Origin of the sequence: Hyphomicrobium sp. DY-1, from assembly GCF_047497105.1 — a bacterium.
Lineage (GTDB): Bacteria > Pseudomonadota > Alphaproteobacteria > Rhizobiales > Hyphomicrobiaceae > Hyphomicrobium_B.
The window spans coordinates 4,371,212-4,426,917 of the sequence record NZ_CP134870.1 but is presented as its reverse complement, the minus strand read 5'-3'; the positions used below and the strand labels follow the sequence as shown (position 1 = coordinate 4,426,917).

General features: G+C 59.8%; 56 protein-coding genes (2 of these 56 running past the window's edge). 28 read left to right on the top strand and 28 right to left on the bottom strand.

Translation table 11 applies throughout. The features are described 5' to 3' along the window. Positions 1–1,286, top strand: partial view of an efflux RND transporter permease subunit gene (locus RLW41_RS21580; protein ID WP_409560019.1) — the 3' portion only. It extends 1,030 nt beyond the left edge of the window; 1,286 of the gene's 2,316 nt are visible here — the last part of the coding sequence; the start codon falls outside the window, past its left edge; its stop codon occupies positions 1,284–1,286. Between the two features lie 84 nt (positions 1,287–1,370). After that, positions 1,371–1,748, top strand: coding sequence for a DsrE family protein (locus tag RLW41_RS21575; protein ID WP_013947844.1), 378 nt, complete (start codon positions 1,371–1,373; stop codon positions 1,746–1,748). Positions 1,749–1,751: 3 nt separating this feature from the next. Here RLW41_RS21575 and RLW41_RS21570 read toward each other — a convergent pair whose 3' ends face one another. Next, positions 1,752–2,435, bottom strand: a complete 684-nt coding sequence (locus tag RLW41_RS21570) for an HAD family hydrolase (RefSeq protein ID WP_409560018.1) — start codon at positions 2,433–2,435, stop codon at positions 1,752–1,754. Between the two features lie 207 nt (positions 2,436–2,642). On the opposite strand from RLW41_RS21570, the gene rpiA reads away from it, so the two are divergent. The 8 genes from rpiA (at position 2,643) to gltX (ending at position 11,240) form a co-directional block, all read left to right on the top strand. Further along, positions 2,643–3,365, top strand: a complete 723-nt coding sequence (gene rpiA / locus RLW41_RS21565) for a ribose-5-phosphate isomerase RpiA (RefSeq protein WP_409560017.1) — start codon at positions 2,643–2,645, stop codon at positions 3,363–3,365. A gap of 2 nt (positions 3,366–3,367) precedes the next feature. Continuing rightward, positions 3,368–3,865, top strand: coding sequence for a DUF2059 domain-containing protein (locus tag RLW41_RS21560; RefSeq protein WP_409560016.1), 498 nt, complete (start codon positions 3,368–3,370; stop codon positions 3,863–3,865). 17 nt (positions 3,866–3,882) lie between these two features. Then, the gene (gene gor, locus RLW41_RS21555) at positions 3,883–5,265 is read left to right on the top strand and encodes a glutathione-disulfide reductase (RefSeq protein WP_414462826.1); all 1,383 of its coding nucleotides are present in this window, start codon (positions 3,883–3,885) and stop codon (positions 5,263–5,265) included. A 57-nt stretch (positions 5,266–5,322) separates the two neighbouring features. Continuing rightward, positions 5,323–6,078, top strand: coding sequence for an SDR family NAD(P)-dependent oxidoreductase (locus RLW41_RS21550; protein WP_409560014.1), 756 nt, complete (start codon positions 5,323–5,325; stop codon positions 6,076–6,078). 137 nt (positions 6,079–6,215) lie between these two features. Continuing rightward, positions 6,216–7,619, top strand: a complete 1,404-nt coding sequence (locus RLW41_RS21545) for a class II 3-deoxy-7-phosphoheptulonate synthase (protein ID WP_414462825.1) — start codon at positions 6,216–6,218, stop codon at positions 7,617–7,619. Between the two features lie 93 nt (positions 7,620–7,712). Next, the gene (locus RLW41_RS21540; protein WP_414462824.1) at positions 7,713–7,877 is read left to right on the top strand and encodes a hypothetical protein; all 165 of its coding nucleotides are present in this window, start codon (positions 7,713–7,715) and stop codon (positions 7,875–7,877) included. Between the two features lie 54 nt (positions 7,878–7,931). Beyond that, positions 7,932–9,656 (top strand): NAD+ synthase, encoded by a 1,725-nt coding sequence (locus RLW41_RS21535; protein WP_414462823.1) that lies wholly within the window; start codon positions 7,932–7,934, stop codon positions 9,654–9,656. A 213-nt stretch (positions 9,657–9,869) separates the two neighbouring features. Then, positions 9,870–11,240 carry a glutamate--tRNA ligase gene (gene gltX, locus RLW41_RS21530; protein ID WP_414462822.1) on the top strand — a complete coding sequence of 457 codons (1,371 nt, stop codon included), beginning with the start codon at positions 9,870–9,872 and terminating at the stop codon, positions 11,238–11,240. Between the two features lie 66 nt (positions 11,241–11,306). On the opposite strand, the gene RLW41_RS21525 is transcribed toward gltX, so the two are convergent. Then, positions 11,307–12,596 carry a DUF2865 domain-containing protein gene (locus RLW41_RS21525; RefSeq protein ID WP_414462821.1) on the bottom strand — a complete coding sequence of 430 codons (1,290 nt, stop codon included), beginning with the start codon at positions 12,594–12,596 and terminating at the stop codon, positions 11,307–11,309. 258 nt (positions 12,597–12,854) lie between these two features. Between RLW41_RS21525 and cysS the strand changes: the two genes are divergently transcribed. Next, complete coding sequence (cysS, locus tag RLW41_RS21520) at positions 12,855–14,264, top strand: cysteine--tRNA ligase (protein WP_414464629.1); 1,410 nt, start codon at positions 12,855–12,857, stop codon at positions 14,262–14,264. 168 nt (positions 14,265–14,432) lie between these two features. After that, complete coding sequence (locus tag RLW41_RS21515) at positions 14,433–15,590, top strand: hypothetical protein (protein ID WP_414462820.1); 1,158 nt, start codon at positions 14,433–14,435, stop codon at positions 15,588–15,590. 140 nt (positions 15,591–15,730) lie between these two features. On the opposite strand, the gene RLW41_RS21510 is transcribed toward RLW41_RS21515, so the two are convergent. After that, positions 15,731–16,621 (bottom strand): SDR family oxidoreductase, encoded by an 891-nt coding sequence (locus RLW41_RS21510; RefSeq protein ID WP_414462819.1) that lies wholly within the window; start codon positions 16,619–16,621, stop codon positions 15,731–15,733. A 90-nt stretch (positions 16,622–16,711) separates the two neighbouring features. Between RLW41_RS21510 and RLW41_RS21505 the strand changes: the two genes are divergently transcribed. After that, positions 16,712–17,548, top strand: a complete 837-nt coding sequence (locus RLW41_RS21505; RefSeq protein WP_414462818.1) for a helix-turn-helix transcriptional regulator — start codon at positions 16,712–16,714, stop codon at positions 17,546–17,548. A 39-nt stretch (positions 17,549–17,587) separates the two neighbouring features. Here RLW41_RS21505 and RLW41_RS21500 read toward each other — a convergent pair whose 3' ends face one another. Then, a complete protein-coding gene (locus RLW41_RS21500; protein WP_414462817.1) occupies positions 17,588–18,025 on the bottom strand; it encodes a nuclear transport factor 2 family protein in 438 nt (145 codons plus the stop codon). Between the two features lie 299 nt (positions 18,026–18,324). Between RLW41_RS21500 and RLW41_RS21495 the strand changes: the two genes are divergently transcribed. Together RLW41_RS21495 and cimA are read left to right on the top strand one after the other, a co-directional pair. Further along, positions 18,325–18,834: a GNAT family N-acetyltransferase gene (locus RLW41_RS21495; protein WP_414462816.1), complete on the top strand. Its 510-nt coding sequence runs from the start codon at positions 18,325–18,327 to the stop codon at positions 18,832–18,834. Then, the gene (gene cimA / locus RLW41_RS21490) at positions 18,831–20,462 is read left to right on the top strand and encodes a citramalate synthase (protein WP_414462815.1); all 1,632 of its coding nucleotides are present in this window, start codon (positions 18,831–18,833) and stop codon (positions 20,460–20,462) included. The genes RLW41_RS21495 and cimA overlap by 4 nt, the downstream gene beginning before the upstream one ends. Positions 20,463–20,487: 25 nt before the next feature. Here the strand turns inward: cimA and RLW41_RS21485 are convergent, their stop codons facing one another. The 6 genes from RLW41_RS21485 to RLW41_RS21460 all read right to left on the bottom strand — a co-directional run bounded on the left by RLW41_RS21485 (position 20,488) and on the right by RLW41_RS21460 (position 24,926). Further along, positions 20,488–21,771, bottom strand: coding sequence for a cystathionine gamma-synthase family protein (locus RLW41_RS21485; RefSeq protein ID WP_414462814.1), 1,284 nt, complete (start codon positions 21,769–21,771; stop codon positions 20,488–20,490). Positions 21,772–21,934: 163 nt separating this feature from the next. Further along, positions 21,935–22,174 carry a hypothetical protein gene (locus RLW41_RS21480; RefSeq protein ID WP_414462813.1) on the bottom strand — a complete coding sequence of 80 codons (240 nt, stop codon included), beginning with the start codon at positions 22,172–22,174 and terminating at the stop codon, positions 21,935–21,937. A gap of 158 nt (positions 22,175–22,332) precedes the next feature. Beyond that, on the bottom strand, positions 22,333–22,629 hold the full coding sequence (locus RLW41_RS21475) for a MoaD/ThiS family protein (RefSeq protein ID WP_414462812.1): 297 nt from the start codon (positions 22,627–22,629) through the stop codon (positions 22,333–22,335). Then, positions 22,626–23,741, bottom strand: coding sequence for a WD40/YVTN/BNR-like repeat-containing protein (locus RLW41_RS21470; protein WP_414462811.1), 1,116 nt, complete (start codon positions 23,739–23,741; stop codon positions 22,626–22,628). Before RLW41_RS21470 ends, RLW41_RS21475 begins: the two co-directional genes overlap by 4 nt. A 351-nt stretch (positions 23,742–24,092) precedes the next feature. Continuing rightward, the gene (gene soxZ / locus RLW41_RS21465; RefSeq protein ID WP_414462810.1) at positions 24,093–24,419 is read right to left on the bottom strand and encodes a thiosulfate oxidation carrier complex protein SoxZ; all 327 of its coding nucleotides are present in this window, start codon (positions 24,417–24,419) and stop codon (positions 24,093–24,095) included. A gap of 12 nt (positions 24,420–24,431) precedes the next feature. Further along, on the bottom strand, positions 24,432–24,926 hold the full coding sequence (locus RLW41_RS21460; RefSeq protein ID WP_414462809.1) for a thiosulfate oxidation carrier protein SoxY: 495 nt from the start codon (positions 24,924–24,926) through the stop codon (positions 24,432–24,434). Positions 24,927–25,117: 191 nt separating this feature from the next. Here RLW41_RS21460 and RLW41_RS21455 point away from each other — a divergent pair, with 191 nt between their 5' ends. From RLW41_RS21455 to RLW41_RS21435, 5 genes are all read left to right on the top strand, one after another. After that, complete coding sequence (locus tag RLW41_RS21455; RefSeq protein ID WP_414462808.1) at positions 25,118–26,449, top strand: FCSD flavin-binding domain-containing protein; 1,332 nt, start codon at positions 25,118–25,120, stop codon at positions 26,447–26,449. A gap of 221 nt (positions 26,450–26,670) precedes the next feature. Next, positions 26,671–29,148 carry an acyl-CoA dehydrogenase gene (locus RLW41_RS21450; RefSeq protein ID WP_414462807.1) on the top strand — a complete coding sequence of 826 codons (2,478 nt, stop codon included), beginning with the start codon at positions 26,671–26,673 and terminating at the stop codon, positions 29,146–29,148. Positions 29,149–29,185: 37 nt separating this feature from the next. After that, the gene (locus RLW41_RS21445; RefSeq protein ID WP_414462806.1) at positions 29,186–31,204 is read left to right on the top strand and encodes a 3-hydroxyacyl-CoA dehydrogenase NAD-binding domain-containing protein; all 2,019 of its coding nucleotides are present in this window, start codon (positions 29,186–29,188) and stop codon (positions 31,202–31,204) included. 54 nt (positions 31,205–31,258) lie between these two features. Next, the gene (locus RLW41_RS21440; protein WP_414462805.1) at positions 31,259–32,560 is read left to right on the top strand and encodes an acetyl-CoA C-acetyltransferase; all 1,302 of its coding nucleotides are present in this window, start codon (positions 31,259–31,261) and stop codon (positions 32,558–32,560) included. Between the two features lie 74 nt (positions 32,561–32,634). Then, positions 32,635–33,948, top strand: a complete 1,314-nt coding sequence (locus RLW41_RS21435) for a class I SAM-dependent methyltransferase (protein WP_414462804.1) — start codon at positions 32,635–32,637, stop codon at positions 33,946–33,948. A 125-nt stretch (positions 33,949–34,073) separates the two neighbouring features. Here RLW41_RS21435 and RLW41_RS21430 read toward each other — a convergent pair whose 3' ends face one another. Together RLW41_RS21430 and RLW41_RS21425 are read right to left on the bottom strand one after the other, a co-directional pair. After that, positions 34,074–34,514 carry a MerR family transcriptional regulator gene (locus tag RLW41_RS21430; protein ID WP_414462803.1) on the bottom strand — a complete coding sequence of 147 codons (441 nt, stop codon included), beginning with the start codon at positions 34,512–34,514 and terminating at the stop codon, positions 34,074–34,076. Continuing rightward, positions 34,511–36,235, bottom strand: a complete 1,725-nt coding sequence (locus tag RLW41_RS21425) for a long-chain-fatty-acid--CoA ligase (protein ID WP_414462802.1) — start codon at positions 36,233–36,235, stop codon at positions 34,511–34,513. Before RLW41_RS21425 ends, RLW41_RS21430 begins: the two co-directional genes overlap by 4 nt. 331 nt (positions 36,236–36,566) lie before the next feature. Between RLW41_RS21425 and RLW41_RS21420 the strand changes: the two genes are divergently transcribed. The 4 genes from RLW41_RS21420 (at position 36,567) to RLW41_RS21405 (ending at position 39,981) form a co-directional block, all read left to right on the top strand. Then, entirely contained in the window at positions 36,567–36,836 is a 270-nt protein-coding gene (locus RLW41_RS21420) for an acyl carrier protein (protein WP_013947813.1), read from the top strand. A 92-nt stretch (positions 36,837–36,928) separates the two neighbouring features. Beyond that, positions 36,929–38,176 carry a beta-ketoacyl-[acyl-carrier-protein] synthase family protein gene (locus RLW41_RS21415; RefSeq protein WP_013947812.1) on the top strand — a complete coding sequence of 416 codons (1,248 nt, stop codon included), beginning with the start codon at positions 36,929–36,931 and terminating at the stop codon, positions 38,174–38,176. A gap of 237 nt (positions 38,177–38,413) precedes the next feature. After that, a complete protein-coding gene (locus RLW41_RS21410) occupies positions 38,414–38,794 on the top strand; it encodes a cyclophilin-like fold protein (RefSeq protein WP_013947810.1) in 381 nt (126 codons plus the stop codon). A gap of 68 nt (positions 38,795–38,862) precedes the next feature. Further along, on the top strand, positions 38,863–39,981 hold the full coding sequence (locus RLW41_RS21405; RefSeq protein ID WP_414464628.1) for an L-lactate dehydrogenase: 1,119 nt from the start codon (positions 38,863–38,865) through the stop codon (positions 39,979–39,981). 7 nt (positions 39,982–39,988) lie between these two features. Here RLW41_RS21405 and RLW41_RS21400 read toward each other — a convergent pair whose 3' ends face one another. Then, complete coding sequence (locus RLW41_RS21400) at positions 39,989–41,215, bottom strand: MFS transporter (protein ID WP_414462801.1); 1,227 nt, start codon at positions 41,213–41,215, stop codon at positions 39,989–39,991. Positions 41,216–41,649: 434 nt separating this feature from the next. On the opposite strand from RLW41_RS21400, the gene RLW41_RS21395 reads away from it, so the two are divergent. Then, on the top strand, positions 41,650–43,194 hold the full coding sequence (locus RLW41_RS21395) for an autotransporter domain-containing protein (RefSeq protein WP_414462800.1): 1,545 nt from the start codon (positions 41,650–41,652) through the stop codon (positions 43,192–43,194). Positions 43,195–43,233: 39 nt separating this feature from the next. Here the strand turns inward: RLW41_RS21395 and RLW41_RS21390 are convergent, their stop codons facing one another. From RLW41_RS21390 to RLW41_RS21380, 3 genes are all read right to left on the bottom strand, one after another. Further along, positions 43,234–44,208: a substrate-binding domain-containing protein gene (locus tag RLW41_RS21390; protein WP_414462799.1), complete on the bottom strand. Its 975-nt coding sequence runs from the start codon at positions 44,206–44,208 to the stop codon at positions 43,234–43,236. Beyond that, positions 44,198–44,974: a transcriptional initiation protein Tat gene (locus RLW41_RS21385; RefSeq protein WP_414462798.1), complete on the bottom strand. Its 777-nt coding sequence runs from the start codon at positions 44,972–44,974 to the stop codon at positions 44,198–44,200. Before RLW41_RS21385 ends, RLW41_RS21390 begins: the two co-directional genes overlap by 11 nt. 70 nt (positions 44,975–45,044) lie before the next feature. Continuing rightward, on the bottom strand, positions 45,045–46,055 hold the full coding sequence (locus RLW41_RS21380) for a c-type cytochrome (RefSeq protein ID WP_414462797.1): 1,011 nt from the start codon (positions 46,053–46,055) through the stop codon (positions 45,045–45,047). Positions 46,056–46,417: 362 nt separating this feature from the next. Here RLW41_RS21380 and fae point away from each other — a divergent pair, with 362 nt between their 5' ends. Beyond that, a complete protein-coding gene (fae, locus tag RLW41_RS21375; RefSeq protein ID WP_409559983.1) occupies positions 46,418–46,957 on the top strand; it encodes a formaldehyde-activating enzyme in 540 nt (179 codons plus the stop codon). A 292-nt stretch (positions 46,958–47,249) separates the two neighbouring features. Here fae and RLW41_RS21370 read toward each other — a convergent pair whose 3' ends face one another. The 3 genes from RLW41_RS21370 to RLW41_RS21360 all read right to left on the bottom strand — a co-directional run bounded on the left by RLW41_RS21370 (position 47,250) and on the right by RLW41_RS21360 (position 48,136). Continuing rightward, positions 47,250–47,405, bottom strand: a complete 156-nt coding sequence (locus RLW41_RS21370) for a hypothetical protein (protein ID WP_414462796.1) — start codon at positions 47,403–47,405, stop codon at positions 47,250–47,252. A gap of 282 nt (positions 47,406–47,687) precedes the next feature. Next, the gene (locus RLW41_RS21365; protein WP_414462795.1) at positions 47,688–47,963 is read right to left on the bottom strand and encodes a hypothetical protein; all 276 of its coding nucleotides are present in this window, start codon (positions 47,961–47,963) and stop codon (positions 47,688–47,690) included. Beyond that, positions 47,963–48,136 (bottom strand): hypothetical protein, encoded by a 174-nt coding sequence (locus tag RLW41_RS21360; RefSeq protein ID WP_414462794.1) that lies wholly within the window; start codon positions 48,134–48,136, stop codon positions 47,963–47,965. Before RLW41_RS21360 ends, RLW41_RS21365 begins: the two co-directional genes overlap by 1 nt. 674 nt (positions 48,137–48,810) lie before the next feature. Here RLW41_RS21360 and RLW41_RS21355 point away from each other — a divergent pair. Beyond that, positions 48,811–49,887, top strand: a complete 1,077-nt coding sequence (locus tag RLW41_RS21355; protein ID WP_414462793.1) for a hypothetical protein — start codon at positions 48,811–48,813, stop codon at positions 49,885–49,887. Positions 49,888–49,944: 57 nt separating this feature from the next. Here the strand turns inward: RLW41_RS21355 and RLW41_RS21350 are convergent, their stop codons facing one another. From RLW41_RS21350 to RLW41_RS21330, 5 genes are all read right to left on the bottom strand, one after another. Next, positions 49,945–50,481: a hypothetical protein gene (locus RLW41_RS21350; protein ID WP_414462792.1), complete on the bottom strand. Its 537-nt coding sequence runs from the start codon at positions 50,479–50,481 to the stop codon at positions 49,945–49,947. Continuing rightward, a complete protein-coding gene (locus RLW41_RS21345; protein WP_414462791.1) occupies positions 50,481–50,840 on the bottom strand; it encodes a hypothetical protein in 360 nt (119 codons plus the stop codon). Before RLW41_RS21345 ends, RLW41_RS21350 begins: the two co-directional genes overlap by 1 nt. A gap of 24 nt (positions 50,841–50,864) precedes the next feature. Continuing rightward, positions 50,865–51,053, bottom strand: coding sequence for a hypothetical protein (locus RLW41_RS21340; RefSeq protein WP_414462790.1), 189 nt, complete (start codon positions 51,051–51,053; stop codon positions 50,865–50,867). Between the two features lie 903 nt (positions 51,054–51,956). Further along, the gene (locus RLW41_RS21335) at positions 51,957–52,580 is read right to left on the bottom strand and encodes a hypothetical protein (RefSeq protein ID WP_414462789.1); all 624 of its coding nucleotides are present in this window, start codon (positions 52,578–52,580) and stop codon (positions 51,957–51,959) included. Between the two features lie 180 nt (positions 52,581–52,760). Next, positions 52,761–52,910 carry a hypothetical protein gene (locus RLW41_RS21330; RefSeq protein ID WP_414462788.1) on the bottom strand — a complete coding sequence of 50 codons (150 nt, stop codon included), beginning with the start codon at positions 52,908–52,910 and terminating at the stop codon, positions 52,761–52,763. A 258-nt stretch (positions 52,911–53,168) separates the two neighbouring features. Here RLW41_RS21330 and RLW41_RS21325 point away from each other — a divergent pair, with 258 nt between their 5' ends. After that, the gene (locus tag RLW41_RS21325) at positions 53,169–53,540 is read left to right on the top strand and encodes a hypothetical protein (RefSeq protein WP_414462787.1); all 372 of its coding nucleotides are present in this window, start codon (positions 53,169–53,171) and stop codon (positions 53,538–53,540) included. A gap of 147 nt (positions 53,541–53,687) precedes the next feature. Here the strand turns inward: RLW41_RS21325 and RLW41_RS21320 are convergent, their stop codons facing one another. The 4 genes from RLW41_RS21320 to RLW41_RS21305 all read right to left on the bottom strand — a co-directional run. Next, positions 53,688–54,020 carry a hypothetical protein gene (locus tag RLW41_RS21320; protein ID WP_414462786.1) on the bottom strand — a complete coding sequence of 111 codons (333 nt, stop codon included), beginning with the start codon at positions 54,018–54,020 and terminating at the stop codon, positions 53,688–53,690. A gap of 88 nt (positions 54,021–54,108) precedes the next feature. Beyond that, entirely contained in the window at positions 54,109–54,525 is a 417-nt protein-coding gene (locus tag RLW41_RS21315) for a hypothetical protein (protein WP_414462785.1), read from the bottom strand. A gap of 72 nt (positions 54,526–54,597) precedes the next feature. Beyond that, entirely contained in the window at positions 54,598–55,092 is a 495-nt protein-coding gene (locus RLW41_RS21310) for a YfbU family protein (RefSeq protein WP_414462784.1), read from the bottom strand. A gap of 287 nt (positions 55,093–55,379) precedes the next feature. Beyond that, positions 55,380–55,706 carry the 3' portion of a helix-turn-helix domain-containing protein gene (locus RLW41_RS21305; protein ID WP_414462783.1) on the bottom strand. The gene runs 267 nt beyond the window's last position, so 327 of the gene's 594 nt are visible here — the last part of the coding sequence; its start codon lies off the right edge, out of view; its stop codon occupies positions 55,380–55,382.

Here is a 55,706-nt window from a genome sequence, read left to right as displayed (position 1 = left end):
CATTGTTGTTCTCGGAATCGGGCCTCATCCGCACGTTCGGCGAAGCAGGCGCCATGGCAGTCTGCATCTCGTTCTGCGCCGTCATCGTCGTGCTGCCGATCCTGGCGCTGCTGTTCGTGCGCAACGAGAAGACGCTCGCCAAGGACCACACGCCCGCCGATGGACTGATGGACGCGCTCGGCATTTTCGTCGGCGGCATTGTCGATCGCGTCGTCAAGCATTCGGTCGTTTACACGGCCATAGCCTTTGCGCTGTTTGCCTACTTTGCCTCGCTGCATCTCGCGCTAGAGCCGCGCTATCGCCTCGCCGATCAGGTGCCTGACCGCGAGCAGGCGATTGCCGCGACCGGCCGCATCGATTCCAAGCTCACTGGCGCCAATCCGTTCCACGTCATGATCCAGTGGAAGAACGGTGCCAGCCTCTACGATCCCAAGACGCTGAAAGTGATCGAAGAGACCCACGAGGCCCTTGAAAAAGCCGCGGGCCTCGGCAACGTCTGGTCGCTCGAGAGCCTGCGTCGCTGGCTGCGCGAAAGTGGCCAGGACAACGTCGAGACGATCAAGAAATACGTCGGCCTTCTGCCGGAGCACCTCGTCCGCCGCTTCATCGCCAAGGACGAGAAAGCCGTACTCGTGACGGGCCGCCTGCCGGACGTTGACGCCAGCAAGATTCTGCCCCTGGTCCATTCGGTCGATAAGGCGCTCGATCCGATCCGCAAGGCGTATCCCGAATATCAGATCTCGGTAACGGGCTTGCCCGCGCTTGCGGCACGCAACAGCTACCGGATGATCTCGCAGCTTGACGAAAGCATTCCGCTCTGCGTGCTCGTTGCGGCCGTATTGCTGGCGCTTGCCTTCCGTTCGGTGTTCGTCGGGTTCATCAGCTTGCTGCCTGGTCTGTTTCCGGTCGTGACGGCTGGAGCGATGCTCTACTTCATGGGCGGCGGCTTGGAATTCTCATCTGTCGTTGCGCTGATCGTGGTCTTCGGACTGGGCGTCGATGCGCTGATCCACTTCCTGAACCGATTGCGCATGGAGGAGCAGCCCGGCGTCCCGCCCGAGCTTGCCATTCGTCGCGCGCGCGTTCTGGTCGGCCCGGCCATCATCCTGACGACGATCGTGCTCGCCTTCGGCCTCGGCGTGACGATCTTCTCCGACCTGCCGTCGCTTCGGCTGTTCGGCCTCGTCTGCGGCGTGACGCTGATTGCGTCGCTGGTCGCCGACCTCGTGTTCCTGCCGGCCACGATCCTCGTTTACCGCCGTTATATTAGCGGTCACGACGTTTGATGGCTTGAACACGCGTTAACGGTTGCGGCCGACGCCGGTCGCAGCCTAGTCTCGGCGCAAGTGACTCCGAGCAGGACGCCAGCCGTGACGCGCAAGCTTATCATCGTATTGGCCAACGCCAGTCCGCATAGTGACGAGTCGATCTGCCCGCCGATATTTCAAGCCTCCGTCGCAGCGTCGATGGGCTATCAGGTCGAGGTCGTCTGCACGGGCGGCGCCGCCGAAGTTCTGCGCAACGGCGTGGCCGAAGCCGTGCACGTCAAGGCGGCCGAGTGCCGGTCGGTTTACGACTTCATCAAGGAAGCACACGCATCAGGCGTCCGCTTCCATTGCTTCTCAACCGGCCTCGATAGCTGCGCCATGCGCAAGGACGATCTGATCGCCGAATGCAGCGGCGTCATTGGCGCCGCGCATTTCATCGAAGAGATCATGTCGGACGATTGCCGCGTTCTTACCTACTAGCCGTTATGAACTGACCGGCATCCCCGCGAGCTTGCCGATCGCCCCGCGTAGTTCGCGGTAATCGTTGATGACGACGTCAGGCCCGAACGACAGCACCGGATCGATGCTGTAGCCGAAGCTCACCGCCACGACCGGCACCTGCGCAGCCCTCGCCGTCCGGATGTCGGTTTCGCTGTCGCCGATCATGATGCTCTTGCCCGAATGTCCGCCGGCCAATGCGATCGTGCCCGTCAGATGCCGTGGATCAGGCTTGTAAGCGCCGAGACTGTCGCGCCCGGTCAAAGCCGAGAAATAGCCGTCCAGTTGCAGCGCTTCGAGAACGGCGCGCGCCTGCGCTTCCATCTTGTTAGTACAGACCGCGAGCGTCGCGCCTTCGGCTTTCAGCCCGTCGAGCGCTGCGACGATGTGCGGGTAGGGGACACTGCGATCGGCGATGTGGGCCGTGTAATAAGTCAGGAAGACCTCGAACAGATCGTGTAGCTCGCGTTCGGGAAGTTTTCGCCCGTGCGCCTTCACCGCGCCGTCGATCATCGCCAGTGCGCCATGGCCGACGAACGGGCGAATTTCCATTTCGTTGATCCGCTCAAGGCCGAGCGTCGAAAGCACGTGATTCGTCGCTTCGGCCAGATCCGGCGCCGTGTCGATCAAGGTGCCGTCCAGATCGAAGACGATCGTCCAACCCTGCATGAAATCTCCTCGTATTTTCATTGGTTGGCGTCGGCGGCGCGCATTCCGCACGCCACCGTCGACGCTTGACCGTAGTCGTCTCGGTCCGCTCTGTCACGGCGTCACGAATGTCTGGTAGATTTGCGCGGCTTGAAAGCGCCGCACCGCCAGCCTAGACAAGGCGCACGATCCGGCGAGCAGCAGCCGATTTTGGTCTTTGGGGGCAAGATGAGCACTGACGATTGGAAGAGGCAGGCGGCCGAGCAGGCGCTCGGCTATGTTGAAGACGGCATGAAGCTCGGTCTGGGCACCGGCTCGACGGCTGCGAAGTTCGTCGAGCTGTTGGGGGCACGCGTCAGAAGCGGCCTGAAGGTCGTTTGCGTTCCGACGTCGGAAGCGACGCGCGCCCAGGCGGCAGCCCTCGATATTCCGTTGACGACGCTTGATGAGACACCGGCGCTCGACCTCACCGTCGATGGCGCCGACGAACTCGACGAAGACCTGCGCCTCATCAAGGGCGGCGGCGGCGCGCTCCTCCGAGAAAAGATCGTCGCGGTGGCTTCGAACCAAGTCATCATCATTGCCGACAACAGCAAGCTCGTCGAGGTACTCGGCAAGTTTCCTCTGCCGGTCGAGGTCGTGCCGTTCGGACTGGCGGCGACTGTAAGTCTGATCGCCAAGCTTGCCGACGATCTGGGGCTCGACGGTGAGATCAAGTTGCGCCGTGGTACGGATGGCAAGGCATTCGTAACCGACAATGGCAACCATATTCTCGATTGCGCGTTCGGTTCGATTGACGATCCCGAAGCGCTGGACGACGCTTTAAAGCTCGTTCCCGGCGTCGTCGAGAACGGTCTTTTCCTTGGCATTGCCGATGTCGGCATCATTGCCGGACCAATGGGTGTAGAAGTCATTTCGGCAATTGAAATCGATTTCGAAGAGGATGAATAAAAATGGGCCGCTGGCTGCGAATAATTGCACTGTTTCTCGTCTGTTGTTCGACCGCGGCGCTGGCTGAAGACTCGCCCGCAACGCCACCCGATCCCGCCCGCGTCGCCGCCGCCCGCGATCTGCTTGAAGTCACCGGCGTCACGAAACAGATGGACGGCATGGTCGAAGCCATGTCGCGCGGCTTCGCCAAAGGCGCCAACGCCGACAATTCCGAAGCCGGCAAAAAGCTCTCGGCGCAATTCGACTCGAGCATGAAAAAGCTGCTCGAATATAAAGACCAGATGATCACCGACTTTGCCAATCTCTACGCCGAGACGTTTACGGCTGAAGAGATGAAAACGGTCGCCGACTTCTATCGTTCGGGGCCGGGTGCAAAGTTTATCGCCAAGACGCCTGAACTGATGAAGAAGGGCGCGGAGATCGGTATGAAATACAGCGCCAAGATCGCCGACGAAATCAAAGCCGGGCAGACGCCGCCCATCCCCACCGATCAGAAGTAAGCCTGCATAGCCAAGCGATGTCAGATTTCGAATACGACCTTTTCGTCATTGGCGCAGGTTCGGGCGGCGTGAGAGCCGCCCGCATTGCGTCGAGCCACGGCGCACGCGTTGCGATTGCCGAGGAATTCCGCATCGGGGGCACCTGCGTGATCCGCGGGTGTGTTCCAAAAAAGCTGCTCGTCTATGCCAGCCGCTTTAGCGACGAATTCAAGGACGCGGGAGGCTTCGGCTGGACGCTGCCTGAGAGGACATTCGACTGGCCGTCGCTGATCGCCGCCAAGGACAAGGAAATTTCGCGTCTCGAAGCCGCGTACCGCACGACGCTCGACAAATACAAGGTAGAGGTTTTTCCCGAACGTGCGATGTGCCTGTCGCCCAACGAGGTGCGCCTGTCAGCGTCCGGCCGGACGATCACGGCAAAGACGATATTGATCGCGACGGGCGGCCACCCCAACGTCGATCGCAAGCTTCCCGGCATCGAGCACGTCATCACCTCGAACGAAGTCTTCAACTTGAAGAAATTTCCGCGCCGCATCGTCATCGCCGGCGGCGGCTACATCGCGACCGAGTTCGCATCGATTTTTCATGGGCTCGGTTCCGACGTCACGCTGATCTATCGCGGCGAGAAAATCCTGCGCGGTTTTGACGACGATCTGCGCGACGGCCTCGTCGAGACGATGAAAGCGCGCGGCATTCGTATCATCAACGAAAAGGTTTTTACCAAGATCGAGAAGACGGCGTCGGGGCTCGTCGGCACGATCACGGGCGGCGAGACGCTCGAAGCTGACCAGATCCTGTTCGCGATTGGCCGTTCGCCGAACGCACGCGGACTGGGCCTCGAAGCCATCGGTGTCCAGATGGACCCCGAGAACGCAATCGTCGTCGACAACCATTCGCAAACGACGGTGCCATCTATATATGCCGTCGGCGACGTCACCAATCGCGTAAATCTCACGCCCGTGGCCATTCGCGAAGGCCAGGCCTTCGCCGATAGCGTCTTCGGCAACAAGCCGACGCTCGTCGATTATACGACGATCCCCACCGCGGTCTTTACAACGCCTGAGATCGGTACCGTCGGTTTCACCGAGCAGGAAGCGAAAAACCAGTACGGCGACGTGCATGTTTACAAAGGCAGCTTCCGCACGATGAAGGCGATCCTCGGCGGCCGCGATGAGCGCACACTCATGAAGCTCGTCGTACAGTCTGAGACGGATCGTGTCGTCGGCGTGCATATTCTTGGACCAGACGCAGCCGAGATCGTGCAGACGGCCGCCATCGCCGTGCGCCTGGGCGCAAAAAAATCCGATTTCGATCAAACCATGGCCTTGCATCCATCGGCCGCAGAAGAACTTGTGACTTTGCGCGAGAAATGGATGGCCCCTGGCGAAGCGGCGGCTTGATCGGGAGAGTGCACCGCCGTATGGGTTCGGCCCCCCAATCGACGACGTGAGGTTCACATGGCGCGGCTCAGCGGAAAGATCGCAATGGTAACGGGTTCCGGCGGCGGCATCGGCGCGGCGATCGCTCATCGCTTCGCTGCCGAAGGAGCGCACGTCTGGGTGACCGACATCAACGGCGAGACCGCCGAGCAAACCGTTCGCGATATCAAGGGCAATGGCGGCGCCGCGACGGCAATGGCCGTCGACGTCTCGAAAGGCCAGGACATCACGGCGCTGTTCCGCAACATCGAGAGCGCCCACGGCTACGTCGATGTTGTCGTCAACAATGCCGGCATCCTCGTTCGTGGCGAAGTCCGCCAGCTGTCCGATTCCGATTGGACGAAGCTGCGCGAGGTGAACCTCGACGCCATCCTCAGAATTTCGCGTGATGCGCTGCCGCTGCTTCGAAAGTCGAAGTCGGCGTCTCTCATCAACATTTCCTCGATCATGGCGAGCCGAGGACTGCGTCCGCTTGCGGCCTATACCGCCACCAAGGGCGCCGTCACGGCGCTGACGAAGGGGCTGGCGGTCGAATACGCGCCGTTCAACATCCGCGTGAATGCAATCGCCCCTGGCTACGTCGAAACCGCCATCACCGACCGCCTGCTGAAGTTGCCGCCCGTCAAGCAGGCCCTGATCGACAAGACCCCCATGGGCCGCCTCGGCCGCCCGGAGGACATGACGGGCGCGGCGGTCTTTTTTGCCTCCGACGACAGCCTATATTGCACGGGATCGGAACTGGCCGTCGATGGCGGCATGGGAGCCGGGCTTTAATCGCAAGGAACGCCACCCGGGACGGGCTGGCGCGGGGCGGCGATATCACCTATAAGCGCCCCGAGATAATATGCCACAGAGCAGAGGAAGGCACCGCCTCCGGGCGGGGCCCGATAGCTGCTTTTTAGGAGTTGACGATGGCGTCCAACGCCCAAGCCGAAAAATGGTCGCCAGATACCTGGCGCGGCAAACCCATCATGCAGGTGCCGGAATACCCGGACGCGCAGGCCCTCGCCGACGTGGAAGCACGTCTGGCGTCCTTCCCGCCGCTCGTTTTTGCCGGTGAAGCCCGTGAGCTGAAGAAGCAGCTTGCTGCGATTGCCGGTGGCCGTGGTTTCCTGCTTCAGGGCGGCGACTGCGCCGAGAGCTTCGTTGAGCATCGCGCCGACAACATCCGCGACTTCTTCCGCGTCTTCCTGCAGATGGCCGTCGTGCTGACGTACGCGGGCGGTGAGCCCGTGACGAAAGTCGGCCGCATCGCCGGGCAGTTCGCCAAGCCGCGCTCCTCGCCGACCGAGAAGAAGAACGGCCAAGAGCTGCCGAGCTATCGCGGCGATATCATCAACGGCACCGAGTTCACGGCCGAAGCGCGCATCCCCGATCCGCATCGCCAGCTCGAAGCCTATCGTCAGTCGGCGGCGACGCTGAACCTGATCCGCGCCTTCGCGACCGGCGGTTATGCCGATCTCGAACGCGTGCACCAGTGGAACATGGGCTTCGTCAAGGATAGCCCGCAGGGCCACCGTTATCAGGAGCTGGCGGATCGCATCGCCGAAACGCTGCAGTTCATGCGCGCCTGCGGGATCACGTCCGACAACACCTCGCAGCTCCGGACGACGAGCTTCTACACCAGCCATGAGGCGCTGCTTCTCGGCTACGAAGAGGCATTGACGCGCAAGGATTCGACCAGCGGCGACTGGTACGCGACGAGCGGCCACATGATCTGGATCGGCGACCGCACGCGCCAGCCCGATCACGCCCACGTTGAATACTGCCGCGGCATCAAAAACCCGATCGGCCTCAAATGCGGCCCGTCGATGGATGCGGACGGCCTGCTGCGCCTGATCGATCTTCTGAACCCGAAGGACGAACCGGGCCGCCTTACGCTGATCTGCCGCTTCGGCTACGACAAGGTCGAAACGCACCTGCCTAAGCTGATCCGCGCCGTGAAAAAGGCGGGCCGCTCGGTCGTCTGGTCGTGCGATCCGATGCACGGCAACACGATCTCGGCCGTCACCGGCTACAAGACGCGGCCGTTCGACCGCATCCTGAAGGAGAGCCTGTCGTTCTTCGAGGTCCATCGCGCGGAAGGCACGCACGCGGGCGGCATCCACGTCGAGATGACCGGCCAGAACGTGACCGAATGCACCGGTGGCGCGACGGCGATTTCCGAGCAGGATTTGTCGGACCGCTATCACACCCATTGCGACCCGCGCCTCAATGCTGACCAGGCCTTGGAGCTGGCTTTCCTCGTTGCTGAGCAATTGAAGAAGGAGCGGAACGCGGACACGCACATGGAGCCGAAATCGCTGATCGCGTAACGGCGGGGCCTTTTGTTCGTGACGTTTGTGTGTATGCTGAACAGCGGCCCCGCTTGGCAGGGCCGCTGTTTTCATGTCGAGGGTTTGGCTCACATGGGATTGCACATCTTCGCCGCGCTGGCGGTTTGGACGTCCGCGGCCGCAGCCATCGCGATCGAGCGCCGCCCGGCGACGCTCAGCGTCGTTCAGGAGGGCGGGGGCATGTGTTGGGACCCCGACGTCGAGTTCCCGGTCCCCTGTGGCGACGACGGCGATTAAGCCAGCGGCTTCGCGGTTCTGGACCTCGGTCGCGCCGCGCCCTAAATAGCGGGCATGACATCACCCGCTTCGCTCAAGATCGCCCTCGCTCAGCTCGACCCCGTAGTTGGGGATTTGCAAGGCAACGCTGAACGCGCCGCCCGCGCCCACGCCCGCGCCAAGGAGCTTGGCGCGGACGTCGTCGTCTTCTCGGAGCTGTTTCTCAACGGCTACCCACCGGAAGACCTCGTTCTGAAACCCGCCTTCCAGGAGGCGACGAAAGCCAAGCTCGAATGGCTGGCAGCCACCTGCACCGATGGACCCGCCATCCTGATTGGAACGATCTGGGCTGAAGGCCGAAAGGTGCACAACGCCGTCGCGCTGCTCGATGGCGGCCGCATCCAGGCGACGACGCTGAAGGTCGATCTGCCCAACTACGGCGTCTTCGACGAAAAGCGCGTGTTCGCACCCGGACCACAACCCGGTCCGCTGAATGTCCGCGGCGTACGCATCGGTGTGCCCATCTGCGAAGACATCTGGAGCACCGAAGTCGTCGAGACGCTGACCGAGACGGGCGCAGAAATTCTCGTTTCGCCGAACGGCTCGCCGTTCGATTGGCCGAAGCCCGACGCCCGCATGAATGTCGCCGTCGCGCGGGTCACCGAAAGCAACCTGCCGCTCGTCTATCTCAATCAGGTCGGCGGCCAAGATGAGCTGGTGTTCGACGGCGCGTCGTTCGTGTTGAATGCCGACCGCAGTCTCGCCGTGCAGCTTCCGGCTTGGCGCGAAGACGTGTCCGTAACGGAATGGACCCGCACGCCATCGGGCTGGGTCTGCCGGAAGGACAAGGTCGCGAAGCTCACCGAAGGCAAAGCCGCCGCTTATCACGCCTGCGTTCTGGGCCTTAAAGATTATGTCGAGAAGAACGGCTTTCCGAGCGTCGTGCTCGGTCTGTCTGGCGGCATCGACTCCGCGCTCGTCGCGGCGATAGCCGTCGATGCGCTGGGACCGGAGCGCGTTCACGCCGTGATGCTGCCGTCGAAGTACACCTCCGACGAGAGCCTCGAAGACGCCGCCGCCTGCGCCAACGCGCTCGGCATTCGCTACGACAAAGTTTCGATCGAGCCCACCGTCGCCGGCTTGACCTGGAGCCTGAAGGATCTCTTCACAGGGACCAACGCCGACATCACCGAAGAAAATCTGCAAAGCCGCGTGCGCGGCACGATCCTGATGGCGGTGTCGAACAAGTTTGGCGGGATGGTCGTGACCACCGGCAACAAGAGCGAAATGTCCGTCGGCTACGCGACGCTCTACGGCGACATGAACGGCGGCTTCAATCCGATCAAGGACCTCTACAAGACGGAGGTGTACGAGTTGGCGCACTGGCGCAATGCGCACGTGCCGGAAGAAGCGAAAGGACCGGCGGGCATCGTCATTCCAGAGCGCATCCTGACCAAAGCGCCGACGGCGGAGCTTCGCGCCAACCAGACCGATCAGGATTCGCTGCCGCCCTATGCGGAGCTGGACGACATTCTGAATTGCCTCGTCGAAAAGGAAATGCCGCTTGCGGACGTCGTCGCGCGCGGCCATTCGGTCGAGACGGTGAAGAAGATCGAGCGGCTGCTGTACCTAGCCGAGTACAAGCGCCGCCAAGCCGCGCCCGGCGTCAAGATTTCCTCGCGCAACTTCGGCCGCGACCGCCGCTATCCGATCACGAACAAATTTCGTGAGGATGTGATGCAGGCGGACCAGAAAGCGTCTCCGGTCCCAAAACCTCCAATAGTTGCCAAAGGCGCCTGACGCCAAACCATCGCTCCGTCATGCCGACGGAGGTCGGCACCCAGACAATCTTCAGCATGCTCAATGTCGAAATTGTCTGGATCCCGGCCTGCGCCGGGATGACGGCAAGAATCAAGCGCCTCGCCGCCGCCTCACGAGAATGTCGAACAGAACTTGCGTTCGACGGTGCGCACGCTAGGTTGCGCGCAAATCCGATCATCAACCGAGCTTTTCATGAACCCACGCGTCCGCTTTGCTCCGAGCCCCACGGGCCGCATCCATATCGGCAACATCCGGACGGCGGTGCTCAATTGGCTTCTCGCCAGAAAGTACGGCGGCACATTTCTGCTTCGGCTCGACGATACCGACACCGTTCGCTCGACCCAGGAATATGCGGACGCCATCTGCGATGACCTGAAGTGGCTCGGTCTCACCTGGGACGAGTTCGCGCGACAGCAGGATCGCACGGCCTTGTACGACGAAGCTGCTGACGCTCTGAAAGCCAGCGGCGCGCTCTACCCGTGCTTCGAGACGGAAGAAGAATTGGACCGCCGCCGCAAGCGCCAGCTCGCGATGCACAAGCCGCCGATCTACGACCGCGCCGCGCTGAAGCTGTCCGATGATGAGATCGCAACCCGCATCGGTCGTGGCGACAAACCGCATTGGCGCTTCCGACTACCGAACACGGAAGAGGAGCGCGGGCTCGCGCCGCAACCCACGCTCGTGTCGTGGAACGATTTGATCCGTGGCGACCAGACCGTCGATCTGGGTTCACTGTCCGATCCGGTGCTGATCCGCGAGGACGGCACGTATCTCTACACCTTCACCAGCGTCGTCGATGATGTTGCGTTCGGCATCACGCATATCGTGCGCGGTGAGGATCATGTCACGAACACTGGCGTGCAGATGGCGATCTTCGAAGCGATGGGCGCAACGCCGCCCCAGTTCGGCCATCACTCGCTGCTTGTCGGCGCCGACGGACAGGCTCTGTCGAAACGCCTCGGTGCGCTGTCCGTGCAGAGCTTCCGCGACGATGGGCTGGAGCCGATGGCGGTGCTCTGTCACGCCGCGCTCGTCGGCACCTCTGATGCGATCGAGCCATTCAAGTCGCGCGATGAGCTGGCCGCCAAACTTGACTTCGCAAAAATCTCGACCGCGCCAGGACGCTTCGACGTCGCCGAACTGAAGACGCTCAACAGCAAGCTGCTGCACATGCTCGACTACGCTGATGTTGCGGATCGCTTGCGCGCGCTCGGCATCGAGGGCTGCGAAGACTTCTGGAATGCCGTGCGCGGCAACCTCGAACTTTTTGCTGATACGCAGGACTGGTGGACGGTTGTGGCGGGAGACATCGATCCGGTCATTGAAGATTCGAAAGTGACCGTCGCGGGCGCGTCGCTGCTGCCGCCTGAGCCGTGGAGCGAAGCGACTTGGTCGGAATGGACCGGCGCGATCAAAGCTCAAACCGGCGCGAAGGGCAAAGCGCTCTTTCACCCCCTGCGCCTCGCGCTGACGGCACGTGAAGCCGGACCCGAGTTAAAATTCCTGCTGCCGCTGATGGGCCGCGACCGCGTTCTTGCCCGCCTGGAAGGTAAGAGAGCTTAGCGGATTGCCATCATCATCCCCGGCTCTCGACACGGCTGCGCCGTGCTCGGCCGAGGATGACGAAAGTTACTGCTGCGGCTGGGCTTCGGTTTGCCAGCCGCCGGCGCCGATGGACGGAGCGGTTTGCGGCTGCGCCTGCGGTTGTCCGCCCGCATCCGGGAGCGTTTCGCTCTGAACGGCGGCGGCCCCCGTTGTCATCGGCTGTTGCGACGTAGCCGCATCAGCCCGGTGCTGTCCTTGAAGCGTCTGTAGGGCGCCTTCAACCCTCTTGTCACCATCGGCGGGGGTATAGTCAGCCGCCTTGCACGAGCAGCCGTTGACGTATTCCTTGCGATACCGGAACGCGAACTTGAGCTTAGTGTACGGTTCCTGATCTTTCATCGCGACCGCTTGTTCGACGGTCCCGCCGGGATTGGGATAATAGAACAACTCCGACGGCGCCGCGCAGTGCGACGAGCAAACGTCCGCGTCATGATCGAAATGGCTGGGCAGTGTCGAGAAGCTCACCGGGAAATAGAAGCCGTCGCATAGACGGACGCACAGCGTGCGATAGGTCTGCGCACCGTTCGCAGCGCGTGGGTTCCAGGTGTTGCCACCGCTCGATTCTTCATCTTCCCACATGCCGCCGGTGTTGCCGTCTTCGCGCCGGGCCATCGCAGAGTAATTTGCGCCGCAGTTATTGCGCGCAAGCTCGCGGATGATGTCGTCCTGATACGACCGGCCAGACGAGCCGAGGATATCTTGCCGCTGCGCATCGAGATCGGAAAGCCGCCGCTTCGAATTGTCGACCTGCCGGGCAAGGTCCTTACACTGCGGGATGTTCTTCAGCGACTTCGTGAACAGGAAGTATTCGTAGCAGCCACGATCGAGCCGCGCTTGCGTCTGGTCGACGGTGGTTTCGAGCTGGCGAATTTCGCCTTCGATGCGAGGCAGATCGGCCTGCGACTGGCCGTTTTTCTTGTTCTCCTGCACAAGCCGCTGCTCAAGCTGCAGACAGATCGGGTTGCGATAGCTCGATGCCGAAGATTGCGGCGGCGCGCTGGGCTGCACGGGAACGCCGGCCTGGGGGGGCGGGGCGGCCGGATAGCCGGGCTGCGGCGGAGCCGACGGATACGCCGCGGGCGGCGGTCCCTGCGGCGGAGGCATGGGCGCGGGCGAAGGTTCCCGGTAGACAGGCTCCTGCGGTACGGGCGGACGGTCGCCGCCGTCCTGCCGGTCGTCACCGCCGCCGCCGCCGAACGGCCACCAGCTCTGGGCCGAGGCTACTTCCGAGACGAAAAGCAAGGCAATTGCCGCGGCGGCAAGTGCAAGCGCCAGCCGGCGAACGGTCGTGTTGATTGGACTTCCTTGGCTCACGCCTGCTCCCAACGTCCCCTAGACGGAATGCGCGCGCAACGCTCGAAGGCGCTCAAAAATCACGCATTCCGGACCCTAAGCAGCGATTTGCTAGCGGGTCAATTGGGAGCAATTGAGACATTCTACGTTTTGCAAGCGGTTTCAGCAGCTTGACGGATGTGGAAAGGAGCGGATAAGGCCCGGCTGCAGACTTATCCCCGCGCCGTGCAGCTATGGCATACTGCGGAAATCATGAATGACGATGGACGAGGTCCGGCTTTGGCGCTGAAACTTTACAACACGTTGACCCGCCAGAAGGCCGCGTTTGAGCCGATCGATCCAAAGAACGTCCGCATGTATGTCTGCGGCCCGACGGTCTACGACTACGCGCACATCGGCAATGCCCGCCCGGTCATCGTGTTCGACCTGCTGTTCCGGTTGCTCCGTTATATCTTCAAGCCGGGTCACGTGACCTACGTCCGCAACATCACCGACGTCGACGACAAGATCAACGCCCGCGCTGCGCGCGACTATCCCGACCTGCCGCTGAATGAGGCGATCCGCAAAGTTACGCAGGCGACGGAAGATCAGTTTCACAAGGATATCGACGCACTCGGCGTTTTGCCGCCGACGTACGAACCGCGCGCGACCGAATACATTCGTCGCCCGGAAGGCGGCGAGGACATGATCTCGATCATCGAGACGCTGGTGAAGAACGGCCACGCCTACGTCGCGGAAGATCACGTGCTGTTCGACGTTGCGTCGATGCCGGATTACGGCCGCCTTTCGAACCGCTCGTTGGATGAGATGGAAGCCGGTGCCCGCGTCGAAGTCGCGCCCTACAAGAAAGGGCCGATGGACTTTGTGCTGTGGAAGCCGTCAAAGCCCGGCGAGCCTGCTTGGCCGTCGCCCGCCGGTATCAAAACGCCGGGGCGCCCAGGCTGGCATATCGAATGCTCGGCGATGTCGGGCGCGTTGCTCGGCCCCGTATTCGACATTCATGGTGGCGGCATCGATCTGACGTTCCCGCACCACGAAAACGAAATCGCGCAGTCGCGCTGCGCGCATGGCACGTCGGTGATGGCGAACGTCTGGATGCACAACGGCTTTCTGCAGGTCGAAGGCGAGAAGATGTCGAAAAGCCTCGGCAACTTCATCACCATCCGCGAGCTGTTGAATGACGGTTGGCCGGGCGAAGTGCTGCGGCTCAATATGCTGCGCACGCACTATCGCCAGCCGATCGACTGGACGAAGAAAGGCCTGGAAGAGAGCCAGAAAATTCTCACTGCTTGGTTTGCACTCGAGGGCATCGATACCAACAATCGCAATGTGATTCCGCCCGCCGTTCTCGAAGCGCTCGAAGATGATCTCAACACGCCGAAGGCCATTGCAGAACTGCACGGGCTTGCGGCCGCCAAAGATGTGAAGGGGCTCGGCGCCGCGCTAGGACTCTTGGGCTTCGACGGCTCCTCATTGAAGGCCGCCGACGCACGCGCGGCAGAAAGCGCTCAGGCTGTTGCGGCGACCATCGAGCCGCTAATCGTAGCGCGCCTCGAAGCCCGCAAGCGCAAGGACTTCAAGGAATCGGACCGTATCCGCGATGAACTCGCTCGCATGGGCATCACGCTGAAAGACGTGAAAAACAAGGACACCGGGGAGATCGAAACCACCTGGGAAGTTGCTCGCTAGGCGACTGCAACCGAATCGAATCATCGACACCGGCTATCAATGACTGTCAATAACCTCAGGCGGATAATGCACGTTTGATATAGGCTGACCAACAAATGTGGATGGCAGATATAGGCCGTTTGACATAGCTCCCACGCTGCCTCAGCCTGGAATGGTTGGGGGGGCCCCATGATCAAACGCGCAATTTTGCATATCGGTGGAGAGAAGACCGGTTCCACGACACTGCAGCGTTTTTTGACACGGAATGCCGCGCTTCTAAAGCAAGCGGGCTTCTTTTACCCTTGTGCGTCGAATGACATCTGCTTCGAGCACGATGCGCATTTTCCCGTTGCCGGCGCTCTCATCGACGGCGACGTCGAGTTCGTCTCTGCCAAACGCCAACCCATGCTACCGTCGGTGCTGGCGCATCTAGCGCAAAGCGCACGCGCGGCGAACGGCAATCTTATTCTGTCGTGCGAGCATTTCTCATCGCGCATCACGCGGCTGCAGCAACTTCAAAAGCTGCGCGACGCGCTACCGACAGATGACATCAAGATTGTTTTTTACGCACGTGAGCCGTCGGAGCTGGCTTTGGCGTCGTGGTCCGAGAGCATTCGGAACGGGAGTCATCACAGGTTCAGCGCCGACCAGATTTTGCCTCAGGCTCGTTTCTTCAACCATTTGCAGACACTCGATTTATGGGCGGAAGCTTTCGGCAGAAGCAACTTGATCGTGCGAGAGTATGACCGGACGCAAATGGCAGATGGCGATATTCGGCGGGATTTCTGCGAGCAACTCGGCGTGGAGATCACAGATCCGCTGCTCGATGACGACCGGAATATCTCACTCGATTTGCAACGCCTTGAAGTTCTTCGCCACCTTAATGAAACCCTGCCGAAGTTCAGCGAGTGCGCGGACGGTTGGCGGCGGGCACAATGCATTCGAGTTTTGGTCACGGAATTTATCCCCGAAGGTGAGCCGCTCGGGCGCCTGCTGAGCATGCACGAATCCAACGCGATCAAAGCGCGGTTCAGCGAGGTCACGCAAGAACTCAACAGCCGATATTTCGACGGTCGGCTGTCACGCAAATGGTTTCCGCAGGACATTCCCGCCGACCCCGAGCCAAATAGCGTCACGGCCCTGCAAGAGGCCGAGGTCATCCAGGCTTTGGTCGCTACGATCACGCGCATGGCTGAACGAACGTCTGAGGATGGCGCCTCGCATGCGGTCGGGGGGGCTCGGGCGTACCGGAAAAGACGGCTTCGCAACACTCGGCGGAAGTTGAAACAGGCTCTCCAGGTAACGAAACAACGGCTGTTAGCGCCGTTCGAAGCCCGCGGCGCTTGATTGAAGGTGAGCCGAACGGTCGCTCCGAATTCGGCGCGCGATAGTCGCTGAATATAAGGGCGAATGGGCTCCCTGGACGGGACCCGCTGAGAGGCCGTCGGGCGTACGGAAGACACGCCCGACGACAAAGACAAATCACCTCAACCCGCGAAATACCCCGGCTGCCCAATGTCGGCGATGAGCCCGATCTCTTTGGGCGTCCACCCAAGCCGCTGCTGCGTCAGAGCACTGGATGCCGGCATGTCGAGACCGGCGAACATCGCGAGCGGGCCGAAATATTCGCCGGCTTCTTCTTTCTTGATCGACAGCAGAGGCACGCCTACGGCGCGAGCGACGATCTCCATGACATTAAGCATAGGCACGCCTTCCTCGCTGACGGCGTGATATATGCTGTCCGCCGTGCCTTTCTCCAACGCGAGCTTATAGACGCGGGCCACATCCAAGACGTGCGCCGCTGACCACCGTTGGCTCCCGTCGCCGACATAAGCAGCCACGCCTTTCTGGCGCGCGCTTTCAACGAGATAAGAAATCAAACCGGCCTTTCCTTTGGCGCCATGCACTTGGGGAAGGCGTATCGCCATCGCCCGTGCGCCGCGCGGCGCGTAAGCCAGTCCTGCCTGTTCAGAGACGCGCGGTATGTGAAGGCCGGCCTCACGCCTCATGTCTTCGGTGACGACCACGCCAGGAGCGATCAACCCCGTTCCCGATGTGACGATGAAAGGCTTATTCGTGCCTTCGAGTGCATCCCCCATCGCTTCGATGGCGCGCTTGTCGATCTGTCCGTTCCCCGCGAATTTCGCGAAATCATGGATGAATGCGCAGTGGATTGTCCCATCGGTCTCGCGAGCGCCGATTTTAAGACTATCGAGATCTTGCAGGTCGCCACGGTGCACGTCGGCACCCGCCGCAGTCAGCGCCGCCGCCGCATCATCTGAGCGTGCCAAGCCCAGCACCTGGTGTCCGGCGCCAAGCAATTCATTGACGACAGCGGAGCCGATAAAGCCCGTCGCGCCGGTAATAAAAACACGCATGATATCCTCCTCAGTTACGTCGGAGGCTATCTCGTGCTAGCGTCTATGCTGGTAAAGACGTGAGTTTATACGGGTATAATCACTAATACGATGAGTTTATCGGACACCAAAGAAAGCGCGCTCGGCGCTTACCTGCGAGATCGCCGGACGAAGCTCGATCCCGCATCGTTCGGCTTGCCGCTCGTACGCAGGCGCACGCCAGGACTCAGGCGCGAGGAGGTGGCACAGCGCGCTAACGTCAGCGCCACTTGGTACACGTGGCTGGAGCAGGGGCGCGGCGGTGCGCCATCCGCCGATGTGCTCGACCGTATCGCACGTGCGCTGATGCTGACGGACGCGGAGCGCGAGCATCTTTTCATTCTGGGCCTTGGCCGCCAGCCGGAGGTGCATATCAAGGAAGATGAAAGCATCACACCGCGTCTGCAGCGCGTGGTCGACGCTTTCGAGATCAGTCCCGCGATGATCAAGAACGCGATGTGGGATGTCGTCGCCTGGAACCGCGCGTTCGCAACCGTCCTGACCGACTATGGCAAGCTACCGCCGGAGAAGCGCAACCTCTTGCGCGTCGTCTTTAGCGATCCTCAAGTTCGCTCGGTGCAGTACGATTGGGAGAGCGTTGCGCGGTTCATCGTGGGCGTTTTCAGGGCGGACGTGGCGCGGATAGGCGCGACTGCGCGCGTGAGTGCACTGGTCGATGAGCTTTGCCAGTCGAGCCCGGATTTCGCACGGCTATGGCGCGACAACGATGTGCGCAACTACGGGGGCGGAATGAAGAAGCTCCGGCATCCGGTTCTCGGCACCGTCACGTTCGAATATTCGGCATTTGCCGTCGATAGCCGCCCTGATCTTGGAATGATCGTATACAACCCCGCGACGCCCGAAGACGCCGAGCGAGTAAAGTCTTTGATCCGTTCGGCCGGCGGTTGAATCCTAAAGCCTGTGTGCTTTTCGGGTGACGACCTAGGCCTACGAGCGGCCTTCGTGATGCGGCACTCCGTCAATCAGCCGGAAAAATGCCGTGAGGCGGGCAGCGTCATGAAACTGCTCCAACCGCGAGATCTGCATGCCGCGAAACATCACGATCTGACGATATGTGCCAGAATGACTTTGTCCCGTTTCTCTATCTTTCAGGAAATAGGAGACGCGCGAACGTCCTATACCGGCGTGAAATTGAAAAGCTTCAACCACCGCCATTCCGGTGGCCTTCGCGTTGATGTCTCTTAGGAAAACGCCCATGGCGTCCTTGCCCTGGATGACCAGAGGGGGAGAGGTGCTGTCGACTGCATTGCGCTGAAACCATAGATCATCGGCATAGGTGCGGAGGACACCCTCGATATCGCCGGCGCTCCAGGCGCGGTGCGCCTCATCAATGATGGCTTTTGCCGTTGCGAAGTTCAGCGACATTCGTCGGTCTATTCAAAGGCCCGCTGTGTGCACGGTTAGTCCGTACCGACAGTTTCGGGCAGGCACTCGACAACGTCAAAGGAATTACGGCGGCGATTTTTGGTTATTCCGAGGGTAATGGCTCGGCGGAAGAGCGAAAAATATGGCACGGAAGGAGGTCAACAGGGGGCTTGCATCGGCCCCCGCATGGGGGTAGGCCCATCGCAGCATCCCATAAGCCCTGGCGACACCAGAGAAGGCCGGTTAACGCCGGTCCGCGCCGGTTTGTTTAGCCCAGACGTTTACCCTCAGACGCAGCCATGTCCAACGAATACCCGCTCCGCCCCTTCCTGCCCGCCGATGCGATGGCACTGCGCGATCTTTTCGCCCAGTCCATCGACGAGCTGACGGTCGATGACTATGACGAAGATCAGAGGCTCGCTTGGGCCGCCAGCGCCGAAGATGCCGCCGAATTCCGCGCCCGCTTGGCGGCGGCCTTGACACTTGTCGTCCAGCTCGACGGTGAATATCTGGGTTTCGGGTCCCTTAAGGACAATAAAACCATCGACATGCTCTACGTGCATCCCGACTACGCAGGCGAGGGGGTTGGCACCGCGCTGGCCGATGCGCTGGAGAAGATCGCAGGCGCCAGGGGCGCCGAGGCTGTCACGGTCGACGCAAGCGACACGGCCGTGCCGTTCTTTGAAAACCGAGGCTACGTCGCGACGCAGCGCAATTCTGTTCCGCGCGACGACCAGTGGCTTTCCAACACGACCATGATAACGCGGCTCGCCGAGAGCCAACCGAAGAAAACGACCGAACCGTCATGAGCAAGGAACGCCTTTATCTTTTCGATACGACGCTGCGTGACGGCGCGCAGACGACGGGCGTCGACTTCTCGCTCGAAGACAAGCGCCGGCTGATGCGCGTGCTCGACGACCTCGGCATCGATTATATCGAAGGCGGCTATCCAGGCGCCAACACGACCGATACGGACCTGTTCGCGTCACGTCCGAATTTTAATTCGGCGCGATTCACCGCGTTCGGCATGACGAAGCGGGCAGGGCGGTCGGTCTCGAACGATCCTGGCTTCCAGGCAGTCTTGCAGTCGGCAGCCGACAGCATCTGCCTCGTCGCCAAATCGTCGGACTATCAGGTTCGCGTCGCGCTCGGCATCACGAACGAGGAAAATCTCGAAGCCGTTGATCAATCGGTGCGCGCCGTCGTCGAGACGCAGCGCGAAGCCATGATCGACTGCGAGCATTTCTTCGACGGCTACAAGTCAAACCGCGACTACGCCATCTCCGTCGCCAAAACCGCCTACGATGCCGGTGCGCGCTGGGTGGTGCTGTGCGATACCAACGGCGGCACGCTCCCGCATGAGGTTGAGCGCATCGTCGCCGATGTCGCCAAGCACGTGCCGGGATCGCACCTCGGCATCCATACGCATAACGACACCGAAAATGCCGTCGCTAACACGCTGATGGCGGTCCGCGCAGGCTGCCGTCAGATCCAGGGCACGTTGAACGGCCTCGGCGAGCGCTGCGGCAATGCCAACTTGACGTCCATCATTCCGACGCTGCTCTTGAAAAGCGAGTTCGCGGAATACTTCGAAACCGGCGTCACGCCGGAGAAGCTGCGCACGCTGACGCATGCGAGCCGCGTTCTCGACGAGCTTTTGAACGAAGCGCCGAACCGCCACGCGCCGTATGTCGGCGAAAGTGCCTTCGCGACCAAGGCCGGCATTCACGCGTCGGCGCTTCTGAAAGCGCCAGAGACTTATGAGCACGTTCCGCCCGAGAGCGTCGGCAACGAACGGCGCATCCTCGTCTCGAAGCAAGGGGGGCGGTCATCGCTGACGTCGGCGCTCGAACGCCTCGGCCTGCCGTCCGATAAGGACGATGCGCGCGTGCAGGCGCTGCTGGACGAGGTGAAAGCGCGCGAGGATCAGGGCTATTCATACGAAGCCGCTGAAGCCTCGTTCGAGCTTCTGGCCCGGCGCGCGCTCGCCACCGTACCTCGCTATTTCTCGGTCGATAATTTCCGCGTAACGGTCGAGCGCAAGGAAGAGCGCTCCAGAGCCCGCAACGGCAACGGCACCGTTTCACAGGCTGTGGTCACCGTTTCGATTGCGGGTGACGACGCGGCGCTGGTGTCGGTCGGCGAGGGGAATGGTCCGGTGAACGCGCTCGATAAGGCGTTGCGCAACGACCTCGGTCGCTATCAGAAGCACATCGAGAATGTCGAGCTTGTCGATTACAAGGTTCGCATCCTCACGCAGACGCGCGATGGCGGTACCGCGTCCGTCACGCGCGTTCTCGTCGAAAGCCTCGACATGGAAACCGGTGAGCGCTGGACCACCGTCGGCGTCTCGCCCAACATCATCGACGCCAGCTTCGAAGCACTGCTCGATAGCATCAACTACAAGCTCCTGCGCGACAACGCCGTTGCAGGATGACCGCCTTCACTGCAAGCGCTGTCACCTAGACTGCCGAAAGCGCTTGCGTGAGATCGGCAATGAGGTCGTCAGGATGCTCAATCCCGATTGAAAGCCGGATCGTTCCTTCAGAGACGCCGATGGCTGCACGAACGTCGGCCGGAACGCCGGAGTGCGTCGTCGAAGCGGGATGGCATGCCAGCGATTCCGTGCCCCCCAAGCTAACCGCGAGCTTGAAAATTTCCAGCCGGTTCAAAAACTGAAAGGCTTGGCGCTCGCCGCCGGCAATGTCGAATGAGAATGTCGAGCCTGCGGCTTTGCATTGTGTTTTGAAGACGCGATGCTGCTTCGTTCGGGGTTCGAGGAAAGCCAGATAGTGGACTTTGGTAACCGCCGGATGATCGCGTAGAAACTTAGCGACGGCCGTCGCATTTCTGTTGGCACGCTCCATGCGAAGTTCCAGCGTTTCGAGCGAACGGCCAAGCATCCAGCAGGAATGCGGATCGAGTTGCGTTCCGATCGCGCCGCGCAAAAGTTTTACGGGGCGGGTCAGTTCCGTGCCGCCAAGAACGGCGCCGGCAATGAGATCGGAATGGCCACCGACGTACTTCGTCAGAGAGTAGATCGACAAGTCCGCTCCGAGCGCCAAGGGTTTTTGAAATAGTGGTCCTAGGAGCGTGTTGTCGCAAATGAGAATGGCGCGATGCCCTTGCTGCTTTGACGTTTCCTCCGCAATGCGCTTGACGAGCGCGATATCGACCAGCGTATTCAGCGGATTTGACGGCGTTTCGATCAGGAAGAGCGCAATGCGCCCCTTCGTTTGCGCAAGTGCAACGGCCGCGCGCACGCTTGCTTCATCCACGCCATTGGCAAAGCCGACCGCACGAATGCCTAAAGGTTCAAGCGTCCGCGACAGAAGCGTTTCTGTGCCGCCATAAAGCGGCTGCGAGTGGACGATGACGTCGCCAGGCCGCGCAAAGGCCAGCACCGTCGTCGAGATGGCGGACATGCCCGACGAGAACAAGATGCACGCGTCCGCTTCCTCGTAGACCGCGAGACGTTCCTCCACGATCTCGCTGTTGGGATGGTTGAAGCGCGAATAGACGAGGCCCGCCGACGTCCCTTTTGGCGGCTGCTTTCGGCCCGCAACGTAATGAAAGAAATCGCGGCCTTCTTCCGCCGATTTGAACACGAACGTCGAGGTCAGGAACACCGGCGGCTTGACCGCGCCTTCCGACAGAAGCGGATCGTAGCCATACCCAAGCATCAAGGTTTCGGGGTGAAGTTTGTGCTTGCCGATATGGGTTTTAGACGGGCGCGGAGGAGCCATGACGTGCGGCCTCGGGTTGGCGGCCGGGATCGCAAGGCGCTTAAGATTCGCAATCCGAGACGCGATTCAACAAAAAGACAGTATGTTTGTCTTTGAGCGGGGAGGAGTCAAACGAGGCGCGATGTTTTGGTATTGCCGGTCAGCTAAAGCGCGCGCGGCAAGCCTACATCCAGCTCTTGCCGTCTTCCGCCTGGCATCCCGCGGGCGGCAGTGCGTTGGGAAAGTTCGCGTGCAGCTTATCGCAACCCCATTTACGGAGCGGCGCGGGGAGCGCGCTGTTGATCTGAATGCCCGTCTCATCGTACGGGCTCGTCTTGTTCGTCACGTAACTATACCAGCGCTGACCGAAGAAAATAACGAACGCCACGAAAGTGATGACGACGATACGGAGTGCTCTGCGCATGGGGGAACCCTAATTCATCTGCGAACCCCACGCCATGCCGCGCGAATGTGTCGAGGTCGCGACGTTTGACGGCGGTCGGGCAAGAACGACGCAACATGCCCGTGCCCCGTGCCTGGCGGCCGGCTTCCCGCAGGGGAGTCGCCGGTTACCACAAAAATTCAACCTCCCGCAATCGCGCCGACGATGAGAAACGGTTGCGCTCCCCGCACGACGTCGTCGGGCAATGGCGCATCCGGAGCATCGTGCGAAAGATCCCGCTGGCATGCGAAAAACCGCAGAAACGGGCGCCGCTTCTGAGTGCCCTGATCCCGGATCGTTCCCCGCAGCACTGGATACGTTTTCTCCAGCGCATCAAGCAGTGCCCGCTGCGTAACCGGCGCATCGACTTCAACGACCACCTCGCCGTTGATGCTGGCGTGCTTCTTCAGATGCGACGGTAAGACGACACGGATCATGTCAGCGTTTGCACCTCGACGGAAAGCACAGCCGGCAGATCGCGAACGATCGTGCTCCACGTATCGCCGGCGTCGGCCGAACCGTAAACTTGTCCGCCAGTCGTTCCGAAATACACGCCGCACGAGTCCAGCGTATCGACGCACATCGCATCGCGAAGAACGTTCACATAGCAGTTGGACTGCGGCAGGCCGTTGGTCAGCGCTTCCCAATCGTTGCCGCCCGTTCTGCTCCTCCACACCTGGAGCTGGCCATCTATTGGAAAATGCTCCGCGTCGCTCTTGATCGGCACCACGTAGATCGTCTCCGGCTCGTGCGCGTGCACGTCGATGACGAAACCGAAATCGGTTGGCAGATTGCCGCTGACCTCGCGCCACGAATTGCCCGCATCATCCGAGCGCATCACGTCCCAATGCTTCTGCATGTAAAGCACCTCGGGCCGCGTCGGATGCATTGCCAGGCGATGGACGCAATGCCCGACTTCCGCTGTCGGATCGGGCATGAATTCCGATTTCAAGCCTCGATTGATCGGCCGCCACGTTGCGCCGCCGTCGTCTGTTCGAAACGCGCCGGCCGCCGAGATGGCGATGAACATGCGCTGCGGATCTTTCGGGTCGAGCAGAATGGTATGCAGGCACATGCCGCCCGCACCGGGCTGCCAATGCGGACCCGAGCCGTGGCCGCGCAGGCCGGAAAGCTCCGCCCACGATTTGCCGCCGTCCTTCGACTGAAACAGCGCCGCATCTTCCACGCCCGCATAGACTGTATCGGGATCTGCGAGTGACGGCTCGATGTGCCAGACCCGCTTGAACTCCCACGGATGCGGTGTCCCGTCATACCATTGGTGCGTGCCGGGAACGCCGTCGTAGGCGAACGAATTATCGACGGCTTCCCATGTCTTGCCGCCGTCGTCGGATCGCTGGATTTGCTGTCCGAACCAGCCGCTCGATTGCGATGCATAGATGCGGTTCGGATCGGCAGGCGAGCCTTTGAGATGGTAGATTTCCCAGCCCGCGAAATGTGGCCCCCTGACGTCCCAATTTTTGCGCGCGCCATCGGCCGTCAGAACGAATGCCCCTTTCCGCGTGCCAACCAGCAATCGAACGCCTGTCATGTCGCCTCCCGTTCTCGTTGTCCGGCGATCCGCTTTGTGGCCCCGACTGAAGGCCTTTTTTCGGTCGCAGTCCACTTTAAGACGAACGGCTGCCGTCCATTCCGACAGGGCATCGCAAAAAAGAATTGAACGACTTTCGTTATTTCGCCTTCTAAACACGCCCGAACACACAAGGTGTTTCATCAGATGACGGGTGAGTAAAAAAACACCGTCATCCCGGCGAAGGCCGGGATCCAGACAAACCGCAGCATGCCGGATGGGGAGGCTTGACTGGGTGCCGACCTTCGTCGGCATGACGAAAGAGTTCTTGCCCGGCGGCCGGCTCCCCGGAAGGGAGTCGCCCGGCACCAATCAAGAAATCATCACCGGGGCTGTCGCAGCAACAGTCACGCCGTCATCGTCGATCCAGGCGATCTCGATCGTGCCGGGGCCTGAAATGCGCAACTGAAATGCGAGATAAGGGTTCGCCGAAATGCCCGGCCCGAACTCGGCGCGGAAAACCTGTTGGCCGTCGAATTTCGCAATGAACGTGTTGATGATATCGCGCGGGATTGATTTGCCGTTTTTGTCGTGGCGGTTGCCCGTTTCCATGACATGGCGAATGAGCGTCTTCACCTCGATGACATCACCGGCTTTGATCGTGTCGGGCAGCTTGATGCGGGGGCCTGTGGCAGCCATTAAGTTCGCTCCCTAGATCCCGCAGCCGCCGATGAGCACTTTTACGCGGGTCGTCGACACCAGCATGTCGCCGCCGGAAAGCTCAGCCAGCACGATCACGTCCTGCGTCTTCGCAAGCCGCATTCGGCTCTGCACACGCGCGACCGCATTTACCGGCGACAAATGAAACGTTGCGACATGCGCATGCGGGTTTGCGGTCGAAAGAATGTGAATGGCTTTGACGTGATCGGCGTCCGTCATCGGGCTGTCGACCACGATGGTAATCGGCACGAAATTGCCGTTGTCCGCCGTCTCGGGAAGATCGACGCTGATCTTGCCCTCGATCGGCTTGGCGCTGCCGACGATGCGCGCGAAATCGTCCTTGAAGTCCTGGCTCGGCACGAATGCGTCGGATGCGCCGGCGTCCTCGTTGGCGCGTGCGATGAACGGCGCCAGCCCAGCTGCCACCGCTCCGGCGATGACGAACGTCCGGCGGCTTAAGACGGCAATGTCGATCCGGTCACGCAAGCCAGCCTGCCTCAAATCGCCTTGATTGCTGTTCGATATATAGGAATGGGGTTCGCCGGACGCCTAACCTTACGATTTATTTTCCTGACATGCCCCGCTGCCCGTGGCAAATCTCGGTCAAAATGGCCGTTAAGAACGAAAAGAGGGCGCATGTCGGCGCACCAGCATCAGGCCAAATCTGGGGGCGGGGAATGACCGGTATTACACGCCGTGAATTCAATGGATTGGCGGCGGGCGTCGGTGTTGCCGTCTTGATCGAGCTGCCGCGTCCGGCATTGGCCGCTGGCCCTGCGAAGATCGTCGTCATCGGTGGTGGACCCGGCGGCGCGGCCGTCGCCAATCGCCTCAAGTCGGCCGACGCTACTCTCGACATCACGCTGATCGAGCCCAAGGTAAAATATACAACCTGCTTTTATTCGAACCTGTATCTCGGCGGCTTCCGCACCTTCAAATCCATCACGCATGATTATGAGGGCGTGAAAAAGCGCGGCATCACGGTTCTGACCGACACCGCGACCGGCATCGACACGGTGGCAAAAAAGGTGACGCTCGCCAAGGGCCCGACGCTGACGTATGACCGCCTCGTCGTCGCTCCGGGCATCGATTTCAAATGGGATGCTATCGAAGGCTATTCGCCCGAAGCCGCCAAAATCATGCCTCACGCGTGGCAGGGCGGCCCGCAGACGTGGCTTCTGAAGGAAAAGCTGCTCGCGCTGCCTGACGGCGGCCTCGTCGTCATGGCCGTACCGCAGAACCCGTATCGCTGTCCGCCGGGCCCCTACGAGCGCGCCTGCATGATCGCGCATTTCCTGAAGACGAAGAAGCCGAAGGCTCGGCTCGTGCTTTTCGATGCCAAGAAAACCTATTCCAAGCAAGCCGTGTTCGAGGAAGCCTTCAACGAGTATTACAAGGACATCGTCGAGATCAATCTGACCAACGAGATTGACGATTTCTCGGTCATCAAAGTCGATGCGAAGACAGGCGTCGTCACCACGAAAGCCGGGCGGACTGAACGCGCCGCGCTCGCCAATATCATCCCGCCGCAGAAGGCGGGCGCCATCGCGGCGAGCGCCGGCTTGACCGAGGGCGACTGGTGCCCGGTCAATCCGGAGAATTTCACGTCGACCAAGGCAAAAGACGTCTACGTGCTCGGCGATGCTGCAATTGCGAACGAAATGCCGAAATCAGCCTATTCCGCAGTTAGCCAGGCGGGCGTCGTCGTCAACGACATGATCGCCGACCTGCAGGGCAAGCCGAGAACGGCCGGCCGTTTCCGCAACACCTGCTGGTCGATGCTCGCGCCCGACAACAGCGCCAAGATCGGCGGCGACTATGTGCCTGCAACCAAAGACGGAAAAGCATACCTGGAGATCAAGGACGGCTTCATCTCGAAGCCGGACGACAGCGCCGAGCTTCGCCGCCAGGTGAACGAGGAAAGCGCCGACTGGTATCAAACCATCATCGAAGACCTGTTCGATGAACCGTCCCAGCAGGTGACGCTTCCCAACTTCCGCAATCCTTAAGCTTTATCGCGCAGCATCTGGCCGGGCCGAAGGGACGGCCTATGTATCTGCAAGATTAGCGACTGCCGTACAAACGTGATTAATTAGGCTCAGAATAGACCCTGGAAGCCTTCGCCCTGGACATCTGGCGGCGGGCGACCCAAGTTGACGTATACGTCAACGGATGATAGGGCGCGCTGAGACTGATCGCCTAGCGGCAGCCCTGTTCGGGAGGCACGGAAATGGCACCCATTGTTCTGATCCTGGTGGCTTTTGCCGCTGTTTTGGCGCTGGGAATGGTACGAGCGCCCCTCTGGGGCTGGGCGGCCGCCGTCGGCGCCTGGACGCTGCTCGCGACGGACGGCCATATTGGTCTCGTCTCTTGGACCGCGTGGCTGCCGTTCGTGGCGCTGGCCGTGCTGTCGATCCCGGCTGTGCGCCGCAGCCTCATCATCGCGCCGGTCTTCGCCCAGATCCGAAAAATTCTGCCGCGCGTCTCCGACACCGAAGCACAGGCCCTCGAAGCAGGAACCGTCGGCTTCGACGCCGAACTTTTTTCCGGCACCCCCGACTGGGACAAGCTCAAATCTGTGCCGCCGATCGAACTGACGCCCGAAGAGCGCGCCTTCCTCGACGGCCCGACCGAAGACCTCTGCCGTATGATCGACGACTGGCAGGTGCGCCATACGCTGCACGATGTGCCGGACGAGATCTGGGATTTCGTCAAGAGGAACGGCTTCCTCGGCATGCTGATCTCGAAGGAGCACGGCGGCCTCGGATTCTCTGCGCAGGCGCAATCGCTGATCCTCGGCAAGATCGCCTCGCGTTCGCCCGACGTCGTCACGATCGTCATGGTGCCGAACTCTCTTGGGCCGGGCGAACTCATCGAGAAATACGGTACCGACGAGCAGAAGCACTATTACCTGCCGCGCCTCGCCAAGGGTGAGGAAGTGCCGTGCTTCTCGCTGACCGGCCCGACGTCCGGCTCCGATGCCGCTACGATGCGCGATGTGGGTTACGTCACGCGCGGCAGCTACAAAGGCCAGGATACGCTCGGCATCAACCTGTCGTGGGATAAGCGCTACATCACGCTCGGACCCAAGGCGACGCTCGTCGGCCTCGCATTCCGACTGTTCGACAAGGACAACCTGCTCGGCAAAGGCGAGGACGTCGGCATCACACTGGCGCTGATCCCGGCCGATCATCCCGGCATCAACATTGGCCGCCGCCATCTGCCATCCGGCGCCGCCTTTCCGAACGGCCCCAACTGGGGCAACGATGTTTTCATCCCGATGGATTGGGTCATCGGTGGCGACAAGATGGCCGGCAACGGCTGGCGCATGCTGATGGAATGCCTTTCCGCCGGCCGCGCGATTTCGCTTCCGTCGTCCGGGACGGCCGGCGCCAAGATGATGCTGCGTGTGACGTCAGCTTATGCCCGCATCCGCAAGCAGTTCGGCCTGCCGGTCTCGCGCATGGAGGGCATCGAGGAAGCGCTCGTCCGTATGATCGAGACGGCCTATGTCAACGAAGCCGGTCGCGCGATGACCGCTGCGATGGTCTCACGCGGCGAGAAGCCGTCGGTCATCTCCGCGATGATGAAATACCAGACGACGGAGAAGCTCCGCCGCGCCGTCAACGACGCGATGGATATTCACGGAGGCCGCGGCATCTGCGACGGCCCCGCGAACTATCTGCAATCGGCGTATCAGATGGTTCCGGTCGGCATCACCGTCGAAGGCGCGAACATTCTCACGCGCACGCTCATCACCTTTGCGCAAGGTGCGCTGCGCTCGCATCCCTATCTCTATAAGGAAGTGCAGGCGGCCCAGAACCCCGACAAGAAGCGCGGGCTCGACGATTTCGAAAACGCCTTCAACAATCACATCGCCTTTTCGCTATCGAACGCGACAGGCGCGTTCGTGCACAACGTCACCGGCGGCGCTTTCGTGAAGGCGCCGGATCATGCGCTGCGCATGTCCGACTGGTATCGCCAGCTTGGCCGCGCCAGCCGCTCCTATGCCTTCGTCGCGGATATGACGGTCGCGCTTCTGGGCGGCGGTCTGAAGATCAAGCAGAAGATCACCGGCCGCATGGCCGACGCGCTCTCCGAGCTTTACCTGCTGTCGGCCACTTTGAAGCGCTACGAAGATGATGGTCGCCCCGAGGGTGACGAGTTGATCGTCCAGCTGGCCGCCGAAAATGCGCTCCATCGCTTCCAGGAAGCCATGAGCGGCGTCATCGACAATTTCCCGGTTCGCTGGGCGCGGCCGCTGATGCGCGCTGTCGTCTTCCCACTCGGCCGCCGTCGAAAACCCGCCTCCGATACGCTGGGGCATCGGGTTGCGCGCCACGCCTTGCAGCCGGGCGAAGTTCGCGACCGCCTGACGCGCGATATCTACGTCTCGAAGGACGTCAACGACCCGACCGGTATCCTGGAAGTGACCCTGGAAAAGGTGATCGCCGCCGAGCCCATCGAGAAAAAGCTCGAAAAGGCCATCCGCGACGGCGTCGTGCGCCGCTATCATGGCAACGACTGGTTTGCCGAAGCGGTCGCCAAGGCTGTGATCACCGAGGCGGAAGCCGAACAGCTTCGCGAGGTCGAACGGCTTGTCGCGCGTGTCATCGCGGTCGACCATTTCGATCCGGCGGAAGTAAAACCAAATTACGTGACGCTCGGCCACAACGTTCGTGGCGCCGAGAGCCTGGCAGCGGAATGACCGCTACCGCATCCTATTTGTGTTGAGGTGACGAACGATGACGGAATTTGCGGCTGAGCCGAGCATTCTCGATCTCAAGGACTGGCGTTACTGGGTCGACGGCGAGGACATTGCCTGGGCCATATTCGATCGCGAAGGCGAGAGCATGAATTCGCTCGGCCGCCGTCCGATCGAAGAACTGGCGGCGATCATCACGCGGGCTGAAGCCGATGCCGCGTCCAAGAAAATCCGCGGCCTCGTCATCATGTCGGGCAAGGATCGCGGCTTCGTCGTCGGCGCCGACATCCGCGAGTTCGAAACCTTCACCAGCGAGCAGGACGTGATCTCGGCGTTGAAGCCGGTGAACGAACTCTTTGAGCGCATCGAGAAGCTGCCTGTCCCAGTTGTCGCCGCGATCCACGGTGTCTGCGTCGGCGGCGGCCTGGAACTGATCCTCGCCTGCCACTACCGCATCGCCACCCGCGATGATTCAACTCGCGTCGGCTTCCCTGAAGTGAAGCTCGGCATCTTCCCCGGCTTCAACGGCACGGCGCGGTCGATCAAGCAAGCCGGCCCGATGGCCGCGATGCAGGCGATGCTGACGGGCGGCATGATCCGCGCGACTGTTGCAAAGGCACAGGGCTTCCTCGATCAGCTCGTCGGCAGCCCCGGCGAATTGCATTGGGCGGCGCGCAAGGCGGTGCTGCAAAATCGCAAGTCGAAATCGGCGGGCGCAGCGAAGGCGCTGCTGGCGAAATGGCCGGCGCGCGGCTTCCTCGCAGGCAAGATGCGTCAGGAGACGGCAAAGAAAGTCCGCGAGGATCACTATCCCGCGCCGTTCCGCCTGATCGACCTGTTCGAAAAATACGGCGGCGACCTCCAGACCATGAAGCGCGAGGAAACGAAAGCCTTCGCGCCGCTGATGATGTCGGACACATCGAAAAACCTTCGCCGTGTCTTCCGCCTGACCGAACTTCTGAAAGGCCAGGCCCCGCGCGGGCTGAAGTGGCGTCCGAGCCGCGTGCACGTCATCGGAGCAGGCACCATGGGCGCCGACATTGCAGGCGTCTGCGTTGCCTCGGGCATGGAAGTGACGCTGCAGGATATTTCGCCCGAACAACTCGAAAAGGGCATCAAGGCTCAGGGCAAACTGTTCGCCAAGAAGTTCAAGACCAAGGCGACGCGCGACGCGGCCAAGGCTCGCCTTATTGCCGATCCGGAAGGCAAGGGCGTCGCCCACGCCGATGTGATCATCGAAGCGATCGTCGAGCGGCTCGACATCAAACAGAAGCTGTTTGCCGATCTCGAAACCAGGATCAAGCCCGGCGCTGTGCTCGCGACGAATACGTCGTCGCTGAAGCTCGAAGACATCGCTGCACCGCTGAAAGATCCCGGCCGCCTCATCGGCCTGCACTTCTTCTCGCCCGTCGCGCAGATGCCGCTGGTCGAAGTCGTGCGCGGAACGAATACGCGCGACGATGAAGTGAAGAAGGGCGCAGCCTTCGTCACATCCATCGACAAGTTCCCGCTGATAACGAAAGACGTGCCGGGCTTCCTCGTCAACAAGGTGCTGACGCCGTACATGTTCGCCGCGATGACGCGACTGGAGCAGGGCGAAGACAAGGAGAAGATCGACGAGGCAGCGCGCATCTTCGGCATGCCGATGGGACCGATTGAATTGGCCGATAACGTCGGTCTCGATATCTGCGCCCATGTCGCGAAAATTCTCGGCCAGTCGAGCGAAGGCTCGCGCCTCGATCGCCTTGTGGCGTCCGGTCGTCTCGGCAAAAAAACGGGCGAGGGCTTCTACATCTGGAAGGACGGCAAGCCCGTCAAATCCGACAAGAAATACACCAAAGCTGAACTCGACTCGTTGGGCCGCGATCTCGTCGCGCCGATGATCGACGAAGCGCAGAAGTCGCTGGAGGAGGGCGTCGTTGAAACCGCCGACCTCGTCGATGCCGGCATGATCTTCGGCACCGGATTCGCCCCCTTCCGCGGCGGCCCGCTGCACTACAAGAAAAACCTCGCCGCAAAAAGCCCGTCGTCCGCGACGCAAGCCGCCGCTGCTGAGTAATATTTTATTCCCTCTCCCCGTTCCTACGCGCGAGAGGGATACTGGAGAAATGAGATGGTAAGAGAACTTCGGCGCGTTGCGGTGATCGGCGGTACTCGCATTCCGTTCTGCCGTTCGAACACGTTTTACGCCGACCAGTCGAACCTCGACATGATGGCAGGTGCGTTGAATGGGCTCGTCGATCGCTATGGCCTCAAGGGCCAGCATATTGACGAAGTCGTCGGCGGCGCGGTCGTCACGCACTCGAAGGATTTCAATCTCGCGCGCGAAGCCGTTCTTTCGACCAAGCTCGCCCCTTCGACGCCCGGCGTCACGCTGATTCAGGCCTGCGGAACGTCACTGCAATCGGCGCTGATGTCTGCGGCCAAGATCGCAACGGGCGAAATCGAAAGCGCGATCTCCGTCGGTTCCGACACGACGTCGGACGCGCCGATCGTCTTCACGAAGAAATTTTCCAAGCGCCTCATCTCCGCCCAGCAGGGCAAATCGGCAATGGACAAGGTGAAGGCCTTCAAGGGCCTGTCGCCCGCAGAACTCGCGCCGCAGCCGCCCGCCGTGTCTGAGCCCCGCACGGGCTTGTCGATGGGCCAGCATTGCGAACTGATGGCACAGGAGTGGCATATCCCGCGCGCAGACCAGGATCAGCTCGCGTTCGAAAGCCACCGGAAGGGCGTCGCTGCCTACGACGAAGGCTACATGGATGACCTCGTCATTCCCTTCGCGGGCGTCTATCGCGACAATAACCTGCGCCCTGACATCACACTCGAAAAACTCGCATCGCTGAAAAACGCTTTCGAGAAATCGGATCGCGGCACGCTGACGGCCGGCAACTCGACGCCGCTGACCGACGGCGCGGCTAGCGTTCTGCTCGCGTCCGAAGAATGGGCGAAAGCGCGCAATCTGCCGATTCAAGCCTACATCACCTACGGCCAGCACATCGGCAACAACTTCGTGGGCGGCGACGGCCTGCTGATGGCGCCGACCATCGCTGTCTCCAAGATGCTCGACCGTGCGGGCCTCACGCTACAGGATTTCGATTTCTATGAAATCCACGAAGCGTTCGCCGCGCAGGTGCTGTGCACGCTGAAAGCCTGGGAGGACCCGGCTTACTGCAAGAAGCACATGGGCAAGGACACGCCGCTCGGCTCGATCGACCGCGCGAAGCTCAACGTCAAAGGCTCATCCCTCGCGTTCGGCCATCCGTTCGCCGCGACGGGCGCTCGGATCGTCGCGAATATGGCCAAACTCCTGTCAACGAAAGGCGGACGCGGGCTCATTTCGGTCTGCACGGCTGGTGGTATGGGCGTGACGGCAATCATGGAATCCCCAATGACTATCGAAGCCCAGGCCGCCTGAGGCCCTGACGGGAAGACTCTCGGCCTCCGATGCGCTATGTCCCTCGCGGCCACCGATCGCGAGGGAAGGGACGAATGGGCGCGAAAGACGATAAGCAACTCGAAGCCGCGCGCACGCTTGTCCGCAGTCTGGCGGAGCGTTTGGACGTCGATGGCTGGGTGCGGCTATGGGACGGCACGCGCCTGCCGCTCAGCAAAGCGCCGCAATCGAACTTCGAAATCTCGATCCGCGACCCCGGCGTGATCGGTGCGATCCTGCGCCGCCCGTCGCTCGATTCCATCATTCGCCAATACGTCGAGAAGGGCATCGACTTCTCCGGCGGCACGCTCGTCGATTTCGGCAAGGGCCTACAGGACGGCCGCAAGGGCGTGAAGCTGAAGCCGGGCGAGATCGCGAGTCTCGCACTGAAACTCTCGCCGTTCCTGTTCGCGAAACCATCGGAAGCGCGGGACGCACACGGCTTTGAGGGCGAGATCACCGGCAAGAACCGCAAGACCGCCGACAACAAGGCCTACATTCAGTTTCACTACGACCTGTCGAACGATTTCTACGCGCTCTTTCTCGATCCCGAGATGGTCTACTCGTGTGCCTACTACACGGATTGGTCGAACGACATCGCACAGGCCCAGCACGACAAGCTGGAGATGATCTGCCGGAAGCTGCGTCTGAAGCCCGGCGACCGAATGCTCGACATCGGCGCGGGCTGGGGTGGCCTGCTGTGTCATGCCGTGCAGAACTTCGGCGTCACCGCACATGGCGTGACGCTCTCGGAAGAGCAGCTTGCGTTCGCACGTGAGAAGGCCAAGCGTCTCGGCATCGCCGACCGCGTGACGTTCGAACTGTCGGACTATTCGAAACTGACCGGCAAGTTCGACAAGATCGCCTCCATCGGCATGTACGAGCATATCGGACTTAAGAACATCCCGACGTATATGCAGAAGGTGCGCTCGCTTTTGAGCGACGACGGCCTGTTCCTCAATCACGCCATTTCGCGCCGTGCGCCGAAGCACAAGCCGGGTTTTTTCAAAGGCCGCATGCGACCGGAGAAAAAGGCCATCGCCAAATACATCTTTCCCGGCGGCGAACTGGACGACATCGGCCACTCGATCTCCGCCATGGAGCGCGCGGGCTTCGAAGTGCACGACGTCGAAGGCTGGCGGCTGCATTACGCGCGCACGTGCCAGCTCTGGTGCGAGCGACTGACGGAAAACAAGGACCAGGCGATTCAGTACGTGGGTGAGGAGAAGTATCGCATCTGGGTCGCATATCTCGCAGGCGTCAGCCTCGCGTTCTCGCGGGGCACGCTGCGGCTATTTCAAACGCTCGCGTCGAAGTCCGCGAAACGCACGCCCATGCTCCCGCCAACCCGCGCGGACCTTTATCGCTAGCGCCGCAAGCTCGATGGATTTGCAATACTGTCGTCGTCGGGCTCGTCCCGTGGATCCATCGAGCATCCGCACGAGCATCGAAATGGATCCTCGGCCTAAAGCAGGCCATACGCGACAACGAGAATCTAACGTTCGCGCGCTTTCAGATGTGCATCGCAACGCGCGCGGATTTCGTTGAGATCGGCCAGCGACCGCTCGATGTCGCGCCGTTTCGTCTCAAGATCGTCGATCGCGTCCGTCACCTTGTCGAGCAGCAGCCGCGTCTGCGCTAATTGCCCCGGATCGGAATCGTAAAGCGATAGATATTCGCTGACGTCTTCGACGGTGAACCCGAGGTTTCGACCGCGCAGGATAAGCATAAGCCGCGCCCGGTCGCGCTTGGAATATTTCCGCGTCGTGCCGATCCGCTGCGGCGAGATCAAGCCGCGGCTCTCGTAAAAGCGGATGGTGCGCGTCGTGATCCCGAATTCCTTCGCCAGCGCCGAAATCGAATAAGCCGCAGCCTCGCGCGGATTCTCGCGTTGGAGCGCTTCGGTGCGCGCGAGCGGAGCGGTTTTGACCGTCATGCCGATTTGCCGCGCTGGGCTTCCTCGGCGGTCAACTCCTTTTTGGACAGCTTGCCGATCATGGTCTTCGGCAGGCTGTCGCGGAACTCAATAGCCGCTGGCATTTCGATCTTCGAGATTTTGGCTTTCAGGAATTCGAGCATCTCCGGTGCCGTCGCCGTCATGCCGGCCTTCAATTTGACGAACGCCTTCGGCGCTTCGCCGCGGTAGGGGTCGGGAATGCCGATGACGGTCACTTCCTCGACGGCGGGGTGCGCATAAATCGCCTCCTCCACGCGCCGCGGATAAACGTTGAAGCCCGAGCAGATAATGAGATCCTTGATGCGGTCGACGATGGCGAAATAGCCGTTCTCGTCCATCACCGCGACGTCGCCGGTTCGCAAAAAGTCGCCGACGAACTGCTTCGCGGTTTCCTCCGGGCGGTTCCAGTAGCCCTTCATGACCTGCGGCCCTTTGGCGCAAAGTTCCCCGCGTTCGCCCTGCGCAACCTCTTTCGTCGGGTCATCCAGACTTCGCAGCGAAATCATGGTGCCCGGAAGCGGCATGCCGATGGAGCCCGAAACCGGGGCGCCGTCGAGCGGATTGGCCGTCAAGACCGGCGACGTCTCGGAAAGCCCGTAGCCTTCCACGACCTTTGTCGATCCGGCCGCCATGGCCTCGAATTTGAGTTTCGTCTCAAGCGGCAGCGGTGCGCCGCCCGAAAGGCAGAATTTGAGCGACGAAAGATTGTACGACTTGATGTGCTCGAAATTGAGCATCGCCGTTAGAATCGTCGGCACGACCGGCATCATCGTAGGCTTTTCGCTGTTGATCAGCTTCAGCGTCTCGATCAGCTGGAAGCGGGGAATGAGCACGATTTTGGCGGCCAGCTCGATGCCGACCGTCATGACGACCGTCATGGCGAAGACGTGAAACAGGGGCAGGGCGCCGAGCACGCACTCCTCGCCGGGCTTCAGAACGGTGCCCCAGGCCACGACCTGCTTGGTGTTCGCAACGATATTGGCGTGCGTGAGCATGGCGCCCTTGGGCGTGCCGGTCGTGCCGCCGGTGTACTGTAGAACGGCGATATCGTTGTCGGGGTCGATAGCAACGGGCGACAACGGAGTTCGCGTCGCGGCCAGTTCGAGGCCGTCGACCACCCGCGCCGCGCTGGGCGAGCGCGTGACGTTGGCGATGTCCTTGCGCTTGAAAATCCGGAACAGCACAGATTTCAGCGGCGAAAGCACGCTGGCGAACGGCACGACGATGGCGCGCGAAATGACGCTGGCTTGCAGCAAAGCCTCGATCTTGGAGAACAGCAGGGCCAGATCATGGGTAACCATGATCTCCGTCTCACTGTCCCTGGCCTGGAACGTCAGCTCTTCGACAGTATAAAGAGGATTGAAGTTGACGACGGTTCCACCCGCTTTGAGTATCCCAAAATAATACACAATAAAAGTCGGGGTATTCGGCAGAAAAAGCCCAACTTTGGTGCCCCGTTTTACTCCGATCCGTTGCAAGCCGGCAGCCACACGGTCGACCTCGGCCGCTAGATCCGAATAGGACGTGGAGCGGCCCAGAAAGCCGATGGCGGGGTTTTGGGGGTAGCGGGCGGCGGCCTCGTCCAGCAGTCCGGGCACGGTCCCCTTGGGGATTGGCATGCGCCAATCGATGCCTGCCGGGTAATGATCGACCCACCGGGGCGACATCTGGGACACAGGTGAGGTGGCTTCTGCTGTCATGGTCTGTCCGGTCACTCGATTTTATTTTATCCGGATCGCGTTGACCTTCGCTGAAGATGTCTTAAACCGTGCAGTAACCAGCAAGGGACGCGCGAATATTAGACAATTTTCGGCGGCCAACGCTAGCGCTTGATCGCTCATGTAAACACCTGTCGATGAGGCAGCGAGCGGTCGAGGTCGGCGACGAGGGGGCAAGCGCGACGGTCCGTACCTAGACTTCGCGGTTGTTTAAGGATAAGTGACCCCCCCGCTTGCTGATCAAGGGCTCTTGATTTAGTAGATGCCAAGCAAAACTGGCCCGTCGCAGGGATTGCGAGGGTGGGAGAGGCCGATGGACGAAGTCGCGACTAAGGTTATTGAAATCCTCAAGAAGCATATGAAGGAGCCGCGCGACGATATCTCGCTCGACACCCAGCTTACAGATCTCAAGATCGAGTCACTTGATCTTGCTATGATCGTTTTCGACATTGAAGATGGCTTCGGGATTGAGATCCCATACAACGCCAATGAAGAAGTCGAAGCGTTCAAGACTGTCGGCTCAGTCGTTGATCGCGTGAAGTCGTTGATTGCCGAAAAGCAGGCTTCCGCAGCCAAGGCTTAATGGCCGCGAGCGATCTTCTGTCGAAATTAAATATGTGAAGGCCGGAACCCCCTACCGGGGGTTTCCGCGCATTCGCTAGGCAAGAAAGATTGATGATGTCGAATAGTAAGCCGGGACGCCGTGTCGTCGTCACGGGTCTCGGAGTCGTAACTCCGATCGGGCAGAACGTTCCCGATTTCTGGGCTGGTATTAAGGCCGGCAAATCGGGTGTCAGTGAACTGGAAGGCTTTCCAGTCGACGATCTCAAAATTCTGATCGCCGCTCAGATCAAAGGATTCGATCCCAAGCAGCGCCTGAAGCACTTCAAGCGCGACCGGATCATCACCCTCGCTGACCGCTACTCCTGGTTCGCCGCCGCTGCTGCAGACGAAGCCGTGAAGATGGCAGGCCTCGAAATGCCGCTCGTCGATCCGTATCGCGCGGCATGCATCATCGGTTCGGGCGCGGGCGGTCTGACGACGTTTGAGACCGCCTATCGCGATCTCTTCATTCACAACAAGCGCGCCACGCATCCGCTCACGCTTTTGCGTATCATCGGTTCGTCGGCTGCGGCCCACGTCGGCATCGAATTCGGCGTCAAAGGCCCGACATTCGCAACCTGCTCGGCTTGCTCGACAGCGACGCACGCGATCGGTATCGGCCGAGATTACATTCGTGACGGCATGGTCGACGTCGCTCTCGTCGGAGCGTCTGAATCCGTCATCAACTACGGCACGATGAAAGCCTGGCAGGCGCTGCACGTGCTCTCCCCCGAAGGCTGCTTCCCGTTCGCGAAGAAGCGTAACGGTACCGTTCTTGCCGATGGCGCGGGCGTTCTCGTGCTTGAAAGCCTCGAACATGCCCAGGCCCGCGGTGCAACGATCCTCGCCGAACTCTGCGGCTATGGCATGGCGTCCGATAGCCAGGACATGGTGAAGCCGACGGTCGAAGGCCCGAGCGTCGCCATGAAGGATGCGCTTGCAGATGCCGGCATCACGCCCGAGCAGATTGACTATCTGAACGCGCACGGCACGGCGACCGCCGACAACGATCTCAACGAGACGAAGGCGATCAAGAACGTCTTCGGCGATTACGCCTACAAGCTCGCCATTTCGTCGACGAAGTCGATGCACGGCCATCCGCTCGGTGCGGGCGGCGGTATCGAAGCCGTCGCGACGATCATGGCGATGCGCGAAAACTGGGCGCCGCCGACTATTGGTCTCGATGAGCCCGGCGAAGGCTGCGATCTCGACTATATCCCGAACGTCGGCCGCGAAATGAAGCTCGGCTATACGATGTCGAACTCGCTCGCGTTCGGCGGCTTGAACACCTCGCTGGTGTTCGGACCTGCGCCGAAGTGATCGCATTGCAATTCGGCCGTTGCCAAATGACGCCAGGCGCGGCCGTCTTTCGCAATCGCAATAAACACATTGCGCCGCGCAAACGGCAAATCCTGCGCGATTTTCGAGCGCGCAGGACATTTTGTTCGCGTTCGAGACCCGTAAAAGGCTTGCTGACTGCGGTTCTCGATGAGAGACTTCCCCATTGCGGCCGCATTCTCATCCCGGTCGCGAAGTGCTGATCGGGATTTGTGCGGTATGCGAAAGATCGTGATCCGGGCCGGGAGTGTTGCCATTCGCGCAAGGCTGCTCGACACGCCTACGGCCGAACGGATATGGGCCGCACTGCCCATCGAGTCTGCGGCGCGGACTTGGGGCGGTGAAATCTATTTCGACGCTCCGGTCAGTTCAGCAGCCGAGCCTGATGCCCGTGTCACCGTCAAAGCCGGTGACATTGTTTTTTGGCCGGAAGGCGACGCAATTTCCATCGGCTTCGGTCCAACGCCACTGTCGCGCACGCGGGGTGAAATCCGTTTGGCCGGACCCTGCAACGTCTGGGCGGAAGCGCTTGACGATGTTCGTCAGCTTAAATCGGTGCATTCCGGCGTTGTCATCTCCGTCAGCGAAGCCGAATGCTGATTTGATGCTGGTAGTGAGTTGCTGACGTGCTTCGATCAGCCTCCGCGGCCCTTAAATCGGTAGCTTGCATCGACGATCTCCGGCGTTTGGCGCACCGGCGCGTTCCAAGCGATTTCATGGGCTATTACGAGTCGGGCTCGTATTCCGAAACGACGCTCGTCGCCAATCTTCGCGATCTTCAGAACATCAAGATCCGCCAGCGCGTCTTGGCAGGCGCCGCCAATCGCAATCAAATCCAGACAGTGCTGGGTGAGACGCAGCCTTTGCCGCTTGTGTTGGGGCCGGTTGGTCTCAGCGGTATGGCCTATCGTGACGGCGAGATCGCTGCGGCACGCGCCGCCGAGAAGGCCGGTATTCCCTACACCCTGAGCACGCTCTCGATCTGCTCCATTGAAGACGTGGCCGAAGCCGTCTCGAAGCCGTTCTGGTTTCAGCTCTACTTCATGAAGGATCGCGGCTTCGTGGCCGATCTCATTGCGCGTGCGCGTAAGGCGAATTGCAGCGCATTGGTTTTGACGGTCGATCTTCAGGTGCTCGGCCAACGTCATCGCGACGTGCGCAGCGGCATGACCGTTCCGCCTCGCATCAAGCTCAAAACGATTGGTCGCATCGCGTCGAAACCTGCCTGGATCGCGAACGTGCTGATGGGCAAGCGCAAGACCTTCGGCAACGTCGCCGGGCGCATTCCCGGCACCGAAAATCTTCTCTCCTATATGGACTGGATCAACAGCCAGTTCGACCAGGCGCTGTCGTGGAACGACGTCGCCTGGATTCGTGAGCAATGGCCCGGCAAGCTCATCATCAAAAGCATCATGGACGCCGACGATGCGCGGATGGCCGTCAAAAGCGGTGCGTCGGCGATCGTCGTTTCCAACCACGGTGGCCGCCAGCTCGATGGCGCGGCCTCGTCGATCTCAATGTTGCCGCGCATCATCGATGCAGTCGGCGACGACGTGGAAGTGCATTTCGATGGCGGCATTCGCTCCGGCCAGGACGTGTTCCGCGCCCTCGCGCTTGGTGCTCGCGCATGTTGGCTGGGCCGCAGCTATCTTTACGGGCTTTGCGCGGCAGGGGAAACAGGTGTGACCAAAGCCATTGATCTCATCGCCAAGGAACTCGATGTCACGATGGCGCTCGCGGGTGTTCGCACCATCGACCAGATCTCGCGTGATTGTCTCGAAAGCTGATTGACCTTCATTCCAGGCGCTGCAGGTTGCGCAGCACGGGAAAGAGCTTCATCCAGATCAGCGCCACCGCAATCGTACCGAGCCCGCCGAGAACGGCCGCGGGGACCGCGCCGAGCAAAGCCGCCGTCATTCCGCTCTCGAATTCACCCAGCTGGTTCGAGGCGTTGATGAACAGGAAGTTTACCGCACCGACGCGCCCACGCATGTCGTCGGGCGTTGCCAACTGCACCAGCGACACGCGAATGACGACGCTGATCGTATCGGCTGCACCCATCACGGCGAGGGCGAGAACCGATAGCCAGACCTCTTTCGAAAGCGCGAACACGACAGTCGCGATCCCGAACACGATCACAGCTTGGAACATGCGCATGCCGACGTACTTTGTAATCGCATGGCGCGCCAGAATGCCGGTCATGATCAAAGCGCCGATGGCTTGCGCACCGCGCAGCATGCCGAGACCCCAAGGTCCGGTGTGCAGGATGTCGCGCGCATAAATCGGCAGCAATGCCGACGCGCCGCCCAGTAACACCGCGAAGAGATCAAGCGAGATCGTGCCAAGGATCGCCGGATTGTTTCTGACGAAATGCGCACCCGCAAACAGCGCGCCGGCGGTCGGCGATTCGCGCGGCGCGACCGGCCGGTCGAGTACGATGGCGCCATTAAGCACTGACGCAATAATCCAGAACACGGTCATGATGACGTAAGGCACGGCAGGCGAAATGCCATAGGCGAGGCCGCCGATTGCGGGTCCGCTGATCGCCGCGAACTGAAAAACGCCGGTCGAGAGCGCCGTCGCCTTCTGCAGTAAGCCGTTCGGCGCAACGCCCGGAAGCAGCGCCGCCGTCGCTGGACTTTCGAATGCGCCCGCGACGCCGAACACGGCGACAGCCACGAAGATTTGCGGCACCGTAATCCAGCCCTCGTAGCTGCCCCAAGCCAGAAAAACCGCCGCCGTCGCCTCGACGATCTGGCAAAGCTGAATGACGCGCTTGCGGTCGTACCGGTCGGAAGCGTGCCCGGCCACGAACACCAGAATGGCCGTCGGCAGGAACTGCACGAGGCCGACCATGCCGAGGTCGAACGCGCTGCTCGTCAGGTCATAGACCTGCCAGCCGACTGCAACCGTCAATATCTGCGAAGCGAATTTCGAAAAACCGCGTCCCCACAGGAAGTACTGCAGCGGCGAATGGCGCCAAAGCGTTTGCGGTTCGGTTTGCGAGGATTGCGTGTCCATCAGGCGGCGGGTGCCGTCTCCCTAAAGCGGATTGCCGCTGTTTGCCCAAACCGAAACGCGCAAGCCATCGCCGACGTTTCGGAGCCGCTTCTGGAAGGCAAATACGGCCGATTTATTGAGGTATCAAATGGGCGTGGGCGGATTGTATTTATCCAAATCTTCTATGGGCTTGCGTGGCGAACATGCATCAAAGACTCAATAATCCACAGTCTCCCGCACCGAGCCTTAGAGCAATGTGCCGAATCGGCTAACTGAACATAGGTCAGGAGCGTCTGGACGTCGATGCGCCCGACAATTGGAATACCGAAATTGGAATGATGACGCAGATGGCAGATCGGACAAGTGGCGCCTCTTTCTCTCGGACGCCGCGCCTTCCGCGGTCCCTGTCACTCCCCGCTGCCGTTGCTACATTCGTCATGCTGGCAATGCTGCCTATGACTGCATTGGCGGAGCCTGTTTCGACGGAAAATTTAATCCAGAACCCGAGCTTCGAAAGTGGGCTTTCGGACTGGGAAACGGCCGGTGCGATAGACGTCTTGCCCGACGGCCTAGGTGGCATGCCCGCGCACAGCGGCAATTATTTCGCCAATCCCTACTCCGGCGGTGCAACGCTTAGCCAGGACGTAACGCTGACTAAAAGCGGCAAATATCAATTCCAGTTTTATTATGCGGCGATGGCAGGAGACACGTGGTCACTCACCGCCAAAGTTGCTGGGATTACCGTTTTTTCACGGTCGGATATCACCGGCAATGACCTGAAGGAATCTACGTCGGTTGTAAAACTTGATGCCGGTTCCGCGCAGGTGTTGTTCGATGCGGATTGGGTGTCCGGCTCGTACGGCGAATTCGCCATCGATGACGTAAGCCTGATCTACCTCGGACCGAATGCGTTGTCGTTCGCATCGCTCAACCGCAACCAGAGCGCGATGGTCACCTCGATCAATGCGGCCATGGACGCCGGTGCTCTGACGACGGTCACCAATGCGCTGGCGGGCGCATCCGACCAAAAAGAACTGGCCGGCGCACTCAATCAATTGTCGCCTGAGATCTACAACTACGGCCTTGTTGAAACACTTTACGGGAGTCAGCAGTTCGCCAACGATCTGATGAGCTGCAAGGTCGCCGGGCAGCAGGGCGTGTCGATCGCGCGCGAAGGCCAGTGTCTGTGGGTTCGTGCCCGTGCGCGCTTCTCCGATTTCGACCGCACATCCGAAGACATTGGCGCGCACGCGACGACGGGCTCGTTCTCCGCAGGCGGCCAGATTGCCCTCGCGCCGGATTGGCGGCTCGGTTTCGCTGCCGGCTACGATAGCGTTTCCCTTTCGAGCGGTGTCGCAACGAGCGAAGGCGACCGCGCCAACGTCGGCGGCATCATCAAATACAATCCTGGCCAGTGGCTGTTTGCAGCGGGCGTCACTGGCGGCTGGAGCACTTTCGACACCGACCGTACCATGCTGTTCGGTGACTTCAGCAGCGCGGCGCATTCCAAAAACGATATCAACTACGTGTCGGGCCAGTTGCACGCCGGCTATTCCTTCCAACACGACAACTATTATGTGAAGCCGCTGGTCGATGCAGCGATCACCAATGTCTCGCTCGACGGCTTCACTGAAAATGACGGCGGCGGAGCGGCGCTGGCGGTTGCTGGAAAAAGCGATACGGTCGTCAGCGTGTCGCCGGGCATCGAATTCGGCAGCGAGAAGAACGTCCACAATTTCGTAACGATCCGTCCGTTCGTAAGGGCGGGTTTGACGTGGCAGGACACGGATCAGTTTCTTCTCAACACCAATTTTGCCGACGCGCCAGACGTTGCTGGCTTCACGACGGCCACCAAGCTCGATACGCTCTTTGCGGATGTGAGCGCTGGCGTTGATCTCATCAATATGCACGGCGCAACGCTGAGCCTGCAGTACGACGGCCATTACGCCGAAGATACGAGCCTCAGCAGCATCAGCGTCAAAGGCAGTGCGCGGTTTTAAGCGCGCTGCCTTCAATGTCCTGACGCTCAATGCCTCCGCTCAAGCGGGCGTGAAGCCGTACTTTTCAAAAATCTTCAGTGCTGAAGGTGAGCGGATAAAGTCGAGCCACATCTTGGCCGCTTCTGGGTGGGCGGCGCCCTTGACCATCGCTCCGGCGTAAGTCGCAGTTGTGTTCTGATCCGTTGGAATGACGACGTTCGTAATCGGGTTTCCGACTTGCTCCTGGAACATCGCTTCCGACAGCCACGTCACGCCGGCATCGACGTGACCCTGCATCAGGAACAGTGGCGTCTGCCGGTGATGGATGTGCGTTAAAATTGTGCCACCATTGGCGACCTTCGTTTCGTAGACCTTCTTTTCGAGCGCCTCGCCGCCAGCTTTTTTCAGCGACGCCTTGATCTGCCGCGCCACGCCCTCGAATTCCGGGTTCGGCATCGCAATGCGCAAGCCCGCCCGCCCGAGATCCGCAAGTCCAGAGACGTGTCCAGGATTGTCCTTGGGGACCATGATCGTCAGCGTGTTCTTGACGTAAGGAACCGGAGGACCGGCTAGCGTGCCGTCATCGACGAGCCGCTTGACGGCAACAAGTCCGGCGAAATACGCATCCGGTTTTGCAGTCCACGTCATGTTTCCCGAGGTGACGACGCCGTGCGCCTTGATTTGATGCACGAGAAGCCCCGGCGGCAGCGTCTCCCAATAGATCCGGCCTTTGAATTCCGGATGCGCTTGCTCGAACTGATGCACCAGTGGCGCCATGGCGAAGAAGTAGTTGCCGCCGACGTAGAGCACGAGCTTGGGATCGGTGACGCTGCCGTGGAAATCAGCAAGGTTATCGACCTGCGGTACGGTGAATTCGAAGCCGCGGTCGGTCGCGTCGTTGTTGAAGCCGTGCTGCCAAGGCGGGAAAATATTCGGTGCGTTTTGCTCGGCGCTCTGTGCTGACATTGCACCCAGAGCCACTGCTCCGGCGATGCCTGCTCCGAAAACCGCTTTAACGATGGAATTAGCGCGCATAGTGGAACCCCGCTTGCTGCAGTTCAGGAAGTGTCGCGACGGCGCCGGGAATCAGAACCACGCCGGGGATCAGATGGTTCGTTAGCTCGGCCGCGAGCGCATCGACTTCAAGCTTGTCGGGATTAACGCCTTTTTCGTGCAGCTTGGTCGCCTGCTCCCAGATGGCGTTGTGGCACGACATGAAAACGGCGCCGCGCCTTTGCAGGGCCGGGATCGAGTTGTTCAGCGGGGAGAACACGCCCGTCGGGCTTTCATAGTCGGCAGAATTGGCGGACGCTGCGGGCTTATCGAGGATCAGCGTGTTCTTCTCGAAGCCTTTGCCGACGATCTTCGCAAACTGATATTTGTCCCACATCTCCTGATCGTAGAGCGCGTAATGCGCCGAGCCGTGCGTTGCCGAAACGACCAGAAAATCCGGATGCTTGAATGACCAGACCTGCGCATTGATGGAATTGCGCATCACATTGAGCCAAGGGCCTGCGATGTCCGTCACGTCCCAGGCCTGCTTGGTGATGGGCTTGTAGGCGAGGACTTCCTTCAGAGCCTCGTCATCCCATTGATCGGAATGATCGAGGATCATCGGCACGGTTTTGAAGTCACGGCGGCGCGGAGCCTTGGCGAGCCTGTCGGTGAGGTCTGCGAGAGCCGACGCGCCCGCTGGAATGTCATTGGGTGCAGCGGCGTCGGCTTCGCGTGTGAGGCCTCCGACTGAGGCCGCAGCTAGCGCCAGGCCGATTGCCTGTAACGCCTGTCGTCTGCCGGTCATGGTCATTTTCAACTCCGGGTCTTCATGTGAGGCCACTCGGAGCGCGAACGCGCCGAAGGGCTGGGGGAAGCTAGTGCTTCGCGTCGTCCTTGAGCTTTTTGTCGGCGTCGATGATCGGCCCGAACGGCCCAAGCTTGTGCTCGCTCTCCGGCAGATCGTCCGCATAAGGCCCATAGGGCGTGTCGATGGGCTTTTGCAGCCGGTTCGGAAAATCGCGACTGAGATGCGCTTTTTGCGGCCGAGGTTGCGTGTCGATGTAGGCGGCGACGTCCCACGCATCCTCAGGCTTCAGCGTTGGATTTTTCCACGTCGTACCCGCTGGCATGTTGTTGTGAATGAAGTTGGCGGCGTCGATCAGCCTGTCCATGCCGGCGCCGTCGTTGTAGCTGTCAGGCCCCCAAAGCGGCGGGAAGATATAGCCCTTTGCATCGCCGACTTTGCCGACGCGCTGACCCAGGCCGTCGGCGCCGTGACAAGCGGCGCACATGTTCGCGTAGATCGTCTTGCCGCGGACGGGATCGGCGGCGCGATTGAGTTCGGGCATAGCGCCGGTGCCGCGCCCGAACGTTTTTGCGCCAACCGGAATGCCATCTGACAAAAACCTCAGATAGGAGAGCATCGCGATCATTTCCGGTCCGTCCTCGGGAAGTGCTTTGCCGTTCATGCTGCGCTGCATGCAGCCTTGAATGCGATCTTCCATCGAGCCGACGCTGCCCGACCGCTTTCGATAATTCGGAAAATCGGCATAAACGCCGACCAGCGCCAATCCGAACTGCTTCGTGCCGGCATTGATATGGCAGCTTTGGCAATTGAGGTTGTTGCCGGCGAAACGGTGCGCCGGATCTTTGACTTCGGGGCCGATTAGCGAGGATGTTTTGGCGATGAGATCGCGACCGTGACGCACGGTGCGGCCCCAATCATTATCCGGCAGCTTGTCGATGTCCGGTACGACCCAAGGCGTTTGATGGTCCTTGGCTGGCGCAGGCGCCGCGCTGTCGGCGCGGCACACCTGCGATGTCGATAGAGCGATGAGCACCGCCGCGCCTACGAGGCCCAAAACTGCGTTGCTGGAACGAGGCATGTCGAAAAGTCCAAAAATGGCCATTGGAGTGAGCACCAACCGTGGGAGATGAACCTGCGCTGTCAGAAAGATCGGCGATTATTTCGCCGTATGCCAATTCGAAGTGATGATTGTTTTAAATTAACGATCAGATTAATCGCCAGCCGTGCAGACCAATTGAAACCACGGCAGCTCAGCATCTGCCGCCCGCGCTGAACTGAGCGTGACACCATCAGGTGTCGGTGCGGCGCAACTCTATTGTTCGATTTTCTTCGTGGCGGCCGGTTGGTTGCAAGCTAAGAAAGCGGTGACCGGGCGCATCGTTTGAGGCTGATCCAGTCCACCGATCGCAGGCTGAAATGGAACCATCAAGAGAGGAATGCATGAGCGATATTATTTTCAAGGCCGGTGAGGCGACTGTACTCGCAGCTCCGGGTCAGTACACTGATGCTATGCCCGAGGTGCTGATCGGTTCGGTCAACGGCCCAGTGGGGCATGCATTCGCCAGCATGATGGGTCAGAGCGTCGGCCACACCCGGTTTTTCGCAATACGCGATCTCAACCAGATGGCGCGTCCGGCCACCATGATGACGACGAAGGTGACGATCGCCTCCGGCGAGTATGTCGAACTGCTCGGCGGTGTCGTGCAGGCCGCGATCGCTGATGCCGTCGTCGATAGCGTCGCTGAGGGAATTATTCCGAAGGCGATCGTCGATGAGATCTGCATCGTCGTGACGATCTGGCTGGACCCGCGCTGCGCCGACCACGCCGAACTCGACAAGAAAGATCTCTACAATACGAACTACAAGGCTATGAAGCTGGCGATCGAACGCGCCCTGAAGAGCGAGCCGTCGATCGATGAGCTGATCAAGAACCGCAAGACCATCAAGCACTACGCTTTGGACGGCGTCGTCGACTACTGACGCACGACGTCAGCTCTCCACCAGTTAAACGACGGAGCCGTGCGATCATCCGCGCGCTCCGTCGATGGGGCGCTGACAGATGGATCAGGAGGAAATTCAGCAGACGCGTAATAGGGGAGGTGAGAGGAGAAACCTCGAACCGGAACCATCGCGCGCAGGGGGGTGTGGCGGCTGGGCGCAAAAAATGTGGTGGGCCCGCCAGCATCAACATTGGATGATGGATTGCTAGCGAAATCAAATCATTGGCTTGAGGCCGGAAACGCTCATGCCAACGATGAAACCAACAAACCGTTTAGCGCAGGCGGTATGCCACATGCTTTTTGCGGTTGAGCTTGACGGTTTTTCGCGGCGTCAGCTTGGCCAATTCGCAACCGATCGCGGCCCAGCGCAGGAGCGGCCATTCTTCTTGCGCGGCTATTTCCCGATAAGACTTCTCCAGGTCGCCCACGATTAGCCAGCAGCCTTTCGCCTCCGGGACTGTTTCACGCAGGATCCGTAGGAGTTTCGCCGCTTGTAGGCGGGCTGGGTTTGCCGGTTCACGGCAGAGCCGGAAAATCGGTGTCGGCTTTCTGGATGGCTTCCGGCGCGACGTGGGATGGCTTCGAAGGGCAGGGATAGGGTCCGGGGTCTCGGGCCAGGTACTGAGGCCAGGGGCGCGGGGCAGGGTGTCGGGCCGGGTACTAGGGCCAGGGTCTCGGGCCAGGGCTGCCGATCTAAAAAACATTCCCGCTCAATGCCCTTGCATCACGTGCCGCTCGAAATCCTCGGCCAATGCCACTGTTATTGTGCGCTCCGGTTCCGAGGCAATCTCAGCCGCAAATCTGGCAGCGTTCGCGCACTGAGCCAAGCTCCCTTGGCAACGATTGACGTGGAGATTGGTAACCGTTGCCGTAACGACATCCGTAACGGGTTCCAAGCGGCGAGCCGTGGCCGCCCAGCGCTGCAGGTCATCGCCGTCGATGCGGACGAAGGCAAGGTCGTCACAGGCTCGGAGGATGTCGTCCATCAGCCTGAGCCTTTCTTCAATGCCCGCCCGGCGAGCTTGTGCTGTGCGAAGGCGATCACTTCAGCGTCGCGCGGTTTGGGGATGTAGACGCTGCTGAGGGCCTTGAGGGCGTCCTCGTATCGGCCGCCGCCGCGCTTGAATGCCTCGATGGCCTTCTGAAGTTTCTCGTCCATCTATTTCCGCCCCTTTTGTTTCCGTGCTGACAGAGCTTCAGCGACCAACTCTCGGATGATGCTCGATCGGTCCGGCGCGTCTAGGCGGCTTGCGGCGAGCGCATCGACCTCAGCCAGAAGGGCGGGAGGAAACCGCACAGCGACTTGAGCCTGACGTTCCGACGCGGGCTTAGACGGCCGCCCAGGCCCCGATTTACGCGCAACCATGTCATCCGTTCCGATTTGTTCCATGTCGTAAATATATGTATGACAAATAATTACGTCAAGCCTCTTGCGTTCTGTCTATAATTGTCTTACATTTATTGACAGACGGCAAGGGCTGGCCCGAACAAAACCCGGCCCCGAACGCCCCGAAGCGACAGGTTCGCAAAAGAAGGGAAACGGGAAAGGTCTCCGAAGTCTCCACCCCTTCGGAACCGGCTAACGATGTAGGACCTCCAGCAAGCCCGAAACGGACCTCGAAAGAGGAACGGCGAAGCATACCCAAAAACAAAGCGGCCCCGCACGGTGGTTCGAAGCACCGGACGAGGCCTTGATTCCAACCTTCGCTAGAAAGGCCAAAATCCAATGGACACTCTAAACCTAATCCCACTGCTCGTCACGCTCTCCCCGGTGTTGCTCGTCGGGGTGCTGACGCTGATCCCCTTCTTCAATCAAGAAGAGGGGACGAGCCGATGAGATTTCCCAAAACCACAGAAGACCTCGCGACGCTCGGCGGATGTTGCGCGCTTTTCGCCGGCATCAACTGGACCATCGCCCACAGCGGCCCGGGAATGTCGGCTTATCTGTCGTCGTCAGCCGTTCTCGCAGTTGCTGGCGGCGTTAGCGTCTTCGCTGGCGCCCGTGCACTCGGGGCCGGTCGGAAAGGCTCTGGCCGCCTCCTGGCCATGATCCTCGTCGGCTTGATGTGCGGCGAAGGGTACAACTTCTACATGACGGCGAAGACATCGGTTGCGACACAAGACGAAGCAACCGCACCGCTCCGCGAGAAAATGCAGAAGCACACCGATGCTGCCGAGAATCTCAAAGAAATCGAGAATGTAGCGCCGGCCACGATGAGACTGACGGCGGCGAGACAAGCCCTTGCCGACGCCAAGGCCAGCGGTGAATCCCAGCGCGTTCGGGACGCCCAAAGGGCTCTCGATGCTGCTCAGCTTGTTGCTGACAAAGAAGCTGCTGACGGATGCATGACCATGTGCAAACAGAAGCAGGCTGAAGTGACGAAGGCTCGCACGGATCTGGCTGCGGCGATTGCTGCCGCCGCTGAAGATCGGCGGGCCGACATCGTGGCGGCGGAACATGAACTGACGGCTGCTATCGACGAGGCGGAAGCCAAGCACGAGGCGGACGTTGCAGCGGCGAAAGCGACGTTGGAAGCTAACCCGCTGCCGGCGTCGCCAACGTCACTCTCCGACACCACGGGCGTTCCGCCTTGGGCGCTCAGCTTGATCGAAGCTCTGCTCAAGTCGATCGGGCTCAACGTCATGGCAGCAACGTTGATCGCCTACGGTGCACATGGAACCGGAACCGAGAAGACTGAAAAGACAAGTTCCACGGCGGTTCCGAACCATGTGGAACCGCCTCCGGGCGGCAAGAAGCCAAGATCACAGAGGCAAAAGCAGGCCAACGCGATCGCGGCGGAACTCCGCGCCAAGGGCGTCAAACCGCAGTTCCATGTTGTTCGCAACGAATATAGGAACCGGCACGGCGAAGACGCTCCGAAAGTGACAATCCATAGGGCTTGCGCCTGAAACTGAAACTCGGAAACTGATGAGCCCCGGCGCCGAAAGGTTCCGGGGCTTTTTTGTTCAAACTCTTTCGCTGCCGTCCGGGCTTTGGGCGATCCGCCCAATCCCAAGATTCTTCGGGGTCGTTCCTGACACGCGCTCAAATCCACCGAGCATCGTGGAGATCATCGCTTGCAAAGCCTCAACGTTGGACCGGATATCCGGCGTGACTTCCTGATAGTCTTCGATCGTCAACACGCGCGCGCAATTGCCGTACGGCTCGTGATCAATCAGAGTTCTGACGCTATCCCGAAGAATAGCGAGCTTGCTTCTCATCATGACGGCAAAGATGAAAAGATCGTTCATGTTTGTAGGCTCGCTCGTCGATAACAGTTCCTCGATTGCGGGCAAACGGCGATCAACGACGTTGATGAAATGCGGACTTGGCTTTTCTCCATCCTTGCGTATCGCTTCTGTCGCTGCACACAGCAAATCGTATTCCAAAGCCAGCGCCTCCATCCTCGATTTGGCAGGCTCTTTTGGTAGTTCTTTAACAGCCGAAACGCGCTTGTCCGGTTTCGCACTGAGTGCACGAGAGCCAGATTTTGCCTTTGCCATCACGCCGAACCCCCATGAATAACGACACCCGGCAACAAGCTCTGCGCCAGCGCTAGCTTTAGAACGCCTTCAACAACATGCGCGTCACGCTTCGTGATGCCGAACGCAAGATGGTGCTCCAGGGGAATGCCTGCATCGTCGCGTTTTTCGGCATAGCAGAGATCGATGACAGCGAGCATCCCAAGATGCTGTAAGTTTTGTGGCTCGCGACTGAGCATCGCTTGCTCAAGCGGTCCGCGCTCTTCGTCGAGCGCATCAAGCAGCCGATCGTGGCTGCTCTCGTCTTCCTCGGCGTAAATCCGCTGCTCTTCCATTGTCAGTTCGTACCAGCGACGAAACTCGGGCCATTCATAGTCCATGTCGTCTCTCTTTCGGGTTGAGGATCAATCCGATTTTCGCCTCATCCGCTTCAATGCCGCCGCGGCGTACTCCATGCAGAATGCTTCAATCGCATCCTGCATCGTTACGCCGTTTTCCGCCGCAGTGACCTTCATTGCCGAGCGAAGTTCCGGGTCGATCCATATTGTCAGTTGCACTTTATCCTGGCGCGACGGCGGCAGATCCTTAGCCATATCCTGTTTCTCAATTCGCATTGGAGATGGCCTTGTTTAGCACGTCAGTCGTGACCAGCAATTACTACATGACATCATGTCTATGTCGAATGTTGGGCGTTTCCCAAAAGTCAGGGCGGTGACTGCGTGCTTGCGCGAATGGATAAAAACGTTCGAACGGCGACGGTCGCAAGCTCTTCGGCGTCAAGATCGGATACGTTTCCGGCGGAGACAACAACCGTTGCAAGGTGTTCCCGAGAGGCATCCCGTTCCCTATCGGGTATGGAAGCTTCCACCTGCAGCCATGCGGCTTCCAATGCCTCCTGAAGACGTTCTACGTCATCAGGGTCAAATGCACCGGTCTGCACAATTCGCCGTGCGCGCATGGCTCAGTTCCGCTTTCGGCGGCATTAAAAGCCCTAGCGCGGAGGTGTCAATGTCCTCGTCTCGGCGATCGCTAAAGCGCGCAATCTATTTCGCCTTGCCGTCGCTGGCGTCGTTCAGATTTTTGTCTTTGCTGCCCTGACTGGTGATTTTGTCTTTATTCGGCTCAGTATTGGTGTCTGTGTTCGTCCTCGTGTCCGTACTTGTGGGAGGTTGGGCGGGCTTGCTACCTGACATGTCTTCCTCCAGTTTCAGCGAAGCGATAACTCTAGCATGCGTGGAGGCGCACCCGCTCTCTTTCGAAATGGGCTTTAATCACGATTTGTTTCTCACCAGAGAGTTGGATCGCGCCCGGCGAGCCGCCCCACGGCCTCTCCTCGCGCACTCGTAATCAGTCATTTCGCGGCTCCGGCTGGTGTAACGCATAGAGCCAATCAGGATGCGCCACCGACGTATAATGGATGGCCTCGATCGCTTCGAGCATCACTTCGCGACCGGACGGGCGGACGATCCCTGGATGAAGAATGTGCGGCACGGCATTCACGTGGCGCGTCGTTGCCTCAGAGGACGTCTGCGACAGACCCACTCTACAATGCGAATGCTTCCTTCATCGAACTCGATACTTTTAAGTTTAGAAAGGACTTGGAGGCAGCTTTCAAACTCCGGTTCATCAAAGATCGGGATGCTATATTTTTTGAGCAGCGAGTTTATTTCGGTAAATGCTGTGTTTCGGCTTATCCGCATGTCAGAATCGCATGCGAGCCACATCGCTTCAATTGCGGCGGCGTGATGCGGCGAAAGTTTAACCTCCATTAAACCTTGCACATCTCGCCATATGCATAAGACCACGAACGGAGCCAGCCAAGGCTTAGCAACTGCCCCAGCAATTGATGGAACCCACCTCGCCGATTTGTCTTTGACGCTTTCCCAATTGACTCTGATATTGCGAACCTTTTTCGAGTTACCGCCTTGACGAGGGTCGGGCGCGAACCGAGTGGTCTCCAATCGAGGAGTCACTTCAATCTCAGGTAATTCATAAATTACTTCAGTTGTTGCCGTGACAGTGTCACAAACCGCCCTGTAAATTATTATGCGATCTTCGTGCTCAATTGCCGGTTCAGAAGTTCTGATGCGATCAGTTATGCCATCTATATCGAAATCCATTGAAGCGTTCCTTACTTAATATACAAGACGCAATAAAGTATTTTGTATACTAATCGGTTTTCGCTTCCCAAGCACGTTTTGCGTTCGTCGGTCGTCTTTAGATCTAGACTGCTATCTTTTCGCTGATCTTGCCGGGCCATTCCTCCTGCATGCTCTCTCTCCTTGAACGGTTGTCTAGGTTCAGAGCCGGTCTTTCCGCTTCATCCGCTTCAAAACCGGCGTCGCATACTGTGTGATAAAACCGACGACAGCATCTTGCATGGTCTCGCCACGTTCGATCGTCGCCAACTTAAACGCTCTGCGGACTTCCTCATCGAGATGGATCAACATTGAGACCTTTCCATCTCGTGACGGTGCTTTGTATCCGGGCTTTGGCCCCATGATGTCGCTCCATGTTTAGCGCGACATGGTTAGTATGCTATCTTACTTATGTCAAATGTTGGGCGCAGAATACTTACCGCTTTAAATCCATTGAGAACAAGCAGTGGAAATCTCGGCGCTTGCGGAAGCCAGGCTTCTCTCCGGTCGCTTGGTCACTATTATCCCGGCAAGATTTTGTGAGTCGGCCGAGCTCCATGCGAGGTGCAGATGAAAAAGGTACAACTGCTGCTTGCGGTAATTGTGTTCCTATTGGCCTATCAAATCGTCTTTCCTAAAGGGAACCCTCTCACCGTTTCTAATGCGGAACCATCTAACTACGCGCCCTGGGTTGGCTATGCGTTCAGCAAAGAAAAGCATCGCTATGAACGATGGTATTCGCGCTTCGATTCATACTTCGAATGTCGAGATCTTATGGGTAAGGAGATCGGGCACAAACTGCCGCCGGGCCACTGGCTAAATGGAGGAAATTTGGGGGATTGGTACAGCGGTCCCGTAGGCTGCATCTACGAGGGTTCAAATTCTATGCTGAACTGGTGGATCAATAAGGCGCTGTCCAATCCCGATTACCTTTGGCTTTAAAGGGTTCTCGGTGAGCCTGAAAAAAGGGAGAGGTTCGACTTGCCCGACCGCGCCTGTCGAAATGTGCAACTTCTATAGAACACTCCGCAAGTCGCTACGCTTCCCGGCAATCCCCTTCCGCTGCAAACAAGCTCGGTGAACGAAGCACTAGGGCTTCAGATGCGCACATGGACCACTGGCGGCTTCGGAAAGGCTATCTCTCCAGTCGAAGCCGGATCGCATCCGCGACGTGTTGAACCTGACATAAGAGTCCGTTTCGTATTTCCACAGGCAATCATGATAAGCTGTTGCCTGGTACTCGCGATAATTTTGATTACACTTATGGATGGTCCAAACACCGATTCCGACGAACGCAAAAAAGTAGATCGGCCCCAGCTTGGTCCACACTGAAGCGATCACGCTCCAGACGATCTGGGCGAGAAAATACGCAACAACTCCGGCGACCAAGGCCGCCACTAAGGGCAAGAGGTAGGTCGACATAAGAGCCCGTGTAATAGAAATTGGCTAAGGCTTTCTGAAACGTCACCGCTGCCAACCTTGGCGCATCTGATCTTGCATGGCCCGGGCCCTACTCCGTCACCTTATCATCCGATAACGTCGTTTTCTTCGCGTTGCAGATCTCAGACGCTTCGTAGCTGGCGCAGGCCATCAACGCCTGCCCTTTTGGAATGAGGGAACTAGGAAAAAGGTAAGCCAAATAGGCAAGGTAGAGCAGCAAAGGAGCAGCCACTATGATTTCGAGAGGCAATACTGCGTTTTCCTCTTTCGCCGATAGTGTGGCTCTAGCACTGCTCGCCCATAGTTCCAGAGATAACGCGATCAGGCCGCATTGAACCCCGATACCGAACAATAGCGAACGTGGGTAGGGATACTCCCAAAGCTGCGCAGCGGCGGTGACCGTGACGGCGGCTATAAAGCCCCCGACTTTCGCCCACACGCTCATTGTGACGACAAAGCCTCGATTGAAGGCGAAAAGGAATCGCATTGTCGCAATTTGTCAGCCACCCTGCCCCTCGCAAAGGGTGACCACGGCCTATCCCCAGAAAATGGCCGGCTGTTAACCTGAGATAGCCTCTACGTCATCGGGCGTAAGTTCATACCTGCCGTCGCCGAGCGCTTTCCATCTTTCAAGCATCGCCCTGTATCGCGGAAGACTCATAGGACTGTGGGAATTCGCGGGTCGATCTTTTTGCTCAGCCCACTTGCCTTGAACTTTCCTTAGGAATTGCGCGATTCCAAACTGCGGGTGGTCGTTATTCCCGTCGAAGCCGTCGAATTTTGTATACGGACTCTTCGGCGTGTATTTGTGCTTTTCGCAGGCCGACTGAATGGCACGGAACATGTCCAGAATCTGGATGACTTCCGATGTTTCGGCACGGCTCACAGTGTCGTCATCAATTCCAACGTGCAAGTCACCGTAAAATTGCTCATAGCCCTTTGCGACGATCTCTTGCTTTTCTTCGTAGCTTTTCTGATCGTACTTGTTGGTGCTGAGTGTTTTTAAAATTTCATACTGATTCCACAGCATCAATCGTTCGGCGCGCGTTAACATCTGCTATGCCCTCAATATCGATTGCTTCACGAGCGGCAATATTGCCGCTCGTGGCGACGTGCATATAGGGTGGCGATGGAGATTAAAAGCTGTCGCTAGCACACGCTCGATCAATGAACGGGCGGGATGGCTAGATCCTCTTTTTTTGAAGCTGATCTCTGAGCCTCGTTTCAGCGTCGATCCTTGCGAGCCTGACACGGCGAACCGCCAACTGGCATTGGTCCGCCGTGAATGGTGAGAACGACAGAGAAACGGCGAAACTTTCCAGATTTCGCTGGGTCACATAACTAGGCAGCTTCCTGCTGAGTATCATAGGCCTCAATGAGGCCGCCTGAGCATGCCTTCACCTTAATCATGCCCAATTGTATATACGGAACCTCGTAATCTGGGTCTAATATCCAGGGATCGATGACCGTCAGATTAGCTATCATGCCAGCATCGTAGCTAACCCCAGGCGCAGCTTTCCGTAGTTCTTCGCATATTAGTAGGCGCAGAACCTTTTCCGCATAACCGCCAATCGGCTGCTTTTCGCTTTCCCAACGCGACAACGTTTCTACGGCAGTTCTCTCGCCCAGTTTCTTGGCTAGGTCTTCGAGATTCATACCCATGATTTT

What these genes read in the sequence shown, in the direction of transcription:
- RLW41_RS21570 (WP_409560018.1), bottom strand. Translation starts at nt 2,435, where the DNA reads ATGCAGGGTTGGACGATCGTCTTCGATCTGGACGGCACCTTGATCGAC.
- rpiA (WP_409560017.1), top strand. Translation starts at nt 2,643, where the DNA reads ATGAGCACTGACGATTGGAAGAGGCAGGCGGCCGAGCAGGCGCTCGGC.
- RLW41_RS21560 (WP_409560016.1), top strand. Translation starts at nt 3,368, where the DNA reads ATGGGCCGCTGGCTGCGAATAATTGCACTGTTTCTCGTCTGTTGTTCG.
- gor (WP_414462826.1), top strand. Translation starts at nt 3,883, where the DNA reads ATGTCAGATTTCGAATACGACCTTTTCGTCATTGGCGCAGGTTCGGGC.
- RLW41_RS21550 (WP_409560014.1), top strand. Translation starts at nt 5,323, where the DNA reads ATGGCGCGGCTCAGCGGAAAGATCGCAATGGTAACGGGTTCCGGCGGC.
- RLW41_RS21545 (WP_414462825.1), top strand. Translation starts at nt 6,216, where the DNA reads ATGGCGTCCAACGCCCAAGCCGAAAAATGGTCGCCAGATACCTGGCGC.
- RLW41_RS21540 (WP_414462824.1), top strand. Translation starts at nt 7,713, where the DNA reads ATGGGATTGCACATCTTCGCCGCGCTGGCGGTTTGGACGTCCGCGGCC.
- RLW41_RS21535 (WP_414462823.1), top strand. Translation starts at nt 7,932, where the DNA reads ATGACATCACCCGCTTCGCTCAAGATCGCCCTCGCTCAGCTCGACCCC.
- gltX (WP_414462822.1), top strand. Translation starts at nt 9,870, where the DNA reads ATGAACCCACGCGTCCGCTTTGCTCCGAGCCCCACGGGCCGCATCCAT.
- RLW41_RS21515 (WP_414462820.1), top strand. Translation starts at nt 14,433, where the DNA reads ATGATCAAACGCGCAATTTTGCATATCGGTGGAGAGAAGACCGGTTCC.
- RLW41_RS21510 (WP_414462819.1), bottom strand. Translation starts at nt 16,621, where the DNA reads ATGCGTGTTTTTATTACCGGCGCGACGGGCTTTATCGGCTCCGCTGTC.
- RLW41_RS21505 (WP_414462818.1), top strand. Translation starts at nt 16,712, where the DNA reads ATGAGTTTATCGGACACCAAAGAAAGCGCGCTCGGCGCTTACCTGCGA.
- RLW41_RS21500 (WP_414462817.1), bottom strand. Translation starts at nt 18,025, where the DNA reads ATGTCGCTGAACTTCGCAACGGCAAAAGCCATCATTGATGAGGCGCAC.
- RLW41_RS21495 (WP_414462816.1), top strand. Translation starts at nt 18,325, where the DNA reads ATGTCCAACGAATACCCGCTCCGCCCCTTCCTGCCCGCCGATGCGATG.
- cimA (WP_414462815.1), top strand. Translation starts at nt 18,831, where the DNA reads ATGAGCAAGGAACGCCTTTATCTTTTCGATACGACGCTGCGTGACGGC.
- RLW41_RS21485 (WP_414462814.1), bottom strand. Translation starts at nt 21,771, where the DNA reads ATGGCTCCTCCGCGCCCGTCTAAAACCCATATCGGCAAGCACAAACTT.
- RLW41_RS21480 (WP_414462813.1), bottom strand. Translation starts at nt 22,174, where the DNA reads ATGCGCAGAGCACTCCGTATCGTCGTCATCACTTTCGTGGCGTTCGTT.
- RLW41_RS21475 (WP_414462812.1), bottom strand. Translation starts at nt 22,629, where the DNA reads ATGATCCGTGTCGTCTTACCGTCGCATCTGAAGAAGCACGCCAGCATC.
- RLW41_RS21470 (WP_414462811.1), bottom strand. Translation starts at nt 23,741, where the DNA reads ATGACAGGCGTTCGATTGCTGGTTGGCACGCGGAAAGGGGCATTCGTT.
- soxZ (WP_414462810.1), bottom strand. Translation starts at nt 24,419, where the DNA reads ATGGCTGCCACAGGCCCCCGCATCAAGCTGCCCGACACGATCAAAGCC.
- RLW41_RS21455 (WP_414462808.1), top strand. Translation starts at nt 25,118, where the DNA reads ATGACCGGTATTACACGCCGTGAATTCAATGGATTGGCGGCGGGCGTC.
- RLW41_RS21450 (WP_414462807.1), top strand. Translation starts at nt 26,671, where the DNA reads ATGGCACCCATTGTTCTGATCCTGGTGGCTTTTGCCGCTGTTTTGGCG.
- RLW41_RS21445 (WP_414462806.1), top strand. Translation starts at nt 29,186, where the DNA reads ATGACGGAATTTGCGGCTGAGCCGAGCATTCTCGATCTCAAGGACTGG.
- RLW41_RS21440 (WP_414462805.1), top strand. Translation starts at nt 31,259, where the DNA reads ATGGTAAGAGAACTTCGGCGCGTTGCGGTGATCGGCGGTACTCGCATT.
- RLW41_RS21435 (WP_414462804.1), top strand. Translation starts at nt 32,635, where the DNA reads ATGGGCGCGAAAGACGATAAGCAACTCGAAGCCGCGCGCACGCTTGTC.
- RLW41_RS21430 (WP_414462803.1), bottom strand. Translation starts at nt 34,514, where the DNA reads ATGACGGTCAAAACCGCTCCGCTCGCGCGCACCGAAGCGCTCCAACGC.
- RLW41_RS21425 (WP_414462802.1), bottom strand. Translation starts at nt 36,235, where the DNA reads ATGACAGCAGAAGCCACCTCACCTGTGTCCCAGATGTCGCCCCGGTGG.
- RLW41_RS21420 (WP_013947813.1), top strand. Translation starts at nt 36,567, where the DNA reads ATGGACGAAGTCGCGACTAAGGTTATTGAAATCCTCAAGAAGCATATG.
- RLW41_RS21415 (WP_013947812.1), top strand. Translation starts at nt 36,929, where the DNA reads ATGATGTCGAATAGTAAGCCGGGACGCCGTGTCGTCGTCACGGGTCTC.
- RLW41_RS21410 (WP_013947810.1), top strand. Translation starts at nt 38,414, where the DNA reads ATGCGAAAGATCGTGATCCGGGCCGGGAGTGTTGCCATTCGCGCAAGG.
- RLW41_RS21400 (WP_414462801.1), bottom strand. Translation starts at nt 41,215, where the DNA reads ATGGACACGCAATCCTCGCAAACCGAACCGCAAACGCTTTGGCGCCAT.
- RLW41_RS21395 (WP_414462800.1), top strand. Translation starts at nt 41,650, where the DNA reads ATGACTGCATTGGCGGAGCCTGTTTCGACGGAAAATTTAATCCAGAAC.
- RLW41_RS21390 (WP_414462799.1), bottom strand. Translation starts at nt 44,208, where the DNA reads ATGCGCGCTAATTCCATCGTTAAAGCGGTTTTCGGAGCAGGCATCGCC.
- RLW41_RS21385 (WP_414462798.1), bottom strand. Translation starts at nt 44,974, where the DNA reads ATGACCGGCAGACGACAGGCGTTACAGGCAATCGGCCTGGCGCTAGCT.
- RLW41_RS21380 (WP_414462797.1), bottom strand. Translation starts at nt 46,055, where the DNA reads ATGCCTCGTTCCAGCAACGCAGTTTTGGGCCTCGTAGGCGCGGCGGTG.
- fae (WP_409559983.1), top strand. Translation starts at nt 46,418, where the DNA reads ATGAGCGATATTATTTTCAAGGCCGGTGAGGCGACTGTACTCGCAGCT.
- RLW41_RS21365 (WP_414462795.1), bottom strand. Translation starts at nt 47,963, where the DNA reads ATGGACGACATCCTCCGAGCCTGTGACGACCTTGCCTTCGTCCGCATC.
- RLW41_RS21360 (WP_414462794.1), bottom strand. Translation starts at nt 48,136, where the DNA reads ATGGACGAGAAACTTCAGAAGGCCATCGAGGCATTCAAGCGCGGCGGC.
- RLW41_RS21355 (WP_414462793.1), top strand. Translation starts at nt 48,811, where the DNA reads ATGAGATTTCCCAAAACCACAGAAGACCTCGCGACGCTCGGCGGATGT.
- RLW41_RS21350 (WP_414462792.1), bottom strand. Translation starts at nt 50,481, where the DNA reads ATGGCAAAGGCAAAATCTGGCTCTCGTGCACTCAGTGCGAAACCGGAC.
- RLW41_RS21345 (WP_414462791.1), bottom strand. Translation starts at nt 50,840, where the DNA reads ATGGACTATGAATGGCCCGAGTTTCGTCGCTGGTACGAACTGACAATG.
- RLW41_RS21340 (WP_414462790.1), bottom strand. Translation starts at nt 51,053, where the DNA reads ATGGCTAAGGATCTGCCGCCGTCGCGCCAGGATAAAGTGCAACTGACA.
- RLW41_RS21335 (WP_414462789.1), bottom strand. Translation starts at nt 52,580, where the DNA reads ATGGATTTCGATATAGATGGCATAACTGATCGCATCAGAACTTCTGAA.
- RLW41_RS21330 (WP_414462788.1), bottom strand. Translation starts at nt 52,910, where the DNA reads ATGTTGATCCATCTCGATGAGGAAGTCCGCAGAGCGTTTAAGTTGGCG.
- RLW41_RS21325 (WP_414462787.1), top strand. Translation starts at nt 53,169, where the DNA reads ATGAAAAAGGTACAACTGCTGCTTGCGGTAATTGTGTTCCTATTGGCC.
- RLW41_RS21320 (WP_414462786.1), bottom strand. Translation starts at nt 54,020, where the DNA reads ATGTCGACCTACCTCTTGCCCTTAGTGGCGGCCTTGGTCGCCGGAGTT.
- RLW41_RS21315 (WP_414462785.1), bottom strand. Translation starts at nt 54,525, where the DNA reads ATGCGATTCCTTTTCGCCTTCAATCGAGGCTTTGTCGTCACAATGAGC.
- RLW41_RS21310 (WP_414462784.1), bottom strand. Translation starts at nt 55,092, where the DNA reads ATGTTAACGCGCGCCGAACGATTGATGCTGTGGAATCAGTATGAAATT.